At 70.2% G+C, this 57,219-nt stretch carries 49 protein-coding genes (2 of these 49 running past the window's edge); 37 read left to right on the forward strand and 12 right to left on the reverse strand.

Translation table 11 applies throughout. The annotated features are described in order from the left end of the window. The 7 genes from ACSFBE_RS22530 to ACSFBE_RS22560 form a co-directional block, all read left to right on the forward strand. Window positions 1–292, forward strand: partial view of a CDP-alcohol phosphatidyltransferase family protein gene (locus ACSFBE_RS22530; RefSeq protein WP_435492630.1) — the 3' end only. The gene continues 842 nt to the left of window position 1, outside the view; only the last 292 of its 1,134 coding nucleotides appear in the window; its start codon lies off the left edge, out of view; the stop codon is at window positions 290–292. Then, window positions 289–1,224, forward strand: coding sequence for a hypothetical protein (locus tag ACSFBE_RS22535; protein WP_435492631.1), 936 nt, complete (start codon window positions 289–291; stop codon window positions 1,222–1,224). The genes ACSFBE_RS22530 and ACSFBE_RS22535 overlap by 4 nt, the downstream gene beginning before the upstream one ends. Window positions 1,225–1,253: 29 nt before the next feature. Then, on the forward strand, window positions 1,254–2,033 hold the full coding sequence (locus ACSFBE_RS22540; protein ID WP_435492632.1) for a DUF3108 domain-containing protein: 780 nt from the start codon (window positions 1,254–1,256) through the stop codon (window positions 2,031–2,033). Window positions 2,034–2,129: 96 nt separating this feature from the next. After that, entirely contained in the window at window positions 2,130–3,248 is a 1,119-nt protein-coding gene (locus ACSFBE_RS22545) for a fatty acid desaturase family protein (RefSeq protein WP_435492633.1), read from the forward strand. Next, window positions 3,221–4,267: a diacylglycerol kinase family protein gene (locus tag ACSFBE_RS22550; RefSeq protein ID WP_435492634.1), complete on the forward strand. Its 1,047-nt coding sequence runs from the start codon at window positions 3,221–3,223 to the stop codon at window positions 4,265–4,267. Before ACSFBE_RS22545 ends, ACSFBE_RS22550 begins: the two co-directional genes overlap by 28 nt. Window positions 4,268–4,326: 59 nt before the next feature. Then, window positions 4,327–6,090 carry an ABC transporter ATP-binding protein gene (locus ACSFBE_RS22555; protein WP_435492635.1) on the forward strand — a complete coding sequence of 588 codons (1,764 nt, stop codon included), beginning with the start codon at window positions 4,327–4,329 and terminating at the stop codon, window positions 6,088–6,090. Continuing rightward, the gene (locus ACSFBE_RS22560; RefSeq protein WP_435492636.1) at window positions 6,087–7,034 is read left to right on the forward strand and encodes a lysophospholipid acyltransferase family protein; all 948 of its coding nucleotides are present in this window, start codon (window positions 6,087–6,089) and stop codon (window positions 7,032–7,034) included. The genes ACSFBE_RS22555 and ACSFBE_RS22560 overlap by 4 nt, the downstream gene beginning before the upstream one ends. 10 nt (window positions 7,035–7,044) lie before the next feature. On the opposite strand, the gene ACSFBE_RS22565 is transcribed toward ACSFBE_RS22560, so the two are convergent. From ACSFBE_RS22565 to ACSFBE_RS22585, 5 genes are all read right to left on the reverse strand, one after another. Continuing rightward, entirely contained in the window at window positions 7,045–8,412 is a 1,368-nt protein-coding gene (locus ACSFBE_RS22565) for a DUF3526 domain-containing protein (protein WP_435492637.1), read from the reverse strand. Further along, the gene (locus tag ACSFBE_RS22570; RefSeq protein WP_435492638.1) at window positions 8,409–9,836 is read right to left on the reverse strand and encodes an ABC transporter permease; all 1,428 of its coding nucleotides are present in this window, start codon (window positions 9,834–9,836) and stop codon (window positions 8,409–8,411) included. Before ACSFBE_RS22570 ends, ACSFBE_RS22565 begins: the two co-directional genes overlap by 4 nt. Then, on the reverse strand, window positions 9,833–10,591 hold the full coding sequence (locus ACSFBE_RS22575; protein ID WP_435492639.1) for an ABC transporter ATP-binding protein: 759 nt from the start codon (window positions 10,589–10,591) through the stop codon (window positions 9,833–9,835). Before ACSFBE_RS22575 ends, ACSFBE_RS22570 begins: the two co-directional genes overlap by 4 nt. 26 nt (window positions 10,592–10,617) lie before the next feature. Beyond that, window positions 10,618–12,780, reverse strand: coding sequence for a TonB-dependent siderophore receptor (locus ACSFBE_RS22580; protein WP_435492640.1), 2,163 nt, complete (start codon window positions 12,778–12,780; stop codon window positions 10,618–10,620). A gap of 139 nt (window positions 12,781–12,919) precedes the next feature. Continuing rightward, window positions 12,920–13,276 carry a DUF2946 family protein gene (locus ACSFBE_RS22585; protein WP_435492641.1) on the reverse strand — a complete coding sequence of 119 codons (357 nt, stop codon included), beginning with the start codon at window positions 13,274–13,276 and terminating at the stop codon, window positions 12,920–12,922. 292 nt (window positions 13,277–13,568) lie between these two features. Between ACSFBE_RS22585 and ACSFBE_RS22590 the strand changes: the two genes are divergently transcribed. From ACSFBE_RS22590 to recD, 5 genes are all read left to right on the forward strand, one after another. Continuing rightward, window positions 13,569–15,302: a M30 family zinc metallopeptidase gene (locus ACSFBE_RS22590; protein ID WP_435492642.1), complete on the forward strand. Its 1,734-nt coding sequence runs from the start codon at window positions 13,569–13,571 to the stop codon at window positions 15,300–15,302. 104 nt (window positions 15,303–15,406) lie between these two features. Further along, a complete protein-coding gene (locus ACSFBE_RS22595) occupies window positions 15,407–16,588 on the forward strand; it encodes a lipocalin family protein (protein ID WP_435492643.1) in 1,182 nt (393 codons plus the stop codon). Window positions 16,589–16,687: 99 nt separating this feature from the next. Continuing rightward, on the forward strand, window positions 16,688–20,164 hold the full coding sequence (gene recC / locus ACSFBE_RS22600; RefSeq protein WP_435492644.1) for an exodeoxyribonuclease V subunit gamma: 3,477 nt from the start codon (window positions 16,688–16,690) through the stop codon (window positions 20,162–20,164). Next, a complete protein-coding gene (gene recB, locus ACSFBE_RS22605; RefSeq protein ID WP_435492645.1) occupies window positions 20,161–23,871 on the forward strand; it encodes an exodeoxyribonuclease V subunit beta in 3,711 nt (1,236 codons plus the stop codon). The genes recC and recB overlap by 4 nt, the downstream gene beginning before the upstream one ends. Then, the gene (gene recD / locus ACSFBE_RS22610; protein ID WP_435492646.1) at window positions 23,868–25,829 is read left to right on the forward strand and encodes an exodeoxyribonuclease V subunit alpha; all 1,962 of its coding nucleotides are present in this window, start codon (window positions 23,868–23,870) and stop codon (window positions 25,827–25,829) included. Before recB ends, recD begins: the two co-directional genes overlap by 4 nt. 9 nt (window positions 25,830–25,838) lie before the next feature. Here recD and ACSFBE_RS22615 read toward each other — a convergent pair whose 3' ends face one another. Genes ACSFBE_RS22615 through ACSFBE_RS22635 form a run of 5 tightly spaced genes read right to left on the reverse strand, consistent with a single transcriptional unit; the run spans window position 25,839 to window position 29,946 of the window. Then, window positions 25,839–26,363: a murein hydrolase activator EnvC family protein gene (locus ACSFBE_RS22615; protein WP_435492647.1), complete on the reverse strand. Its 525-nt coding sequence runs from the start codon at window positions 26,361–26,363 to the stop codon at window positions 25,839–25,841. A 34-nt stretch (window positions 26,364–26,397) separates the two neighbouring features. After that, window positions 26,398–28,182, reverse strand: a complete 1,785-nt coding sequence (locus ACSFBE_RS22620) for an ABC transporter ATP-binding protein (protein WP_435492648.1) — start codon at window positions 28,180–28,182, stop codon at window positions 26,398–26,400. A gap of 19 nt (window positions 28,183–28,201) precedes the next feature. Further along, complete coding sequence (locus ACSFBE_RS22625; RefSeq protein WP_435492649.1) at window positions 28,202–28,678, reverse strand: CreA family protein; 477 nt, start codon at window positions 28,676–28,678, stop codon at window positions 28,202–28,204. Window positions 28,679–28,686: 8 nt separating this feature from the next. Further along, entirely contained in the window at window positions 28,687–29,241 is a 555-nt protein-coding gene (locus ACSFBE_RS22630) for an NUDIX hydrolase (protein WP_435492650.1), read from the reverse strand. A gap of 3 nt (window positions 29,242–29,244) precedes the next feature. Then, window positions 29,245–29,946: a fumarylacetoacetate hydrolase family protein gene (locus ACSFBE_RS22635; protein ID WP_435492651.1), complete on the reverse strand. Its 702-nt coding sequence runs from the start codon at window positions 29,944–29,946 to the stop codon at window positions 29,245–29,247. Between the two features lie 95 nt (window positions 29,947–30,041). Between ACSFBE_RS22635 and maiA the strand changes: the two genes are divergently transcribed. Then, entirely contained in the window at window positions 30,042–30,692 is a 651-nt protein-coding gene (gene maiA / locus ACSFBE_RS22640; RefSeq protein WP_435492683.1) for a maleylacetoacetate isomerase, read from the forward strand. Then, complete coding sequence (pgeF, locus tag ACSFBE_RS22645) at window positions 30,692–31,438, forward strand: peptidoglycan editing factor PgeF (protein WP_435492652.1); 747 nt, start codon at window positions 30,692–30,694, stop codon at window positions 31,436–31,438. Before maiA ends, pgeF begins: the two co-directional genes overlap by 1 nt. Here the strand turns inward: pgeF and ACSFBE_RS22650 are convergent. Then, window positions 31,361–31,672, reverse strand: a complete 312-nt coding sequence (locus ACSFBE_RS22650; RefSeq protein ID WP_435492653.1) for a hypothetical protein — start codon at window positions 31,670–31,672, stop codon at window positions 31,361–31,363. The genes pgeF and ACSFBE_RS22650 overlap by 78 nt on opposite strands. A gap of 106 nt (window positions 31,673–31,778) precedes the next feature. Between ACSFBE_RS22650 and ACSFBE_RS22655 the strand changes: the two genes are divergently transcribed. From ACSFBE_RS22655 to ACSFBE_RS22685, 7 genes are all read left to right on the forward strand, one after another. Then, a complete protein-coding gene (locus ACSFBE_RS22655) occupies window positions 31,779–33,476 on the forward strand; it encodes a PHA/PHB synthase family protein (protein WP_435492654.1) in 1,698 nt (565 codons plus the stop codon). 48 nt (window positions 33,477–33,524) lie between these two features. Next, window positions 33,525–34,703: an acetyl-CoA C-acetyltransferase gene (locus ACSFBE_RS22660; protein ID WP_435492655.1), complete on the forward strand. Its 1,179-nt coding sequence runs from the start codon at window positions 33,525–33,527 to the stop codon at window positions 34,701–34,703. Further along, window positions 34,700–35,140, forward strand: a complete 441-nt coding sequence (locus ACSFBE_RS22665; protein WP_435492656.1) for a PIN domain-containing protein — start codon at window positions 34,700–34,702, stop codon at window positions 35,138–35,140. Before ACSFBE_RS22660 ends, ACSFBE_RS22665 begins: the two co-directional genes overlap by 4 nt. An 84-nt stretch (window positions 35,141–35,224) precedes the next feature. Then, window positions 35,225–35,659 (forward strand): hypothetical protein, encoded by a 435-nt coding sequence (locus tag ACSFBE_RS22670; protein WP_435492657.1) that lies wholly within the window; start codon window positions 35,225–35,227, stop codon window positions 35,657–35,659. A gap of 150 nt (window positions 35,660–35,809) precedes the next feature. Continuing rightward, window positions 35,810–36,883: an NAD/NADP octopine/nopaline dehydrogenase family protein gene (locus tag ACSFBE_RS22675; RefSeq protein ID WP_435492658.1), complete on the forward strand. Its 1,074-nt coding sequence runs from the start codon at window positions 35,810–35,812 to the stop codon at window positions 36,881–36,883. After that, window positions 36,870–37,883, forward strand: a complete 1,014-nt coding sequence (locus ACSFBE_RS22680; RefSeq protein ID WP_435492659.1) for a 3-hydroxybutyryl-CoA dehydrogenase — start codon at window positions 36,870–36,872, stop codon at window positions 37,881–37,883. The genes ACSFBE_RS22675 and ACSFBE_RS22680 overlap by 14 nt, the downstream gene beginning before the upstream one ends. A 12-nt stretch (window positions 37,884–37,895) precedes the next feature. Continuing rightward, the gene (locus ACSFBE_RS22685) at window positions 37,896–38,699 is read left to right on the forward strand and encodes an alpha/beta fold hydrolase (RefSeq protein ID WP_435492660.1); all 804 of its coding nucleotides are present in this window, start codon (window positions 37,896–37,898) and stop codon (window positions 38,697–38,699) included. A gap of 15 nt (window positions 38,700–38,714) precedes the next feature. On the opposite strand, the gene ACSFBE_RS22690 is transcribed toward ACSFBE_RS22685, so the two are convergent. Continuing rightward, complete coding sequence (locus tag ACSFBE_RS22690) at window positions 38,715–39,218, reverse strand: MarR family winged helix-turn-helix transcriptional regulator (protein ID WP_435492661.1); 504 nt, start codon at window positions 39,216–39,218, stop codon at window positions 38,715–38,717. 74 nt (window positions 39,219–39,292) lie between these two features. Between ACSFBE_RS22690 and ACSFBE_RS22695 the strand changes: the two genes are divergently transcribed. The 16 genes in view from ACSFBE_RS22695 to ACSFBE_RS22770 are tightly spaced (at most 49 nt apart) and all read left to right on the forward strand, a layout consistent with a single transcriptional unit that may run on beyond the window. Further along, complete coding sequence (locus ACSFBE_RS22695) at window positions 39,293–41,479, forward strand: thiamine pyrophosphate-dependent enzyme (protein WP_435492662.1); 2,187 nt, start codon at window positions 39,293–39,295, stop codon at window positions 41,477–41,479. A gap of 32 nt (window positions 41,480–41,511) precedes the next feature. Continuing rightward, window positions 41,512–43,017: an indolepyruvate oxidoreductase subunit beta family protein gene (locus tag ACSFBE_RS22700; RefSeq protein WP_435492663.1), complete on the forward strand. Its 1,506-nt coding sequence runs from the start codon at window positions 41,512–41,514 to the stop codon at window positions 43,015–43,017. Between the two features lie 28 nt (window positions 43,018–43,045). Further along, window positions 43,046–44,041, forward strand: coding sequence for a PDR/VanB family oxidoreductase (locus tag ACSFBE_RS22705; protein ID WP_435492664.1), 996 nt, complete (start codon window positions 43,046–43,048; stop codon window positions 44,039–44,041). A 33-nt stretch (window positions 44,042–44,074) separates the two neighbouring features. Next, complete coding sequence (locus ACSFBE_RS22710) at window positions 44,075–45,388, forward strand: aromatic ring-hydroxylating dioxygenase subunit alpha (protein ID WP_435492665.1); 1,314 nt, start codon at window positions 44,075–44,077, stop codon at window positions 45,386–45,388. After that, the gene (locus tag ACSFBE_RS22715) at window positions 45,388–45,903 is read left to right on the forward strand and encodes an aromatic-ring-hydroxylating dioxygenase subunit beta (protein ID WP_435492666.1); all 516 of its coding nucleotides are present in this window, start codon (window positions 45,388–45,390) and stop codon (window positions 45,901–45,903) included. The genes ACSFBE_RS22710 and ACSFBE_RS22715 overlap by 1 nt, the downstream gene beginning before the upstream one ends. Window positions 45,904–45,919: 16 nt before the next feature. Next, a complete protein-coding gene (locus ACSFBE_RS22720) occupies window positions 45,920–47,542 on the forward strand; it encodes an AMP-binding protein (RefSeq protein WP_435492667.1) in 1,623 nt (540 codons plus the stop codon). Further along, window positions 47,542–48,717 (forward strand): thiolase family protein, encoded by a 1,176-nt coding sequence (locus tag ACSFBE_RS22725; RefSeq protein ID WP_435492668.1) that lies wholly within the window; start codon window positions 47,542–47,544, stop codon window positions 48,715–48,717. The genes ACSFBE_RS22720 and ACSFBE_RS22725 overlap by 1 nt, the downstream gene beginning before the upstream one ends. Next, window positions 48,714–49,967, forward strand: a complete 1,254-nt coding sequence (locus ACSFBE_RS22730; protein WP_435492669.1) for an SDR family NAD(P)-dependent oxidoreductase — start codon at window positions 48,714–48,716, stop codon at window positions 49,965–49,967. Before ACSFBE_RS22725 ends, ACSFBE_RS22730 begins: the two co-directional genes overlap by 4 nt. 15 nt (window positions 49,968–49,982) lie before the next feature. Beyond that, a complete protein-coding gene (locus tag ACSFBE_RS22735; RefSeq protein ID WP_435492670.1) occupies window positions 49,983–50,795 on the forward strand; it encodes a cyclase family protein in 813 nt (270 codons plus the stop codon). Further along, window positions 50,792–51,517 carry an SDR family NAD(P)-dependent oxidoreductase gene (locus ACSFBE_RS22740; RefSeq protein ID WP_435492671.1) on the forward strand — a complete coding sequence of 242 codons (726 nt, stop codon included), beginning with the start codon at window positions 50,792–50,794 and terminating at the stop codon, window positions 51,515–51,517. The genes ACSFBE_RS22735 and ACSFBE_RS22740 overlap by 4 nt, the downstream gene beginning before the upstream one ends. Window positions 51,518–51,561: 44 nt before the next feature. Then, entirely contained in the window at window positions 51,562–52,728 is a 1,167-nt protein-coding gene (locus tag ACSFBE_RS22745; RefSeq protein WP_435492672.1) for an ABC transporter substrate-binding protein, read from the forward strand. Window positions 52,729–52,764: 36 nt separating this feature from the next. Then, window positions 52,765–53,907: an ABC transporter substrate-binding protein gene (locus ACSFBE_RS22750; RefSeq protein ID WP_435492673.1), complete on the forward strand. Its 1,143-nt coding sequence runs from the start codon at window positions 52,765–52,767 to the stop codon at window positions 53,905–53,907. 32 nt (window positions 53,908–53,939) lie between these two features. After that, entirely contained in the window at window positions 53,940–55,268 is a 1,329-nt protein-coding gene (locus ACSFBE_RS22755) for an aromatic ring-hydroxylating dioxygenase subunit alpha (protein WP_435492674.1), read from the forward strand. Continuing rightward, entirely contained in the window at window positions 55,265–55,756 is a 492-nt protein-coding gene (locus tag ACSFBE_RS22760; protein WP_435492675.1) for an aromatic-ring-hydroxylating dioxygenase subunit beta, read from the forward strand. Before ACSFBE_RS22755 ends, ACSFBE_RS22760 begins: the two co-directional genes overlap by 4 nt. A 38-nt stretch (window positions 55,757–55,794) precedes the next feature. Continuing rightward, the gene (locus ACSFBE_RS22765) at window positions 55,795–56,967 is read left to right on the forward strand and encodes an ABC transporter substrate-binding protein (RefSeq protein WP_435492676.1); all 1,173 of its coding nucleotides are present in this window, start codon (window positions 55,795–55,797) and stop codon (window positions 56,965–56,967) included. Window positions 56,968–57,016: 49 nt separating this feature from the next. Next, window positions 57,017–57,219: the 5' end (the start) of a branched-chain amino acid ABC transporter permease gene (locus ACSFBE_RS22770; RefSeq protein WP_435492677.1), read on the forward strand. Its footprint extends 853 nt past the window's final position; 203 of the gene's 1,056 nt are visible here — the first part of the coding sequence; the start codon lies at window positions 57,017–57,019; its stop codon lies beyond the right edge, outside the window.

Consider the following 57,219-nt stretch of genomic DNA (forward strand, 5'->3'; position numbering starts at 1 on the left):
CGCGGGCTACGTGCTGCAGCGGCTGGAAGAAGGCCTGTTCATCGCCTGCTTCGGCATCGAGATGCACGTGTGGGAACGCTTCGACAGCCGCTTCCGCCTCATCACTGCGCGCCGCAATCCGAACCTGCTGCTGCTGACCGCATCGCTTCCTTTCGGCCGGCCGGACCTCGGCATCCTGGCCGTGGCGATCTGGACCGTGGCCTGCCTGGTGGTGCACGCGGTGCGGTTGCTGCAGGCCGCCGTGGCGCGCCGCCGTGGCCCGCTGCGCTCCTGGCTCTCCGCCGCGACGTGAACGACGCACTGCGCGCGCTGATCGGCGCCGAACTGCGGCGCGAGGTTTCGCCCGCGGTCGTCGCGCTGGCCCAGCGGCTCGCCGCGCGCGCGCAGGGCGGGGCGGCCGCCGTGCTGTTCTACGGCTCGGCACTGCGGGACAGCGCCCTCGACGGCGTGCTCGACTTCTATGTGCTCGTCGACCAGCCCACGGACTGGCCCGGCCCGTGGCTCGCCGCGTTTGCCAACCGCCTGCTGCCGCCCAACGTCGGCTACCTGGAGGAATCGGTCGACGGCCGCGACCTGCGTGCCAAATATGCGGTGATGACGGTGGCGCAGTTCCGGCGCGCGATGTCGGTGCAGCGCATCGACACCACGCTATGGGCGCGGTTCTCGCAGCCGTGCGCCTGCCTCCACGCGCGCAGCGACGCCGACCGGCTCACCGTGCGCGACGCGGTCTGCGACGCGGTGGTGGCAGCGGCGCACTGGGCGGCGATGCTCGGGCCGCTGCGTGCCGAGCCGGCAGCCTTCTGGCGCGCCCTCTATGCGCGCACCTATGGGGCCGAATTGCGGGTCGAGCGAACGTCTCGCGGTGCCGACCTGCTCGCGCATGACGCGCCGCGCTACGCACGGCTGCTGCCGCTCGCCTGGGCGGAGGGCGGCCTGGCCTTCACCTCGGCGGTCGACGACCAGCTGGCGCCGGTGCTGGCCCCCGACGAGCGCAGCACCGCCGAGCGCCGCTGGCGCCGGCGCCGGCGGCTCGGCCGCGTGCTCAATCTGCTGCGGCTGCTGAAGGCGGCACTGACCTTCGACAACGCCACCGATTACGTCGCCTGGAAGGTCGAGCGCCACAGCGGCTACCGGATCGAACCGACGCCGTTCCAGCGGCGCCATCCGCTGCTGGCGGCGCCGGGCATCTACTGGCGATTGCGCCGACTCGGCGTGCTGCGCTGAGAATGGGCGGATCCTTCCGTCTCCTTTCCATGTCCCTTCCTCCCTTGAATTTCTTCCGGCGCCGGATCGTGCTGTGCGCGGCCGTCCTGATGGCATCTGCGGCATCCGCGGCGTCGGCCGCCGAACCGGTGGCCGCCCCCACGGCCCGCGAGGCCGAAGCCAAGGTCTATCCGACCCGCATCGCGCGTTCCTTCACCGTGCTCTACCAGATGCAGCGCGGCGGCATCCGGGGCAGTGGCGAGTTCCTCTGGAAGCGCACCGGCGACACCTACGAGGCGCACCTCAAGGGCACGGTGGCCGGCCTGGCCTTGCTCAACTGGGCCAGCCAGGGCGGCTTCGACGCTGCGGGCGTGGCACCCCACAGCTACACGGAGCGGCGGCTGGGCAAGTCCCCGCGGGAGGCGATCTTCCTGCGAAGCGAGTCCAAGATCGATTTTTCCGGCTCCTCGCCCGACATTCCCCTGGTGCCCGGCACGCAGGACCGGGTGAGCTGGCTGGTGCAGTTGCAGGCCATCCTGGCGGCGGACCCGGCCAAGGCCAACGCCGGCGAACGCGTCGTCATCCCAGTGGTGGGCGCGCGCGGCCACGCCGAAACCTGGGTCTTTGAAGCCTCCGGCGCCGAGACCATCAAGACGCCAGCCGGCGCCCTGCGGACCCAGAAGCTGACGCGTTCGCTGCACAAGCCGGACGACACGCGCGCCGAGGTCTGGGTCGAGCCGGCACGTCAGTTCCTGCCGGTGCGCATCCGCCTTACGCTGCCGCCCTTCGATGCGGCGCTGGACATGACGCTTGCCGACGTCAGCGGGTAGACGGCCGCGGCCTTGGCGGCAGCGGAACCGGAGCCGGCGCCGGGGCCTTCCCGCAACCGGTATGCTTGGCCCCCTCCCGATTTCCTTCGCTCAGCCGTGACTGCCACCTCCACGCCCGTCGATTGGGCTCCTGCCGCCGCTGCGGCGGCCGCAAGAAATTTTGCATGGCGGGGGCAGGCGCGCGCACTGATCGACGATCTGTTCGAGCGCTCGCCGGCCATCTACTGGACGGACTTCCTGCTCAGCGCGGGCATCGGCTGGGCGTTGACGGCCGTCTATTTCCTGGCCACGCCCTGGAGCGTCGTGCAGATCGCGGCCTTCGTGGTCGCCAGCCTGTTGTTCTTTCGTGCCGGCACCTTCATCCACGAGATCGTCCACATGCCGAACCAGCAGATGGTTTGGTTCAAGCGGGCGTGGAATCTGTTGATGGGCATCCCGCTCCTGATGCCGTGGATCATGTACAGCAACCACATCGAGCATCACAACCACCGCCGCTTCGGCACGCCGTCGGACGGCGAATACCTGCCGCTCGCATCGTCGCCGCTCAAGGAAACGCTCAAGTACCTAACGCAAGCGCCGCTGCTGCCGCTGTTCATGGCGGTGCGCTTCGGCGTGCTGGGGCCGCTGTCGTGGCTGCACGGCGGGCTGCGCCACTGGGTGCTGACGCGTGCCTCGGCGGCGGTGTCGAACCCGTACTACTGCGAGCGCTTCCCCAAGCGCTTCGAAAAGCACCTGAAGATCGTCGAGGTGCTGTGCTTCGCGTACATCCTGGCGCTGGCCGTGCTGGTCTGGCGCGACATGATCAGCTTCAAGCACGTGGCCATGGGTTACCTGCTGCTGGCCTTCACGCTGGGGCTGAACTGGGTGCGCAACCTGGCCGCGCACCGCTATGCCAACGACGGCACGCCGATGGACCTCGCGGGCCAGGTGGAGGAATCCATCAACATCACCGGCCAGACCTGGCTGACCATGGCCCTGTTCCCGGTGGGCCTGCGCTACCACGCGCTGCACCATCTCTTCCCGGCGCTGCCCTACCACCACATGGACGAGGCGCATCGGCGCTTGATGCAGAACCTTCCCGCGGACGCGTCCTACCGAATCACCAACCGCGACAGCTTCTTCGCCGCGGCGCGCGAGTTGTGGCAGTCGGCCCGGCAGACGCCGCACGAGCAATCGGCGATGCGTGCGTGGCTGCCACGGTCCGACCGATCTTGAACGCCGGTGTGCCCGGGGGCGCGCCCCTTGCCGAAGCGGTGGCGTTGCTGGCGAATGCTGCGCTGCCGCCGTGTCTCATCGTCAACCCACTGAGCTTTCGGGCCTCCCGCGGCCTGGCCGAGCGCGCCGCAGCGCTGGCCAGGGCGCAGGGCGCCGAGGTGGTCGTGGTCGACGGGCCTGCAGCGCTCACTGCCGCCGTCGAGACCATCCTGGCGCGGCGCCAGCGCCACCTGATGGTGCTGGCCGGCGACGGGACCGTGCGCGCGGTCATCGATCAACTGGCCAGCCTGCCCACGGGTGCCTGGGTGCCCGACCTGCTCGTGCTGCCCGGCGGCCGCACCAACCTGACGGCCGCCGATCTGGTGCCGGGCGCGGACGCGCTCACCTCGTTGAAACGCGGCCTGGCGGCGGTGGCCGACCAGCGCTGGGACGCGGCCGTGGTCGAGCGCGCCACCCTGTGCATCGAGCAGTCGCCGGCGCCGGCGCACTACGGCCTGTGGGTCGGCGCGGCGCTGATCGACGGCGCGATCCGTCGCACCCATGACCACCGCATCGGCGGCAACGGCGCGCTGCGCACCGGCCACCTGAGCACCGCGATTTCTTTGCTGCGCCTGGGCTTTCTGGCACTGCGCGGGCGTTCTGGCCTGTCCTGCCCCGAGCTGCAGGTCGACGCCGGGGCCATCGGCCGCCTTCGGGGCCCGGTGAGCCTGCTGCTGGCCACGACGCTGCTGCACCGTCGCGGCTTGTTCGACCCCTATGCCACGCGCGCCGACGGTGGCATGCGCCTGACGGCGGTGTCGCGCCACGCCACCGGCTTCTACCGTCTGCTGCCGCGTCTTCTCACCGGGCGCTTCTCGCGTTCGATGGACGTGGGCCACGGCTTTCTCAGTGGCGGCTGCGCGCAGGCCGAGATCACCGGCCTTGTCGGCTATTCGCTCGACGGCGAGGCCTACGACACCGACCCGGCGCGGCCGGTCCTGATCCGTCGCGGCCCGTCCCTGCGGTTCTTCGCGTCATGAGCGCCGCCCGGCCGCCCGAAGGCGCTCAGCACCGCAGCCCGCAGGGCGGAGGTCATCCAATGAGCGCAGCACCGACCGACGTCGTGACCGCTGCAGGTGCCCGTGGCGCGCTGCCCATGATCGGTGCCTTCGTGCGCGCCTACCCGGGCCGCAGCGCCGCCGCGCTGGCTGCGGTCTTCGTGGCCGGGCTGCTCGACGGCCTGGGCATGTCGATGCTGCTGTCGATGCTCACGCTCACGACCGCCAACGACCCGAACCACAAGCCGTCGATGCCCGAGCAGGTCGCCACGCGCATCGCCGATGTCCTCGGCCTGCAGCCGACCGCACCGGTCATGCTCACGCTGGCGATCGTGCTGATCGCGTTGCGTGCCGGGCTGACGCTGGTGGCCAACAAGCAGGTCGGCTACACGGTGGCGCACATCGCCACCGACCTGCGGCTGGCGCTGATCCGCGCGGTGATGCGGGCCCGCTGGAGCCACTACCTGCAGCAGTCGGTCGGCCGCTTGTCCAATGCGGTGGCGACTGAGGCGCAGCGCGCGTCCGAAGCCTTCCAGTACAGCGCCGAGATGGCGGCAATGCTGCTGAATTCGCTGATCTACATGGGCATCGCGCTGGCGATCTCCTGGCAGGCTGGCGTGGCCACGGCGGTCGCCGGCGGCCTGCTGCTGACCGTGCTGCACACCTTGATCCGCAGCTCGCGCCGGGCCGGCCAGCACCAGACGCAGCTGCTGACCTCGCTGCTCTCGGCCATCGGCGCGCAGCTGGCCGCGGCCAAGCCGCTCAAGGCGATGGCGCGCGAGGACCATGTCGACGCGCTGCTGTCCGACCAGATGAAGCAACTGCGCCGTGCGCTGCGCCGCCAGGTGGTCGCCCGCGAAGCGCTCAGCGCGCTGCAGGACCCGCTGCTGGCCATCATGGTCGGCACCGGCTTCTTCCTCAGCCTGGTGCTGCTGAAGATGCCGCTGGCCTCGGTGCTGGTCATGCTGTTCCTGTTGGCGCGGGTGGTGAGCTATCTCTCCAAGACGCAGCGCGCCTACCAGCAGATCGTGGTGCGCGAAAGCGCCTACTGGGCGCTGATCGACGGCATCGATGCGGCGCATGTGCAGGCCGAGCCGCAGGGCGGTGACCGCACGGCGACGCTGTCCGACGGCATCGCCTTCGACCAGGTGCGTTTCCGCCATGGCGACGGCCGGGTGGTGCTCGACGATGCGTCCTTCACCATCCATTCGCGCGAGCTGACGGTGATCGTCGGGCCTTCGGGCGCGGGCAAGACGACGGTGCTCGACCTGGTGGTCGGGCTGCTCCAGCCGGAGGCCGGCAGCGTGCGCGTCGACGGCGTGCCGATGCCCGAACTGGCCCTGCGTCCGTGGCGGCGGCAGATCGGCTACGTGCCGCAGGACTCGGTGCTGGTCAACGAATCCATCGCCTACAACCTGGCGCTCGGCGAGCAGGACCTGAGCGAGGCCGACCTGCGCGACGCCCTGCGCGCGGCCGACGCGCTCGACTTCGTCGACGCCATGCCCGAAGGCCTGCAGACCCGTGTGGGCGAGGGCGGCTCGCGCCTGTCCGGCGGTCAGCGCCAGCGCCTGGCCATCGCGCGGGCGCTGGTGCACAAGCCGAGTCTGCTGGTGCTCGACGAGGCCACCAGCAGTCTCGACGCCGAGGCCCAGGCCGTGGTGATCGAGACCGTGCGGCGCCTGAAGGGCAGCCTGACGATCCTGGCCGTCGCGCACCAGGGCCTGCTGATCGATGCGGCCGACCGGATCTACCGGCTGGCCGATGCAGAGGTGAGCCTGGTGCGCGGTCCGCAGGGGGGGCAGTGAACGACGCCGAACGCCCGGTCGACCTCGGCCGCCGCCTGCGCCGGGCCCGCCGTCGCGCCCTCTTCCTCGGCTTGCGCACCGTGCTGCACATGATTGGTTTCCAGCGCGTGCGCACGCTCGGCAAGCTGACGGGCGCGCTGCAGTACCACCTGGCGTGGCGTCAGCGTCGGCGCATCGCGCGCGACATGGCGCTCGCGCTCGGCCGCCCGCCCGGCGATCCGTCGGTGGCGCCGCTGCTGCGCGAGGCCTACCGGGTGAACAACACCGCCGTGCTCGAGATCCTGGCGATGTTCGACCAGCGCCAGGACGAGGACGAACTCATCGCGCGCTGCGAGGTCGACGGCCTCGAGCACCTGCGTGCCGCGCTGGCCGGCGGGCGTGGCGCGATCCTGCTCGCCACGCACATGGGCAATGCCGCGCTGCTCACCGTCAAGCTGGCGCGCGCCGGCTGGGGCGTGAGCGTGGTCTACCGCGAGGCACGGATGATGTCCGCCGGCCTGCTGCAGCACGGCCTCGAGCAGTACGGCATCGAAGGCATCCTGGCGAACACCGGCCTGCGTGCCTATGCGCAGATGGTCGCCGCGCTCAAGCAGGGGCGCATCGTCTTCGTCATGATGGACCAGGGCGTCCAGCAGGCCGAGACCGGGATGATGCAGCGCTTCCTCGGCAAGGACGCCGCCATGCCGGCCGGTCCGGCGCAGCTCGCCCGCTCGGCACGGGCGCCGCTGCTGCCGGTGGCGACGACGGCAGCCGAACCGATCTGGCGCTTCGAGATCCAGCCACCGGTGCCGCTGGGCCAGGGTCCGCTCGAGGCGGATGTGGCCCACCTGGTGCGGCTGACCGAGCAGCAGGTGCTGCAGCATCCCCAGCTGTGGAGCTGGCACCAGCGGCGCTGGCGCAAGCTGCGGCCTGCGACCACGCCGGTGCCCGTCGCGTCGTCGTGACGCGGCCTCCCTACGGCGAAGAGACCGCGCGAACACCCGCCGCACCGCGCACGCCCAGCAGCAGCGCGACGGCGCCCAGCAGCACCAGGCCCCCGAGTTGGCCGATGGGCATGACCGGCTTCGGCATCGACGGATCGAAGCGCGGCTGCGCATCGAAATCCATCGCGCCGAAGCGCAGCTCGTTGAACAGATAGGGGTAGTAGAAGCCGCGCAGCCGCGCATGGAAGTCGGTGACGCGATCCTGGTAGGCCAGCTGGGCTAGCAGATCGGTGCCGGCCTGGCGGTGCAATGCGGCCTGCGCGCCGACACCGGGCAGTAACCAACCCAGGCGCGCGGTCCATTGCTGCCGCGCGAGCAGGCCGTCGCGGTAGGCCGCGACCTGTGGCGCCACGCTCTCGTCGCCGAGTTGCTGGAAGGCGTAGTACCACTTCCAGTGGAAGCCCGCGGGCAGCGGCGCCGTGTGCTGCCACTCGGGGTGCGTGCGGAAGAACTGCGCCATCGTCGCGTCGCGCGGAAGGTCCCACGCGCCATGCACCGCCTGGCGCTGTGCCAGCATGAGCTCGACCCCTTGCCGCACCGGGACGGCCCGCGTGAGCAGGGCGCTCGCGAGTGTTGGCAGCACCAGCGTCAGCACGACCCAGCCGCCCACGAGCGTCGTCGCGCTGGCGGTCGAGTGGCTTGAGCGCGTCGCCACGATCAGCGCCAATCCGCCCCAGAACGACAGGTAGGCGGCGCTGGCGAGCGACGCGGTGGCCACGGCCGCAGCCGTGGCGCCGTTCGTCCACGCGCCGATCAGCAGCGGCACCATCAGGCAGGCGAAGGCGAGCGCCATGCGCAGGCCCGCGCGCCGCAGCCAGAGGCGGCGCCCCGCATCGGGCATCGACAACAGCGTGACGAGTCGCCCGGCTTGTCGCTCGCCGGTCACCAGGTCGTACAGCAGGGCAATGAGAAACAGCGGTGCGAGATAGACCAGCACGAAGGCGAAGTCGAAACGCCCGGCGAGCGCCAGTTCGGGGTTGAAGCTCTCGCCTTCGTGCAACTGCGCCTGCAATGCCAGCGCACGCACACGCAGCACGTAGGGAGAGGCATCGCGCAGCCCGATCGCGAGGAAGGCCGCGCTCGACGGTGGGTCCCAGGTGGCGTGGAGGGTGTAGTACGCGGCAGAGCCCGCATCCGCGCCGTGCACGTACTTGCGGGCCTGAGCCGTGAGGTCTTGTTGCTGCAGCGCCGTCAGCCGCGCGATGGTCCGATGCTCGCGATCGATTTCGCGCGTGCCCAGCACCACGGCCAGCGCCGACAACACCAGCAGCAGGGCCAGGCTGGCGACCGTCAGACGCGAGCGCGCCAGCAGGCGCCATTCGTGGACAAGCCCGTTCATCGTGCGGCCTTCCCGAGGGTTCGCGTCGCGAAGCGCAGCGCGCCTGCCAGCACCGCCAGCCACGCCAGCAGAACGATCGCCGCGGGGGCGGCGTTGCGCAGCGACTGCGCGGTCGTCAGTGGTTCGTGCCGGAAGTCGGCCACGCCATGCCAGTTGTGGCGGTCGATGCGGTCGTCGCGGCTCGAGCGGTCGTCGGCCAGGCTCAGCTTCTCGGCCTGCAGCCGGTTGAGTGCCTGCACCAGCCGATAGCGGTGCGCTTCGGCGGTTTGAACGAACTGCCGGTCGCTGTGCAGGTCGGTGCCGGCCGTCGCCATCGACATCCGATGCAGCGCGATGGCCGGGCTCAGCAGGGAGAAGCCGTCAACGAGGCGCAGCTGCGCGTGCTGGCGCTCGAAGGCCTGGTCGGCATAGCGCGTGAAGAGCGCGCTGGTGAGTCGCTCGCCTTCCATGCCAAGCAGCCCCTTGTAGTTGACCGGCAGGTCCTCGATGCGCGAGACGCCGTACGACGCGAGCACCTTCTTCCGAAACTCGGCGAAGTACGGGTCGTCCGGGTCGTGGCTGTCACCCAGCGCGGCGAGGTCGCGCGCTACGGCGATGTCGGTCTCGAAGCGCGTGGGCAGTGGGTTCGCCGAGGCGGCGATCTCCGCTGCCAGGCGGGGCACCAGCACCACGCCGATGGCCCACACCGCCAGCAAGGCGAGCAGTGCGTCGCGTCCGCGAGGGAAGAACGCCGAGGCCGCGACGATGCCGACAGTCCAGATCAGCATCCACGCCGCATAGCCCGCCGCCAGCGCAAGCGCCGGCACCGCGGCGCTCGGCGTGGCGATGCCCATCGCGCCCAGTGCGATGAAGGCGGGCAGCAGCATGAGCGCGGCCACGCCCGTCAGCGCCAGCAGCTTGCCGGCGACGATCTGCCGGGGCGCCACGCCTTGCGCCAGCAGCACGCGCAGCGTGCCGGCCTCGCGCTCGCGCGCCAGCACTGCATGCCCGATAAAGATCAACAGCAGCGGCGCCAGCACCTGCAGCACGAAGGCGGGTGTCAGTTGGCCGAAGCGCAGCAGAACGGATGACTGGCGTACCTCGCCGAAGTTGGCGCTGTTCTGCCGATGGCCTTCGAGGAACAGCGTGTGGCCGGTGTAGGCCTCCACGCCGGGGTCGAAGGCCGCCAGCGGATTCGGCGAGCGGAACACGAAGTGGCCGTAGTGCACCATGCGGTGCGGATGCCGGTCGGGCTGCGCCTCGAATTCGTGATCGACCTGCGTCTGGTGGCGTGCACGCTCCTCGGCGGTCGCGTTGCGGCTGTCCCATGACGTGAAGGTCGCCACGGCGGCGAGCACCAGCAGCAATGCGAGTCCGATCACGGCCACGCGGTTTCGCCGCAGCAGCCGCCATTCCTCGCGCGCGATGCGCATCGTGGCGCTCACGATGCCGCTTCCGGTGCCGCGTAGCGGCGGTGCAGGGCGCGCACGTCGAAGCGCTCCGCACCCGAGGCGGCGACCTCGTCGACCAGCCTTCCGCCGTCGATGAAGCCGATGCGATCGGCGATTTCGGCGGCGCCCAGCAGGTCGTGCGTGACCATGAGGATCGCGACGCCCTGCGCGCGCAACACGCCGAGCAGCCGGCTGAACTCGGCCGTGGCCTGCGGGTCGAGGCCGGACGTGGGCTCGTCCAGCAGCAGCGCCGGCACCTGGCGCGCCAGCGCGAGGGCGATCGACACCTTCTGGCGCATGCCCTTGGAAAAGCCGGACACGCGGCGCCCGTGCGCGGCGCGGTCCAGTCCGGCAGCGGACAGGGCCTCGTCGATGGCGTGGGCTTCCTGCGCTTCGCCCGCGAGGTCGAGCAGGTAGGCCACGTTCTCGCGCGCGCTCAAATGTTCGTAAAGCGCGACGTTCTCGGGGATGTAGGCGAGCCGGCGCCGCGCAGTCGTCGGGTCGACGCCCGGGTCGATGCCGTTCACGCGCACCCGGCCGCTGATGGGGCGGACGAAGCCGAGGAACAGGCTCAGCGTGGTGGTCTTGCCGGCGCCGTTGGCGCCGAGCAGCGCGTAGATCTCGCCTGAGGCGACGGTGAGGTCGAGGCCTTGCAGGATCGTTCGTGCGCCGTAGCCGGCCACGACGGCGACGGCTTCGAGCGTCGGCTGCGCCGTTGCGTCGCCATGGGGGAGGGGGGAAGGATGCATGGGGGAATCGGTGGGGTGGACGTTGATCAGAACTTGGCCTGCAGGCCGAGCGTCACCGAGCGGGGCGTGCCCGGCGTGACCCACAGCCGGCTGTAGGAGCTGGTGTAGTAGGTCCGGTCGAAGACGTTGTCGATGTCCAGCGTGAGGCGCAGCCGTGGGTTGATGCGCCAATAGGCCACCAGCTTGGCCGTCGTGTAGCTCGGCAGCTCGAAGGCGGGTGCGTTGGCGTTCGCCTCGGCCTGCGTGCGCGCCTGGCCCAGCCGCTGGCCCACGTGGGTCACGCCGCCCCCGATGCCGTAGCGCTGGTCGCCGGCGAACACGTCCTCGTACATCGCCAGCACGCTGCCGTTGAGCTTCGGCACATTGAGCAGGCGGCCGCCCACCTCGAGGGTGTTGTCACTGGCGATCTCCACGTCGTTGAGCACCAGGCTCGCGTTGAGACGCCAGTGCTTCGTGACCTGTCCGGCGACGTCGAACTCCAGGCCGCGGCTGCGCACCTCGCCGGTGGCGATGGAATAGCCGGTGTTGACCGGGTCGGCGGTCAGCACGTTGCGCTTGCGGATGTCGAAGAGCGCCGCGGTCGCGCCGATGCGCTTGTCCAGGCTTTCCCATTTGGTGCCGAGCTCCAGCGCGCGGCCGGTCTCGGGCTCGAAGCTGGCGGCGGCGACGTCGGAGCCGACGTTCGGCCGGAAGGAGCGTCCTGCATTCGCATAGACGGTCCATTGCGGCGTTGGCAGCCAGCTCAGGCCGATGCGCGGCGACGTGGACGACGGGTCCTGCCGGGCCGTCGTGTCGGTGCGGCGGTTGAGCAGCGACTGCCGGTAGTTTTCCATCCGAACGCCCGCGACCAGGCGCCAGTCGGGTGCGAGCTTGATCGCGTCCTGCACGTAGAACGCCGTGTTGCGTTGCTGCTCGAAGGTGTCGGTGTTGGCCGTCGGCGTGGGCGGGGTCTGGCCGTAGACCGGGTTGTAGATGTCGATGGCATAGGGCCGCGTGGTGCTGGGGTTGGCCCGCAGCATCCGAGTGTCCATGTCGAAGCGGAAGCTCTCCATGCCGAACAGCAGCTCGTGCTCGATGGCGCCGGTGCGGACGTTGCCCTGCAGCTCGGCCTGCAACGCGACGTCGTCGGAGTCGTAGTCGCGGTAGCGCCGCTGGCGCGTCAGGGTGCCGTTGGCCAGCAGGGCGCTGGCCTCCGTGGAGAAGCCGTTGATGGACGTCTCGCGGTACGACAGGCCCAGGCGGCTGCGCCAGCGCGGGCTCCACTCGTGCGACAGGATGAGCTGGTGCGTCTGGTTCTTCACCGTCACGTCGCCGTCGCCGGGCTCGCCCAGGAAGCGGCTGCGCGGAATGGCGCCCAGGCGGTTGTCGACCGCGACCACGCCGCGGTCCAGCGGGGTCGCATGGCGCAGGTATTCGCCGGCGTACTCCAGCACCGTGTCACGGCCGAGCTTCCAGGTGAAGGCGGGCGCGATCACCTCGCGTCGCGACCCGACGTGGTCGCGGAAGCCGTCGCGGTCTTCCACCGCGAGGTTGAGCCGATAGGCGAAGTCGTTGCCGATGGGCCCCGTGCTGTCGAAGGCGCCGCGGCGCAACCCCTGGCTGCCCATGTAGCCCTCGACCGAATGGCCGGCGCTCCAGAGCGGGCGCTTGGACACGATGTTCAGCGTGCCGCCGGGCTCGCTGCTGCCGTACAGCGCGGCGGCCGTGCCCTTCAGGAATTCGATGCGTTCCACGCCCGCCAGGTCGCGGGGGGCATTGAAGCCGCGGTTCGACGAGAAGCCGTTGAACAGGGTCGCCATGCCGGTGCTCTCGTTGCCGGGCAGGCCGCGGACGGCGATGTTGTCCCAAAGCCCGCCGAAGTTGTTCTGGCGCGAGACGCCGCCGACGTAGTCGAGCACGTCGTCGAGCTTGGTGGCGCCGAGGTCGTCGATGGCCTGGCGCGTGACGATGCGCACCGACTGCGGCAATTCGCGCAGCGGCAGGTCGCTCTTGGCGCCGGCCGCCTCTTCGGCGTGGTAGGCGCCCGACTCGGTGCGGCCGACGATTTCGACGGTCGAGAGTTCGGCGTCGGCCGCCTCCGCGGACGACTGGGCGTGGGCCTGCGAGCACAGGAGGCCTGCGGCGGCGAGGGCGAGTGGAGCGAGTCGGAACTCGGAGACACGGTTCCGGGTGGGATGAATGGCAATCATGGGAAGCAAGGGGGTAAGCGACGAAACCACTCGGCGCGCACCGAAGCGGCGCGGCGAGCGCAAGCACTGCGCAGCCGCCAGGGGCCCGAAGGTCCGGCAGCAGGAAGCGAGGACGGTCAGGACGCCCGCTGGCGGGGCGTCAGGTCAGTGCGAGCGGCGGGTCGCGCGCGGCGAAGCGCCAGCGCCAACCGGGGGGAACGAAGTCCGCCACCCTTCGCACGGGGGGCGGCGCAACCGCCTCGGCGGGCACGGCAAAGGCCGTGACGAGCGCCAGCGCCATGCCTTGGGCCGCATAGGCCGCACACCAGGCGCAGAGGCCATTGATTTCGGCGTGCTCGGATGGCTCGCCGTCGGTGTTGCCGATGGCACGCGCGTCCGCGGCCTGCGCCACCGCGAGTTCCTGCAGATGGCCGACCTCGTGCAGCGGCATGCCGATCGCCGCGTTGAAGAACGCGGCGATCAGCAGGAGTCGAAGCAAGAGGGTGCGCAGGGCCATGATCGGAGCGCGGATCATACGGGTGCGGCGTGACACGCTGTTTGCGAAGCGCAGGGTCGGGGAATGCCAGTCGGCGCATGCCCGCGGTCATCGACCCTCTGTGCATTTGTTCCTGAAAACGCGGCTCACCCCAGGGCCGCCGCCTGCCCGGCCTCGCTACCCCTCAAGGTTCACCGATCGCTGCCGATAGCTGGGTAACGCCACGCGGCTGGGCGACCTGCGGAACTCCGTCGTTCCGTTGTCGGGTCCCGGCGCCTCACACGTGCCGGCGTCACCGGACCAGGAACAGCCCATGCCTCGCAGAATCCCCAGCGCTTTTCTCGCCACCATCACAACCCTGGCCATGGCCGCCGTGATCACCGCCTGCGGTGGGGGCGGGGGTGGCGAGGGCGGCAGTGGTGGTGGTGGCAGCGGCAGTGGTGATGCGGTGGCCGCCTCGGCGCCACCGGTGGTGGCCACCGGCGCCGACAAGGCAACCCCGATGGTGGCCGCCTGCACCCAGTGCGGTGCGATCGACGGCAACACCTATGCCGGCAGTGGCACCGGTGTGTGGCAGGCCTCGAACGTGTCGTCGACGCCCGTTGATTTCCCCATTTCCATCGATGGCCTCAACGGCCAACTGGTGACGCTGGTCTTCACCAACGAGTCGTCGCAGGCGGTGGTGATGCCCTCGCTGCAGATCCTGTCCTCGCCGGTCGCGCTGGCCGCACCACTGAGCAAATCGGTGCTCGGCGGCAGCGATGCCGCGGCGGCGCCGACCTTCCATGCCGACATCGCCCGCTTCAACCGCGAGGGCTTCGCGAAGCTGCTGGGCACGCCGCTGGGGGCCGCGAAGCTCAGTGCCTCCTCGTCGATGGTGCCGCCGCCCGCAGCGACCTACACCGTGGGACAGCAGCGCAGCATCTACCTGCTGGACCGGTCGCAGCGCACGGTCGAACTCGCCGGTCAGCGCGCAGCCGGCGACGGTACGGTGGTCAACGTCTGGGTGGAGGCCGGCGAACTCGCGCCGTCGCGCATCGGCGGCGCGCTGGTCGACCGGGTGCGCGACGCCTTCGCCGGGGCCGGCGGCATCCACGACATGCTGGTGAAGGTGGGCGGCCCGCTGTGGGGCCCGCACGCACACGCCGAACTCCTCGCGGGCAGCGGCCAGCCGATCGACATTTTCCTGGTCAACTTCGACCACAACGGCCGGCCGTACGGCATGGGCGGCTACTTCTGGGGCCTGAACAACTTCAAGAAAGACGTGGGCCAGCTTGCCTACAGCAACGAGTCGATCGGCATGTACATGGACACCGAGACGATGTACCTGGACGGCGAGCTCGGCCTGCGCCAGATCATGACCGCGCTGGCGCACGAGGGCATGCACCTGCAGAACTTCTACCGCCGCAGCGTCAGCATGGGCCCGAGCTTCGCCTTCGACGACTGGCTCGAGGAAATGTCGGCCCTGATGATGGAAGACTGGGCCAGCAACACGCTCGACCCCCGCCACAACGCGATCCGCGACGCCCGGCTGCCGCACTACATGGGCTACCGCGGCAACGGCAGCTACAACTGCAGCCTGACCGTCTGGGACCCGATGGGCGCGTCGTGCGAAAGCTATGCGGTGGTCGGCTCCTTCGGCGGCTACCTGAACCGCCAGTTCGGCCTCGGCTTCCTCCAGGCCCTGTTGCGCAGCACCAGTGCGAGCGACTCGACGCAACTGCTGGACGCCGCCATCAAGGCCCGGCAGCCGACGTCGGGCATCGGCCAGGAACTGCGCCGCTTCTCGTCCGCCACCGCCGGGCTGGTGTCGCTGGGCGCCGGGGTGGCCGACTACAGCATGCCCGAGCGCATCGACGACGGGCTGAAGCTGGTCGGCCTGGACCCGGCGGCGCTGGGCGAATCCGGGCGGGCCTTGCCGGCCGCGGTGCCGGCCATGCTGGCGGGCTACGCGAGCTTCCCGGTGTCGCGCTTCCGCCTGTCGGGCCGCTACAGCGAAACGGTGCGTGTGCCCCCGGGCAGCACGCTGACGGTGGTGATCCGCTGATCCGCTGATCCGCTGATCCGCTGATCGGACAGCGCGCCGCGCTTGGCGGGACGCGGGGTGGATGCTAGGCTCGACGCCCATCGCATGTTCCCGAGGTTTCGCCGATGCCTGATGACTCCTCCGACCGCTCCAGCACGGGCCGGCTGCACACCCGCTCCTACCGCGAAGAGCTGCGCCGCCGCCGCGCCGCCCGGCGCTATCTCCTGCTGGGCGCGGGTGTGATGGTGCTCGTGGCGGCCTCGCTGTTCTTTGCCCTGCTGCCCGATGCGAGCAGCGAGCGCCCGGCCGTCGTGGTGGCTGCCGTCGACGACGGTCTGCCGGCGGAGCGCACCGCCGCCCTCCCGCCGCTCAGGCTGCCGGCCGACGACGCACCGCACGGTTCGGGCATGGAATGGTGGTACTACAACGGCATCCTCGACGCACCGGGCGGCGACCGCTATGCCTTCCACGTCGCTGTCTTCGTCGCCACCGGGCTGGTCAAGCACACCGCCCTGCACGCAGCGCTGACCGACCTGCAGACCGGCAAGCGCTACGCCAGCCAGACGCGCACCGGCGGCGTGCCGGCCCAGACGGTGGTCAACGGCTTCGACTTTTCGCAGGGGCGCTGGCATATCGCGGGGGCCGGGCCCTCGCACACGCTGCGAGCCGGCTCCGAGGAGATGGCGATCCAGCTCGACCTGCAGGACGCCGGGCCGGTGGTGGCGCACCGCGCCGCCGGCTCCAAGACGCCGGGCCTGCTCGACTTCGGCAAGGCCGGCATCAGCTATTACTACTCGCGTCCGCGCATCGCGGCCAAGGGCCAGATCAAGGTCGCGGGCAAGACGGTGCCGGTGAGCGGCCCGGTGTGGTTCGACCACCAGTGGGGCGAGTTCGATGCATCCACGCTCGGCTGGAACTGGTTCGCGCTGCACCTGGCAAACGGCACCGACGTGATGGTCTACCAGCTCTTCGACGGTGCGGGCCGCCCCGTCATGACGGCCGGCACGCTGTCGGACAAGCAGGGCGCGGTGCCGCTGAAGTCGGAAGACATCGAGCTCACCCCCGGCGCCCGCTGGACCAGCCCTGCCACGAAGATCCCCTATGTCGTCGAATGGCGCCTGCGCCTGCCGTCCGGCGTGTACGACGTGAAGCCCTTCTTCCCCGATGGCGAGTTCGATTCGCGCGAGACCACCGCCAACGTGTACTGGGAAGGGCCGGTGCGGGTGAGCGGCAGCGCCGAAGGGCAGGGCTTCCTCGAAATGAGCGGCTACGACCGCCTGGCGGCGACCCCGGCGAACCGCCGTTGAACGGGCCGCGAGCGCCATGGCCGCGCGCCGGCCGGCGGGCCGCGCAGCAGCGAGAATGATGCGCAGCTCCTCGCTTTTCTCCTACCCGCCGCGCAGCGCATGACCCCCGTTCCCCTTCAGCCCGGCCTCCTGGTCTTGCACGGCAACCGCGCCGAACTGCTGGGCGATGCGCTGTTCGAATGGATCCGGCGCCACCCGCTGCAGCCGCTGGAGGAAGAGGTCTTCCTGGTGCAGAGCAACGGCGTGGCCGAATGGCTCAAGATGACGCTGGCGGCCACGAGCGGCGTGTGCGCGGCCACCCGCGTCGAACTGCCGGCGCGATTTTTGTGGCGCAGCTACCGCCAGGTGCTGGGCCGCGACGCGGTGCCGGCGCGCTCCGCGCTCGACCGGCAGGCGCTCACCTGGCGGCTGATGCACCTGCTGCCCGAGGTCGCGTCGCGCCCCGGCTTCGCGCCGCTGGCCGGCTTTTTGCGCGACGGCGATATGGGGCGGCGCCTGCAATTGGCGCAACGGTTGGCTGACCTGTACGACCAGTACCAGGTCTACCGCAGCGACTGGCTCGCCGCGTGGGAAGCGGGCCGCGACGTGCTGCCGGGCGGCTCCGGCCCCGGCGAGCTGGCACTGCCCGAGGACCAGCGCTGGCAGGCCGCGCTGTGGCGCGACGTGCTGGCCGGGCTCGATGCCGACGCGCGCAGCGCCGCCCGCACCCAGCTGCACCAGCGCTTCCTCGCGACACTCATGGCGGGTGCGCCGCTGGCCGCGCCGGTCGCGCGCCGCGTGATCCTCTTCGGCATGACCCACGTGCCCATGCAGACCCTGCAGGCGCTGGCCGCGCTGTCGGCGCACACCCAGGTGCTGATGGCCATCCCCAACCCGAGCCGCTACCACTGGGCCGACATCATCGAAGGGCGCGAGCTGCTGCGCATGGAGCGTCGCCGCCAGCCCCTGCGCGGCGAACGCGATCTGGCGGCGGTGCCGCTGGAAGAGATGCATGCGCACGGCCATCCGCTGCTCGCGGCCTGGGGCCGGCAGGGCCGCGACTTCGTGCGGCAGCTCGACGCTTTCGACGACGTGGCGGTCGCACAGCAACGCTTCGGCGACAGCCAGATCGACCTGTTCGACGACGCGCCGGCCGTCACGCTGCTGCAGCAGATCCAGGCGAACATCCGCGACCTGGTGCCGCTGCACGAGCACCCCCACACGCCGATCGACGCGGACGACCGCTCGGTCGTGTTCCACATCGCGCACAGTGCGCAGCGCGAGGTCGAGATCCTGCACGACCAGCTGCTCGCGCTGCTCGCTGCGCCGCCTGGTGACGCGCCATTGCAGCCGCGCGACATCGTGGTGATGGTGCCCGACATCGCGGCCTTCGCGCCGGCCATCCGTTCGGTCTTCGGCCAGTACCCGCGCAACGACAAGCGCTTCATCCCCTTCGACATCGCGGACCTGAACGAGCGCGGCCACAACCCGCTGCTGGTCGCGCTCGAATGGCTGCTGCGCCTGCCGCAGCAGCGCTGCGGCCTCACCGAAATTCGCGACCTGCTCGACGTGCCGGCCGTGGCCGCGCGCTTCGGCATCGCGGCCGACGAGCTGCCGCTGCTGGCGCGCTGGATGGAAGGCGCGGGAGCGCGCTGGGGCCTGAACCTGGCGCACCGCTCGGCCCTCGGGCTCGATGCCTGTGGCGAGCAGAACACCTGGCGCTTCGGCCTGCAGCGCATGCTGCTCGGCTACGCGAACGGCGAGGCCGACGACGGCGCCTTCGAGGGCATCGAACCCTACGCCGAAGTCGGCGGGCTGGAGGCGGCTGTTGCCGGTGCGCTGGCCGACCTGCTGGGTGCGCTCACGGCCTGGTGGGCGCAGACGGCCGACGATGCCACGCCGGCAGGCTGGGCCGAGCGCGCGCGCGCCTTGCTCGCCGCCTTCATGGCGCCGACCGACGAGCGCGAGCGCCTGGCGCTGGCCGCGGCGCAGGAGGCGCTCGGCGCCTGGCTCGAGGCCTGCGACAGCGCCGGCTTCGACGAACCGGTGCCGCTGGCCGTGCTGCGCGAAGCCTGGCTCGAAGGCATCGACGAGCCCGGCCTGAGCCGCCGCTTCCGCGCTGGCGGCGTCACCTTCTGCACGCTGCTGCCGATGCGCGCCGTGCCCTTCGAGGTCGTCTGCCTGCTGGGCATGAACGACGGCGACTACCCGCGCAGCAGCCCGCGCAGCGACTTCGACCTGATGGGCCTGCCCGGCCAGCGCCGACCCGGCGACCGATCGCGCCGCGACGACGATCGACAGTTGATGCTCGAGGCGCTGCTGTCGGCGCGCCGCGTGCTCTATGTCAGCTGGACCGGCCGCAGCGTGCGCGACAACAGCGAGCAGCCGCCCTCGGTGTTGGTGTCGCAGCTGCGCGATTACCTGGTGGCCGGCTGGCAGGAGGACGTGGTCGAGGCGCGCACCACCGAGCATCCGCTGCAGCCCTTCAGCCGGCGCTATTTCGAGATCACCGACACTGCTGATGACATGGCGGTGCCGCTCTTCACCCACGCCCGCGAATGGCGCGGTGCGCATGAAGTCGCTGCCGAACCCGATGCGCGCGACGCGGTGTGGCCCGACGGCGCGCCAACCGCCATCGACACCGCGGTGCCGATCACGCTGTCCGCACTCACCAGTTTTCTCAAGAACCCGGTCAAGGACTTCTTCCGCCGCCAGCTCGCCGTGGTCTTCGGCGACGGCGAGGAAGTGATGGAAGACCACGAGACCTTCGCGCTCGACGGCCTCGCGCACTACGGCCTGCTCGACGAGTCGCTGGACGCGCTCGACGATGCCGGGGCGCCCGATGCCGTCGCACCGCTCGAACGCCGGATCGATGCCCAGCTCGCGCGCATCCGCCGCAGCGGCCGCCTGCCCATGGCCGAACTCGGCAAGCGCACCGAGCGCGAGCTGGCCAGTGCCTTGCGGCCGATGCTGGCGCGCTGGCGCACCTTGCACCACGACTATCCCGTCGCGGGCGTGAAGGAGCCGCTGCGCTTCGAGCACGAAGGCCTGGTGCTCGACGACTGGCTCGACGGGCTGCGGCTGGCCTCGATGGAATCCGGCGCGCCGGTGTGGCTGTCGCTGCAGGCCAGCCGCCTGGCCACCGACAAGGGCGCGCCGCGCGTCGACAAGCTGATCGGTGCGTGGATCCACGCGCTGGTCGGCAGCGCCTGCGGCGTGCCGGTGCAGGGCGTGCTCGTCGGCCGCGACGCGACGCTCACCGTGCAGGCAATGCCGGCCGACCGCGCGATGGCGACCCTGCGCGACCTGGTCGATGCCTGGCGCGAAGGCATGGGCCAGCCGTTGCCGGTGGCACCCCTCACGGCCCTCGCGTTCCTCGAAGGCGGCAAGCCCGAGACCGCCTACGAAGGCGGCATGTTCCTCGACGGCGAGGGCCGTGAGGCTTGCCTGGCGCGCGTGTTCCCCGACTTCGAGACGCTGGTGGCCGACGGCCGCTTCGAGGAGTTCGCCGAGCTTCTTTACGGACCCTTGCGCGACTGGGCGGGCACGCACGTGGCGGTCGAGATGCATGTGGCGACGGAGGAGTCGGCCGCATGAGCCAGCACCTCGATCCGCTGACGCTCCCGCTGTGGGGCAGCCGCCTCATCGAGGCCAGCGCTGGCACCGGAAAGACCTGGACCATTGCCGCGCTCTACCTGCGGCTGGTGCTGGGCCATGGCGGTGAGGCCGCGGGATACCTGCGCCCGCTGGTGCCGTCCGAAATCCTCGTGATGACCTTCACCCGCGCAGCCACGCGCGAGCTGTCGGACCGCATCCGTGCGCGCCTGCTGCAGGCTGCACGCTGCTTTCGCGGCGAAGCGGTGCCGGACGACGGTGACGCCTTCCTGCGCGACCTGATCGCCGCTTACGACGACGGCGCGCCGCGCCGGTCGGCGGCGTGGCGGCTCGCGATGGCCGCCGAGAGCATGGACGACGCGGCCGTCCACACCATCGACGCCTGGTGCCAGCGCATGCTGCGCGAGCATGCCTTCGACAGTGGCTGCCTGTTCGACGAGGAACTCACTGCCAACGAGCGCGCGATGCTCGACGAGGCCGCCCAGGACTACTGGCGCCAGCAGCTCTATCCGCTGTCGGGCGAGGTGCTCGACGCGGCGCTGTCGGTCTGGCCCGGCGTCGACGCGCTCGCCAAGGATGCGCGCGCGCTCATCGGCCAGACGCTGCCGGCGGATGCCGGGCAGGGCGCGTTGGGCGCACTGATCGGCGAAACACTGGCCGAGCGCCATACGCAACTCGCATCGCTCAAGGTCGGCTGGGCGCAGCGTGCGCAGGCGATGCAGGGCTGGATCGACGCGCAGATGGCGCGCAAGCCGTGCCCCTTCGACGGCCGCCGCATGGCGCCGAAGAACTACACGGGTTGGTTGAACGCGCTGGCCGCGTGGGCCGACGACCCGCACGCGGACATGCCCGAGCTCAAGACCGGCCGCACCCGCTTCACGCCCGAGGGCATGCAGGGTGCGCTCAAGGCCGGTGCCGGCATCGACCTGCCCGAAGACTTCGCCGCCTTCGAGCGATTGATGGTCGCCCTCGACGCGCTGCAACCCATCGGCCCGGCGCTGCGCCTGCACGCCGCCGCGCAGATCGCGCAGCGGCTGGCCGAGCTCAAGCGCCAGTCGGGCAGCTTCGGCTTCGCCGACATGCTGCAACGCCTGGACGATGCGCTCGACCCCGCGCGCAACGGCGAGGCCGCGCTGCGGCTGCGCGCGCGCATGCTGGCGCAGTACCCGGTGGCGCTCATCGACGAGTTCCAGGACACCTCGCCGGTGCAGTCGCGCATCTTCGACCGGCTCTACCGCATCGCGGCGAACGAGCCGTCGAGCGGGCTGCTGCTGATCGGCGACCCGAAGCAGTCGATCTACGGCTTCCGCGGCGCGGACATCCACAGCTACCTGCAGGCACGCCGTGCCACCGAGGGCCGGCACTACATGCTGGGCACTAACCACCGCTCGACCGCGTCGGTGGTGGCCGCCGTGAACCATCTGCTGGCGCACCCGGAGCGGCGCGGTGGCGAAGGTGCCTTCATGTACCGCTGTGGCGCCGGCAACGACCCCTTGCCCTTCGCGCCGGTCGAAGCTCGGGGGCGGAAAGAGGCCTTCGTCAGCGCGGCCGGTGCCGAACCGGGGGTCACGCTCGCGCTCGACGCCACGCTGCTCAATGCCGAGACGAGTCGGCGCCATTTCGCGGCGCGCTGTGCCGAGGGCATCGTCGTGCTGCTGAACGATCCGGAAGCCGGCTTCGTGGAGGCGGGCAAGCCTTTCATGCGCCTGCGCCCGGCCGACATCGCCGTGCTGGTACGCACCGGCAAGGAAGCCGCTGCCGTGCAACGCGAACTGCGCCGCCGCCGGGTCGCCTCGGTTTACCTCTCCGACAAGGATTCGGTCTTCGCCAGCCCCGAGGCGCAAGACCTGCTGCACTGGCTGCGCGCCGTCGCCGAGCCGCTCGACGTGCGCCTGGCCCGTGCGGCCTTCGCGACGCGCACCGTCGGCCTGTCGATTGACGAACTGCGTGTGCTCGCGCGCGACGACGAAGCCTTCGATGCGCGCAGCGAGCAGTTGCGCCAGCTGCACGGCATCTGGCAGCAGCAGGGCGTGCTGACCATGCTGCGCCGCACGCTGCACGGGCTGCAACTGCCGGCCCGCTGGATCGGCAGCGCGGCCGATGGCGAACGCCGCCTCACCAACTTCCTGCACCTGGCCGAGCTGCTGCAGGCGGCCAGCGGCCAGCTCGACGGCGAGCAGGCGCTGGTGCGCTGGCTGGCCGACCAGCTGCGCGGCGATGCGGCCGGCGGCGAAGAGCAGATCGTGCGACTGGAAAGCGACGCCGACCTGGTGAAGGTGGTGACGGTGCACAAGTCCAAGGGCCTCGAATACCCGCTGGTCTTCCTGCCTTTCGCCAGCGGCTTCCGCGGCGTGAAGAAGGCCGGCACCTCGCACCTGAACCTGGCCGACGACGAAGGCGAACGCACGCTGCATCTGCACCTGAGCGACGCGCACATCGCCGAGGCCGACAAGGAGCGCCAGCGCGAGGACCTGCGCCTGCTGTATGTCGCGCTCACGCGGGCCCGGCATGCCGTGTGGGTCGGCCTGGCCGCCCTGAAGGAAGGCAACGCCAATGCACCGACCCTGCACCGCAGCGCCATCGGCTACGTGCTCGGCGGCACCGAGGAGGTGCTGCCCGAGCAGTTGATGACTCGCATCCAGGACGTGGTGCAGCCCTGTACCGACATCGCGCTGGTGCCGGCCGAGGATATGGCCGGCCTCGGCACCACGCCCCTGCTACCGCGCGGCGAGCCGGCGGCGCTGCGCGAGGTGCCGAAGTACGACGCGGATTTCGACCGGCGCTGGTCCATCGGCAGTTTCTCGGCGCTGGTGCGCACGCTGTCGGCCGTATCACCCATCTCGGGCGTGCTGGCGTCGAGCGTGGCCGCGGTGCGCAACGACGAGCCGGGCGATGTGGCCGAGGGCGACACGGCTGCGAGCCCGTCGCGCGCGGCGGCCGCAACGGTCGCGGCCATCGACGCACCCTGGCATCGCTTCCCGCGCGGCGCCTTTGCCGGCAACTTCCTGCACGACCAACTCGAATGGCTGGCGACCGAAGGCTTCGACCTCGCGGCCTCGCCCGAGCGCCAGCAACAGCTGCTGCGCCGCTGCGAGCGGCAGGGCTGGGCAGAGCGCGCGCCCGACGTCTTGGCCTGGCTGCTGCGCGTGCTGCAGTCGCCGCTGCCGCCGGTCGGTGCCGCGCTCGACGCGTTGACGGTCACCGTGCCCGAGATGGAGTTCTGGCTGCCCGCGCAGAGTCTGGCCGCCACGCAGATCGATGCCCTGTGCCGCCAGCACCTGCTGGGCGGCCGCGACCGCCCGGCGCTGCCGGAGCGCGAGCTGCACGGCATGCTGATGGGCTTCGCGGACATCGTGTTCGAGCACGGCGGGCGCTACTGGGTGCTCGACCACAAGTCGAATCACCTGGGCGACGGCGATGCGGACTACGGCCGCGACGCGCTCGAAGGCGCGATGGCCGCGCACCGCTACGACGTGCAGTCCGCCATCTACCTGCTCGCCCTGCATCGCCTGCTGCGCAGCCGCCTCGGCGCTGGCTACGACCCGGCGGTGCAGCTCGGCGGCGCGGTGTTCCTGTTCCTGCGCGGCATCGACGGGCCGGACCATGGGTGCTACCACGTGCCACCGGTGCTGCCGCTGCTCGATGCGCTCGACCGCCTGCTGGGCGCCACCGCGGAGGCCGGCACATGACTCCCGCATCGCTGCTGACCGTGCTGCGCCAGTGGGCCGAGTCCGGCTGGTTGCGCCGCCTCGATGCCGCATTCGCCGGTTTCCTGCATGAGCTCGATCCCGACACGTCTGCCGAACTCTTGATGGCCGGCGCGCTGGTCGCGCACATGGAAGGCCGCGGCCACGCCTGCCTGCTGCTCGACGAACTGCTGGACGACACCGACGCGCTGCTGGGCTGGCTGGCCGATGCGCAGGCGGCGCTGCATGCGGCGATGGCGTCGCTGCACACCGAGCCCGCTGCATGGTCCGAGGCTTTGCAAGCGAGCTCGCTGGTGGGCACGGGCGATGCATCCGGAAGCGCGCCGCTGGTGCTGCACGAGGGCCGCCTCTACCTGCGCCGCTACTGGGACTACGAACGGCGCGTCGCGGCTGAGGTGCTGCAGCGCGGCGCCACGCCGCTGCCGGTCGACACGGCGGCGGTGCGCCGGCAACTCGACCTGCTGTTTCCCGTTGCGGCCAAAGCCGAGGAGTCCGCATCGGCCCTCGATTGGCAGAAGGCCGCTTGCGGTCTCGCGCTGCGCGGCCGCTTCTCGATCATCACGGGCGGTCCCGGCACCGGCAAGACCTACACCGCCGCGCGCCTGCTCGCCTTGCTCTTCGCGATGGACGCCAGCCCCGAGCGCCTGCGCGTGATGCTGGCCGCGCCCACCGGCAAGGCGGCCGCGCGGCTCAAGCAGTCGATCGACGCGGCGCTCGATGCGTTGAACGTGCAGGTCGGCGACCGGTTGCCGCTCGACGAACTCGCCTCGCACATCCAGCCCGCCCGCACGCTGCATTCGCTGCTCGGCGCGCGGCCCGACACGCGGCGCTTCCGCTTCGATGCGGCCCATCCGCTGGAGGTCGACGTGCTGATCGTCGACGAGGCCTCGATGATCCACCTGGAGATGATGGCCGCGCTGCTCGAGGCGCTGCCGCCAACGGCCCGCGTGATCTTCCTGGGCGACAAGGACCAGCTCGCCTCGGTCGAGGCCGGCGCGGTGCTGGGCGACCTGTGCCGCGATGCCGAGTCCGGGCGTTACCAGCCGCAGACGCTCGCCTACCTCGAAGCCGTCACCGGCCAGCGCGTGCCCGAAGCCTTTGCCGGCGACGGCCCGCCGCTGGCGCAGCAGACCGTCATGCTGCGCCAGAGCCATCGCTTCGGCGGGCCGATCGGGCAGCTCGCGGCCGCCGTGAACCAGGGCGATGCGACATCGGCGGTGACGCTGCTGCATGCCGACCGGGGCGGCGCACTGGCCTGGCTCGATGCGCCATCGCCCGTCGACGTCGTCGCGCTCGCGCTGCGGGGCCGCCCTGGCGCGCCGGGCGGCTTCGACGGCTACCTGGCGGCGCTGCATGCGCGGCCGGCGCCCGGCGATGCGCAGGCCCATGCCGACTGGGTCCTGGCCGTGCTCACTGCCTTCGAGCGCTTCCGCCTGCTCTGCGCGGTGCGCCAGGGCGAGTGGGGCGCCGAAGGCTTGAACGCCGCCATCGAGCGCGCGATGGTGGCCGAGGGGTCGCTCGTCAAGCGTGGCGCCTGGTATGAAGGCCGGCCGGTGATGATCACCCGCAACGATGCGGCGGTCGGCGTCTTCAACGGCGACATCGGCATCACGCTGCCGCCGGCCATGCCCAACGCGCCGCTGCGCGCCTACTTCCTCGATGGCAACACTGCGCGCTCGGTCGGCGTGAGCCGGCTGGCCTCGGTCGAAACGGCCTTCGCGATGACGGTGCACAAGTCGCAAGGCAGCGAGTTCGAGCACACGGTGCTGGTGCTGCCGCGCGACGGCGGCCGGGTGCTGACGCGCGAGCTGGTCTACACCGGCATCACGCGGGCCCGCAGCGCCTTCACGCTCGTCACGCCGCGGGCACCCGCCTTCGCGCAAGCGCTGGCCCAGCGCACCCACCGGGCCAGCGGCCTGCTGTCCTTGCTGGGCCGCTGAACGCGGGGATCACCTCAGCTTGCCGCTGAGGTAGGGCTCGGGGTCGACCGCGTTGCCGTCCTTGCGCAGCTCGAAGTGCAGCTTCACGCGGTCGGCTTCGGTCTTGCCCATCTCGGCGATCTTCTGGCCCTGGCGGACGATGTCGTTCTCCTTCACCAGCAGCGCCTGGTTGTGGGCATAGGCGGTGATGAAGGTCTCGTTGTGCTTGACGATGACCATGCTGCCGTAGCCGCGCAGCTGGCTGCCGGCGTAGACCACCCGGCCGTCGGCCGCGGCCAGCACCGGATCGCCGGCGCTGCCGGCGATGTCGAGGCCCTTGTTGGACTTGCCGTTGAAGCGCGACAGCGTCGTGCCGGCGGCCGGCCGGATGAACAGGGGCTTGGCCTGCGGCGCGGCGCCGGACTTGCCCGTGCCGCTACCGGTGCTCGGGGCGGTGCTCGGGCCGGTGCTGCTGCAGGCCAGGAGGCCGGCGGTCGCGATCGCGGCGAGGCCGGCGCGCAGGGCCTGGGACAGGAGGGGTGTGAAACGGTGCATGCGGTCGTGGATGAAGGTGGCGAGGGGCCGTGCGTCACTGGGGCTGCACCATCCGCTGCAGCAGCGGCTGGCGCGCGAGCACGGCGTTGCGGGGGCCGGCATCGAGCACCCGGCCGGCTTCCATCAGCACGACCGTGTCGAAACGGTCGAGCAGGCTCAGGCGGTGGATCGAGGCCATCACGCAGGCGTCGGGAAAGGCGGCCGCGATGCGTTCGAGCACGCGGGCTTCGGTGCCGGCGTCGAGCGCGCTGGTCGGCTCGTCGAGCAGCAGCAGCGAGCTGCCCCGGGCGGCGAGCACGCCGCGCGCCAGGCACAGGCGCTGGCGCTGGCCGCCCGAAAGGTTGAAGCCGCGCTCCGACAGCGGCGAGTCGAGGCTGCTGTGGTTGGCCTCGAGCACTTCGTCGAAGGCGCTGGCGTGCAGCGCGGCATGGATGGCTTCGTCGCTGAAGGGCCGACCGAAGCCGAGGTTCTCGCGCACGCTGGCCTCGAAGACCTCGGTTTCCTGCGGGATCAGCGTCGCCAGCTGGCGCAGGCGGGCCCACTCCGCCGCTTGGCCATCGAAGCGCAGCGTGCCGCCCTGCGACGCGTGGAGGCCGGCCAGCAGCCGCAGCAGCGTGCTCTTGCCGCCGCCGCTCGGGCCGACCAGCGCAATGCGCTGGCCCCGCCGCAGCGTCAGCGCCACGTCGTGCAGGCCGCTGGGCCCCGCGCCACCCGCCGCGGCCTCGGTGCTCTGGGCGTAGTTCCAGCGCACGCCCTGGATGGCGAGTTCCGACCAGTCGGCGGCCGTGTCGATGCGTTCGTGCGCGGGCACTTCTTCGGGCGGCGTCGTCAGCGCCGGGCCGGTGGGGGCCGCCCAGATCGGCGCGGCACTGCTGTAGTCGGTGTGCATGCGGGCGAAGAACTGGAAATTGGCCGCCATCGACGACACCACGCCGGCGGTCTGCTGGGCGTACTGGTAGATCATGAAGACCGAGCCGAGCATGACCGCCTGGCCGGGTGTGCGCGACTGCCACACATACATCACGACCAGGCCCCAGGTCAGCAGCAGGCCGAGCATGTCGACCGCGAACCACTTGGCTTCGTTCAGCACCACGGTCTGCTTGAAGGGCACCGAGATCGCGGCCATCCGCTTGCGCAGCAGCAGGCGCGAGGCGCCCTGCAGCCGCAGGCCGATGACGGTCGAGGCATTGCCGACGAAGTCGAGCAGCGCGGCGACATAGCGGCGGTCGGCGTCGTTCTCGACCCGGGCCAGCCGCATCAGCGCGCGGTCGATGCGCAGGATGATGAGGCCGATGAGCACGTAGCCGGCCAGCGCCGTCATGCCGCTGGCCCGCGACAGCAGCGTCAGCGCCACCAGCGGGCCGACGATGTTCACCGCGTTGGTCAGCCAGATGAACTGGTTCTGGGTGAAGTCCGACAGGGCCCGGCTGGCCTGGTGCACCCGGTGCTGCAGCTCGCCGGAATGGTGGCCGTCGTGCCACACCAGCGGCGCGGCGGCGAGCCGGGCATAGAGCTGGTCGGCCAGCGACTCGCGTACCCGTGCGCCGACGTTGCGCTCGAGGATGCGGCCGGGCCCGTGCAGCAGCCACGAGAGCAGGTAGATGCCGGTCAGCGTTGCGATCCAGCGGCCGGCGCCGCGCAGGTCGCCACGCTGCAGCGCGTTGATCGCCTGGCCGGCCAGGTAGGGGAGCGTGAGCTTGATGAGCTGCGATGCAGTGAGCATCGCGGTCGCGCCCAGGAACTGTCCGCGCACGCCCTCGGCAAAGCGCCACAGCGCCGCATAGAGTTCGCGGATCGCGTTGCCTGGTGCGGCGGTCATCCGTGGAAAGCCACTTTCTTCACTTGGCAGGAATCGGCGTGGCCCGGTCGACCGGGACCGCGGTCACGCTGTTCTGCGGCGAGCCTTCGATCAGGCGGTCGGAATAGCTCAGGTAGATCAGCGTGTTGCGCTTGACATCGACCATGCGCACCACCCGCAGGCGCTTGAACATGATCGACTGGCGCTCGCTGAAGATCTCGTCGCGCTTCTTGAGCGGCTCGACGAAGCTCACCGGGCCGACCTGCCGGCAGGCGATCGACGCTTCGGCCTTGTCCTCGGCCAGGCCCAGCGCGCCTGAGACGCCGCCGGTCTTGGCGCGCGAGACATAGCAGGTCACGCCGTTGACCTTCGGGTCGTCGTAGGCTTCGACGACGATCTTGTGGTCGGGGCCGATCAGCTTGAAGACGGTGTCGACTTCGCCGACCTGTTCGGCCGCGGCGGCGCTGGCGGCCAGCGCGCCGAGAAGGAGGAGGGCGAGGGAAGGGCGTTGCTTCATGCGGGCTTTCAAACGATGTCCAGCGTGTGGACGCGGTCGAAGCTGCCGCGCCGGCGGTCTTCGAAGTAGCAGCGCAGCGTTTCGCGCACCGTGCGGAAGGCGATCTCGTCCCAGGGAATCTCTTCCTCGGTGAACAGCTTCGCCTCGATCGTCTCGTGGCCGGGGGCGAACACGTCGTCGAGCAGGCGGGCGCGGTAGAAGATGTGGACTTGGCCCACGCGCACCACGCTCATCACCGAGAACAGGCCTTCCATCTCGAAATGGGCGCCGGCTTCTTCGTCGGTCTCGCGCGCCGCCCCTTGCGACACGCTCTCGTTGAGCTCCATGAAGCCGGCCGGCAGCGTCCACTTGCCCCAGCGCGGCTCGATGTTGCGCTTGCACAGCAGCACCCGGTCGCCCAGCACCGGGATGGTCCCCACCACGTTGGTCGGGTTCTCGTAGTGGATCGTGTGGCAGGCCGGGCACACCGCGCGCTCGCGCGTGTCGCCGTCGTCCGGCAGGCGGTACACCACGGCGGCGCCGCAGTTCTTGCAGTGCTTGATGGGCAGGTGGACGACGGACATCGACTACGCGATCTTCACGGTCAGGGTCGGCAGGCCGGCCACGGTGCCGACCAGCGTATCGCCCGCCACCACCGCCGCCACGCCCTCGGGCGTGCCGGTGAAGATCAGGTCGCCGGGCTGCAGCTCCCAGGCGGCCGACAGATGTTCGATGGTTTCGCCGATGTTCCAGATCAGCTTGCCGACCGTGCTGCGTTGGCGGTCTTCGCCGTTGACCTTCAGCGCGATCTCGGCGTTGGGCGCGTCGCCGGCGGCGGCCACCGGCACGATCGGGCCGATGGGTGCGCTCTGCTCGAAACCCTTGCCGATGTCCCAGGGCCGGCCCTGCTTCTTCATCTCGTTCTGCAGGTCGCGGCGTGTCATGTCCAGGCCCACCGCATAGCCGTAGATGTGCTTGTGCGCATCGGCCGCGGCGATGTTCTTGCCGCCGGTGCCGATGGCCACCACCAGCTCGATCTCGTGGTGCAGGTTCTTGGTGAGCGTCGGGTAGGCCATGCTGCCGGTCTGGCCGGCGTCGACCACCACCAGCGCATCGACCGGCTTCATGAAGAAGAAGGGCGGCTCGCGGCCGGTGAAGCCCATTTCCTTGGCATGGTCCTCGTAGTTGCGGCCCACGCAGTAGATGCGGTGCACGGGGAAGCGGGCAGGCTGGCCGACCACGGGGATGCTGACCACGGCCGGCGCAGGGAAAACGTACTCGGAAGCCATTGCTTGTTCGTCCTGGTGAATGCGGGAAAACGGCAGTTTGCCAGAGCCGGCGGGAGGGGGTGGCGAGGCGGCGCTGCGGCTATGCTCGACGCATGATGAAGCTGCACAACTACTTCCGCTCGTCCGCCTCGTTCCGCGTGCGCATCGCGCTCAACATCAAGGGGCTGGCCTACGACTACGTGCCGGTGCACATTGCCCGCGGCGAGCACCACCAGCCGCCGTTTTCGGACATCGCGCCCGAGCAACTGGTGCCGCTGCTGGAAGAAGACGAATCGTCCGGCGGCGAGCGCATCTCGCAGTCGATGGCGATCATCGAGTACCTCGACGAGATCAACCCCGAGCCACCGCTGCTCCCGCACGACCCGGTGGGCCGGGCGCGCGTGCGGGCGCTGTCGCAGATCGTCGCGTGCGAGATCCACCCGATCAACAACCTGCGCGTGCTGAAGTACCTGGTCAAGGAACTCAAGCTCGACGAAGCCGCCAAGAACAGCTGGTACCGCCACTGGGTGCGCGAAGGGCTGGAGGCCTTCGAACGGCAACTGGCGGAGCAGCCCGCGGGCATCTACTGTTATGGCAACACGCTCACCATGGCCGACTGCTGCCTGGTGCCGCAAATCTTCAACGCCCAGCGCTTCGATTGCGACCTGAGCGGCCTGCCGCGCACCATGGCGGCCTACGACGCGGCCATGCAGACCGATGCGGTGCAGCGCGCGCAACCGGCCCGTTGCCCGGACGCCGAGTCCTGATGCACGACTGGCTTGTGCCGAACTGGCCGGCGCCTGCAGGGGTTCGCGCCGTGTGCACCACGCGGGCGGCTGGGGTGTCGCAAGGCGCGTTCGGTGGTCTGAACCTTGGCGGACATGTGGGCGACGACCCGGCGTTCGTCGCCGCCAACCGCGCGCAGTTGCAGGCAGCCATTGGCGTGCGGCCGGTGTTCCTGCAACAGGTGCATGGCACCGACGTGCTGCCGATCGATGCGACCACGCCCGATGGCGCCACGGCCGATGCCTGCACCGCGGTCGAAGCGGGTATCGCCTGCACGATCATGGTCGCCGACTGCCTGCCGGTGCTTTTCACCGACCGCGAAGGCCGGCGCGTCGCTGCGGCGCATGCCGGGTGGCGCGGGCTGGCGGCCGGCGTGCTGGAGCGCACTGCGGCCGTTTTCGGCGACACGCAGCCAATGGCCTGGCTCGGCCCCTGCATCGGGCCCCATGCCTTCGAGGTGGGCGACGAGGTCCGGGCGACGTTCGTGGCGCAGTCCGCGGACGCCGCAGCCTGCTTCCGGCCCGGCCCGGCGCCGGGCAAGTGGTGGTCCGACCTGCCGGCGCTGGCGCGTCAGCGGCTGCGTGCGGCGGGCGTCGAGGCGGTGTACGGCAACGACGGCAGCGATGCCTGGTGCACCGTGCGCAACCCGTTACGTTTTTTCTCGCACCGGCGCGATGGGGTCAGCGGGCCCACCGGCCGGTTCGCCGTTGCCATCTGGCGGCGTTGAATGGGGAGCTGCCGCAGCGGCCCGGCGCGCTTCTTCCTGCGCGGCCGCCTCGCGTTCCTTCAGCACACGCCGACGCGCCGGCGTGTTCAACAGGTAAACCACCAATGCGAGCGGCAGCACGCCATAGAGTAGAAAGGTGAAGATCGCGCCCAGCACCGTGCCGTTCGAATTCGTGGCTTCGGCCACGGCCATCATCAGGGTCACATAGAGCCAGGCGATGATGACGATGTACATGGGATGCGCGCGAAGAGGTTGGAAGTCGATGGCCGCCGCAGGGGCGGTCGTATGAATGCAGGATACTCAAGTCGAACGCAGCCCAGGCGAGGAGCCAGGAGACACCATGAAGCAGCAAGCCCCATCCGCAGACGCCTTCGGCGCGTTCCAACAGACGCTCACGCAGGGCTGGCAGAAGGCGCTGGCGTCGTTTCAGTCCATGGCCCCCCAGGGCGCCGCGCCTCAGATGCCGCAACTTTCGTTCGCGGCCGACAAGCTCAAGGCCATCCAGGAACAGTACGTCGCCGAGGCCGGCGAGCTCTGGCGCCAGGGCTTTGCCGCTACACCGGCCGGCGACCGGCGCTTTTCCAATGAGGCGTGGACCGACAACCCGCTGTCGGCCTTCGCCGCGGCGGTGTATCTGCTCAACGCGCGCACGCTGCTCGGCATGGCCGACGCGGTCGACACCGACGCCAAGAGCCGTGCCCGGCTGCGTTTCGCCATCGAGCAGTGGCTGGCGGCGTCGTCGCCCAGCAACTCGCTCGCCTTCAATGCCGAGGCGCAGCGCAAGGCGCTGGTCAGTCAGGGCGAGAGCATTGCCAAGGGCATCCAGAACCTGGTGCACGACGTCCGCCAGGGCCACCTGAGCATGACCGACGAGAGCGCCTTCGAGGTCGGCCGCAACGTCGCGACCACGGAAGGCGCGGTGGTGTTCGAGAACGAACTGTTCCAACTGCTCGAGTACAAGCCACTGACCGCCAAGGTGTACGAGCGGCCCTTCCTGCTGGTGCCGCCCTGCATCAACAAGTTCTACATCCTCGACCTGCAGCCCGAAAATTCGCTGATCCGCTATGCGGTGGAGCAGGGCCACCGCGTGTTCGTGGTGAGCTGGCGCAACCCCGACGAGTCGATGCGCGAATTCACCTGGGACCGCTACATCGAGGACGCCGCCATCAAGGCCATCCACGTAGTGCAGGAAATCGGCGGCACCGACCGGATCAACGCACTGGGCTTCTGCGTCGGCGGCACCATCCTCGGCACCGCGCTGGCCGTGCTGGCCGCGCGCGGCGAGACGCCGGCCGCCTCGGTCACGCTGCTGACCACGCTGCTGGACTTCACCGACACCGGCATCCTCGACATCTTCATCGACGAGGCGATGGTGCAGTTCCGCGAGATGCAGATGGGCAAGGGCGGCCTGCTGCCGGGCATGGACCTGTCGTCGACCTTCAGCTTCCTGCGGCCGAACGATCTGGTGTGGAACTACGTGGTGGGCAACTACCTCAAGGGCGAGACGCCGCCACCTTTCGACCTGCTCTACTGGAACTGCGACGCCACCAACCTGCCGGGCCCGTTCTACGCCTGGTACCTGCGCAACACCTACCTCGAGAACAAGCTGGCGGTCCCGAACGCGCTGACGGTGTGCGGCGAGAAGATCGACCTCGGCCGCATCGACATCCCGGCCTACGTCTACGGCTCGCGCGAAGACCACATCGTGCCGATCGGCGGTGCCTATGCGTCGACCCAGTTGCTGAGCGGCAAGAAGCGCTTCGTGATGGGCGCGTCGGGCCACATCGCCGGCGTGATCAACCCGCCCGCGAAGAAGAAGCGCAGCCACTGGATCCGTGCCGACGGCAAGCTGCCGGCCACGCAGGCCGAATGGCTGGCCGGTGCCGTCGAGCATCCGGGCAGCTGGTGGACCGACTGGTCGCAGTGGCTCAAGCCACTCGGCGGCAAGCAGATCGCCGCACCCAAGGCGTATGGCAAGGGTCGCGCCTACCAGGCGAGCGAGCCCGCGCCGGGCAGCTACGTCAAGGCGAAGGCCTGACCGGGCACATCCGAAGAATCCTCACTCAATCACGCAACGGAGAACTCCATGGAAGACATCGTCATCGTTTCCGCCACGCGCACGGCCGTCGGCAAGTTCGGCGGCTCGCTCGCCGGCATTCCCGCCACCGAGCTCGGCGCCCTCGTGATCAAGGAAGCGCTGGCGCGCGCCAAGCTGTCGCCTGAGCAGATCGGCGAAGCCATCATGGGCCAGGTGCTGGCCGCGGGCGTCGGCCAGAATCCGGCCCGCCAGGCTTGGCTCAAGAGCGGCGGCGCGAAGGAAACGCCGGCGCTCACCATCAACGCGGTGTGCGGCTCGGGCCTGAAGGCCGTGATGCTGGCCGCGCAGTCCATCGCCACCGGCGACAGCGAGATCGTGGTCGCCGGCGGCCAGGAGAGCATGAGCCTGGCGCCGCACGTGCTGCCCAATTCGCGCAACGGCCAGCGCATGGGCGACTGGAAGCTGGTCGACACCATGATCGTCGACGGCCTGTGGGACGTGTACAACCAGTACCACATGGGCATCACGGCCGAGAACGTCGCCAAGAAGTACGAGATCAGCCGCGACGCGCAGGACGAGCTCGCGCTGGGCAGCCAGACCAAGGCGGCCGCCGCGCAGGACGCTGGCAGGTTCAAGGACGAAATCACCGCCGTCACCATCCCGCAGAAGAAGGGCGACCCGGTCGTCTTCGACCAGGACGAGTTCATCAACCGCAAGTCGACCGCCGAAGTGCTGGCGGCTCTGCGCCCCGCCTTCGACAAGGCCGGCGGCGTGACGGCCGGCAATGCCTCGGGCCTGAACGACGGCGCCGCCGCCGTGGTCGTGATGTCGGCCAAGAAGGCCGCGGCCCTGGGCCTCACGCCGCTCGGCCGCATCGCCAGCTTCGCCACCGTCGGCCTCGATCCGGCCATCATGGGCATGGGCCCGGTGGGCGCGTCGACCAAGGCGCTGCAGCGCGCCGGCTGGAAGGCCGCCGACCTCGATCTGCTCGAGATCAACGAGGCCTTCGCGGCCCAGGCCTGCGCGGTGAACCGCGAGATGGGCTGGGACGTGAGCAAGGTCAACGTGAACGGCGGCGCCATCGCCATCGGCCACCCGATCGGTGCGTCGGGCTGCCGCATCCTGGTGACGCTGCTGCACGAGATGCAGCGCCGCGACGCCAAGAAGGGCATCGCCTCGCTGTGCATCGGCGGCGGCATGGGCGTGGCATTGACGATCGAGCGTTGAGCGCGGCGCCGGCGGGGGGCGCGAGCCCCATCGTCATCGACACCAACATCGTCCTCGACCTGCTGGTGTTCGACGACCCGCGCTGGGCGCTGCTGCGCACGGCGCTCGCTGCCGGCGAGTTGCGCTGGCTGGCGACCGCGGCCATGCGCGACGAACTGCTGCGCGTACTGGGCTACCCGCTGATCGCCCAGCGCCTGCTGAAGGACGCGCGCGAGCCGGCCCATGTCGCTGCGGCCTTCGATGCGCAAGTGCAGACGGTGGGCGGCGTGCCGCTGCGGGCCCGATTCGTCTGCAAGGACCCGGACGACCAGATCTTCATCGACCTGGCCGTGGCCCACCGGGCCCGGCTGCTGAGCAAGGACCGCGCGGTGCTGTCGATGCGCAAGCGCCTGGCGACCCTCGGCGTCGAGGTTGCCCCGATGTTCCCGGGCGACTGAAGCCGCGGGGCGGAGGCTGGCGGCCTGCGCCAAGAACAGCGCCGTCCTACTTGGCCGCGGCGCCCGGCGGCCCAAGATGCCCGCATGAAAAAAATTGCCGCTTGCCTTTCCGTCGCCGCCCTGTTCGCATTGGGTGCCTGCTCGACCCCCACGCCTGCACCGGCGGGCGACAACCAGCCCGACCCGACCGTGCTGCTGGTCCCGGTGCAGATCACCGACCCGGCCCTGCAGTCGGGCTGCTGGGCGCAGTTCTATTCGCAGCGCAACTTCCAGGGCGACATGGTCACGCTGGTCGGCCCGGCCGCGGTGGTGAGCATGGACAAGGGCACGGCACGCGCACTGAAGCGCGAGATCGACAGCGTCACCGTTGGCCCGAAGGCCACGCTGGAGGTCTACGAACGCGCGATGTTCCGCGACCGCACCGCGACCTTCCCGGCCAACAGCCGCGAAGGCGGCCTGATGCGCAAGCTGGGCTTCGGCGGCCGCATCGAGGCGATGCGGTTGAGCTGCAACGGCTGATGACGCGCAACTGAGCCTGGTGCGCAAGGTTTGCGCGCCTTTCGGTTCCGACGCGAACCGTTGACATCTAAACATTTGAAAAGTAATGTACTGGCGCCGGGTCGTCGGCGTTGCCGATGGCCTCCTTTCCTCGTCAAGGAGTGCCTGTACATGAAGATTGCCGTCCTGGGCGGTGGCCATGGCTGTTATGCCGCGGCTGCCGATCTCTCCGAAGCCGGTCACGAGGTCCGGCTGTGGCGCCGCGATGCGGCAGCCCTTTCCGCGGTGCAAGCGGCGGGCTCGATCCGCCTGAAGGATGCCGAGGGCGCGCGCGACGTGCCGATCGCGCTGGCCACCGCCGACATCGGGGCCGCGCTGCGCGAGGCCGAACTCATCGTGGTGCCGTCCCCCGCCGTCGCGCAGGCCGACATCGCGCGTGCCATGGCGCCGCATCTGGTCGATGGCCAGGTGGTGTTCCTGCCGCCGGGCACCTTCGGCAGCGTGGTGATGGCCGGGCTGGTGCGCGAGGCGGGCAGCCGCGCTGATGTCGCCTGGGCCGAGACCGGCACGCTGCCCTACCTGGCGCGCAAGCACGGCGAGCGCGAGGTGAACCTCACCATCCGCGCGCTGCGGCTGCCCACCGGGGTCTACCCGGCGCGCAAGGCCGACACCGCGATCGCGGTGATCCGCCAGGCCTACCCCAGCGTGCATGGCTGCGGCGACGCGCTCTCGGGCGCCCTGATGAATGCCGGCCCGATCATCCACCCCCCGCTGATGGTGATGAATGCCGCGCCGCTGCAGCATTTCGAGCGCTGGGACATCCACAACGAAGGCACGCAGCCGTCGGTGCGCGCCGTCACCGACCAGCTCGACCAGGAGCGCATCGCGGTGCGCGAGGCCTTCGGCTACGGCGGCCCGCACTATCCGCTGCGCGATCACTACGACAACGACCGCTGGATGTACGGCGATGCCCACAAGAAGCTGGTGAAGTCGGGCGATTGGCGCGAGCACATCGACCTGCACACGCATCGCTACATCACCGAGGACACGGTGCTGGGCCTGGCCTTTCTGGCCTCGGCGGCGCGTCACGCGGGTGTCGATGCGCCGATCGCGCACGGCCTGCTGGCCATCGTCGGCGGCTTCCTCGGGCGCGACCTGCGCCAGGGGCCGCGCAGCTTCGAAGTGCTCGGCCTGGCCGGGCTCGCACCGGAGGCGCTGCAGGCGCGGCTGCATGACGGCGCCTGAGCCCGCGGCGCGGCCGCCACGCTTCGCCGCCGTGGGCGCCGGCCGCATGGGGCGCGGCATCGCGATCGCCTTCGCCTATGCCGGGCACCGGGTGGCGCTGATCGATCTGCGCGAGCGCACCCCCGAAGCCTGGCGCACGCTGCACGACGAGGCACGCGCCGAGATCTCGGGCAGCCTGGCCGGGCTGGCCCGGCTCGGCGTGATCGATGAAGCGCAGGTGAGCGCCATCGCGGCGCGGGTGGAGTTGGTGGATTCGGACGGCGCGGCGGCGGCACTGGCCGGTGCGGAGCTGGTGTTCGAAGGCGTGCCGGAGACCCTGGCCGCCAAGCGCGAGGCCTTCGCCCGCATCAACGCGCACTGCGGCCCCGACGCCATCCTCACCTCGACCACCAGCAGCATCCTGGTCACGCAGATCGCCGAATTCGTCGAGCGGCCGGAGCGCTTCCTGAACATCCACTGGCTCAACCCGGCCTACCTGATCCCGGTCGTCGAACTCAGCCACCATGCCGGCACCGACCCGGTGGTGCTGGCGCGCGCCAAGGCGTTGATGGAATCGATCGGCAAGCTGCCGGTGGTCTGCGGGCCGACGCCGGGCTACATCGTTCCCAGGTTGCAGGCGCTGGTGATGAACGAGGCGGCGCGGATGATCGAGGAGGGCGCGGCCACGGCCGAGGAGATCGACAAGGCCACCCGCTTCGGCCTCGGCCTGCGCTTCGCAGCGCTCGGCGTGGTGGAGTTCATCGACTTCGGCGGCGCCGACATCCTGCACCACGCCAGCCGCGAGATGTCGGCGTCGATCGATGCCGAGCGTTACCGCGCACCGGCCATCCTCGGCCGGATGATGGACGAGGGCCGGCTGGGGCTGAAGACCGGCAGCGGCTTCTACGACTACGCCGGGCGCGACGTCGGCGCCTACCGGGCCGACGTGCTGCTGCGCACCCTCGGCATGCTCCGCCACGCGGGGCTGTTGCAGCCGCCGGCCGAGCACACCCGGGACTGAGGGGCTGAACCCATGCCGCCCATCCGCCGCGCCTTCGCGGACCTCTCCGTCGGCCAGGTGCACTACGCGTACTGCGGCGATGCCGAACTTCCTGCCGTCCTGCTGCTGCACCAGACGCCGCGCAGCTGGGCCGAGTACCGCGCGGTGCTGCCGCTGCTGGGCCTGCGCTACCGCGCGATCGCGATGGACACCGTCGGCTTCGGCGATTCGTGCGCGCCGCCCTGGCCGCCGAGCATCGAGGCCTGGGCCGCGGTGGCGGTGGAACTGCTCGATGCGCTGGGCATCGCGCGCGCGCATGTGGTGGGGCACCACACCGGCGGGGTGATTGCTGTGGAGCTTGCCGCCGCGCATGCGGCGCGCGTGGGGCGGCTGGTGCTTTCCTCGACGCCTTACACCGATGCGGCGTTCCGGCTCGCACGGGCCGACCGTCCGCCGATCGACGAGGTGGCGCCCAGCGAGGACGGCACCCACCTCGCCGCGCTGTGGCAGAAGCGCCAGGGCTTCTACCCGGCGCAACGGCCCGATCTGCTGGAGGCCTTCGTGGCCGATGCGCTCAAGATCTCCGGGCCGCTCGAGGGTGGCCATCGTGCGGTGGCGCAATACCGCATGGAGGATCGCATCGGCCAGGTGCGGCAGCCCACGCTCGTGCTGCGCGCGCCGTCCGACCCTTTCGCATCGCCGCACGCGGCTGAGCTCGCCATACACCTGGCCGATGCGCGCATCGTCGACATCGAAGGCGGCAGGGTGCCGCTGCCGGACCAGTTGCCCGAGGCCTTCGCCCAGGCGGTGCTCGACTTTCTCGACGCCGCGCACTGAGGCGCGCCCGGCCGCTCAGTCGTCTTCGTCCGTCACCTCGGACGCGGCGTTCTCGTGCAGTTCGATCATGCGACGCAGCGTGTTCTTCAGGGCCTCGGCGCTCTGGAGGCCGAAGGGCTCGAGCACGCGCCGCTCGTGCTCGGTGGCCAGTTCCGTCAGTTGCGCCACCGTGCGCTCGCCGTCGTCGGTGATGCGCACCAGCGTGATGCGGCGGTCACTGTCATGGGGCAAGCGTTCGACATGCCCCTTGGCCGCCATGCGGTCGAGCATGCGCGTCACGGTCGGCTGCTTCATCACCGCGACCTGCGCCAGCCGGCCGATGCTGAGCGCCTGGCCGCCGGCCAGCGACGCCATGACCCGCCACTCCGAGACCGAAAAACCGTGCGCCCGCGCGACCTTGTGGAACTCCGAAGAGATCAGGTGGCTGGCTTGTGCCAGCAGCGCCGGAAGGTAGTCGTCGACGAAGCGCCGCGGCGCGGCCGGGGCCGGCACAGTGCTTGCTAGTCTAGGGTTATTCATGATTGTGGATAGATTCACATCTAAAGAATATACGCCCATCGTGCCTCGTGGCATGGGGGCTTGCAAGGAGCATCATGGCTGAACGTTCGTTTGTCGAAGAGGTCAAGAAGCTGCGGCTCGGTGAGGGCGAGGTCTTCAGCGGCGAAGGCATCCTGGCGGTGACCAAGGCGCTGCTCGAGTCGGGTGTGGCCTACGTCGCCGGCTACCAGGGCGCACCGATCTCCCACCTCATGGACGTGCTGGCCGACGCACAGGACATCCTGGCCGAGCAGGGCATCCGTTTCGAGAACAGCGCCAGCGAAGCGACCGCGGCCGCCACGCTGGCCGCCTCGGTCAACTACCCGCTGCGCGGCGCCGTCACCTTCAAGGCCACGGTCGGCACCAATGTCGCCTCCGACGCACTGGCCAACCTGGCTTCCGGCGGCGTCACCGGCGGTGCACTGGTGATCGTGGGCGAGGACTACGGCGAGGGCTCCTCGATCATGCAGGAGCGCAGCCATGCCTTCGCGATGAAGTCGCAGATCTGGATGCTCGACCCGCGGCCCAACCTGCCCTCGATCGTCGAGGCGGTGAAGCAGGGCTTCGAGCTCTCCGAGGCGAGCCACACGCCGGTCATGCTGCAACTGCGCATCCGTGCCTGCCATGTGCACGGCCAGTTCGTCGCTTCCGACAACCGCGCGCCCTCGTTCACCCTGAAGCAGGCGCTCGAGCAGCCGCAGCGCGACGTCTCGCGCATCGTGCTGCCGCCGGCGAGCTTCGTGCATGAACAGGAGAAGGTGAACGACCGCTGGCCCGCCGCGGTGCGCTTCATCGAGGAGCGCGGGCTCAACGAGTTCTTCGCCGAGGACGCAGGTGACCTCGGCATCATCGTGCAGGGCGGCAGCTACAACACGCTGATGCGTGCGCTCGAGCGCGTCGGCCTGGCCGACGTCTACGGCAACTCGCAGGTGCCGCTCTATGTGATGAACGTCGCCTACCCGGTGATCGACAGCGAGGTCGTGCGCTTCTGCCAAGGCAAGCGCGCGGTGCTGCTGGTGGAGGAGGGGCAGCCCAACTTCATCGAGCAGAACGTCGCCACGCTGCTGCGCCAGGCCGGCTGCGACACCGCGCTGCACGGCAAGGACCTGCTGCCGGTGGCCGGGGAATACACCGCGGCGGTGCTGCTGAAAGCCGCGCGCGCTTTCTTCGAGCGCTACGAGCGCATCGCGCCCCTGCCCATCGTGCCGGTGGCGCGCAAGGTGATCCCGTTGACGGCGGTGGCGTCGATCGGCGTCGACCAGGCGCCGGAGCCGGCGCTCGCGGCGATCGACGACACGGTGCATGCCCGGCCGCCCGGCTTCTGCACCGGCTGCCCGGAGCGGCCGATCTTCAGCGCCATCAAGCTGGTCGAGCGCGAGCTTGGAACGCACCACATCAGCGCGGACATCGGCTGCCACCTGTTCTCGATCCTGCCGCCCTTCAACCTCGGCAATACCACCATGGGCTACGGGCTCGGCGCGGCCGGTGCGGCGGCGCTCAACGTGCCGGCGGGCAAGCGCGCCATCTCGGTGATGGGCGACGGCGGTTTCTGGCACAACGGCCTGACGAGCGGCATCGCCAACGCGGTCTTCAACCGCAGCGACAACCTCACCATCGTGGTCGACAACAACTACACCTCGGCCACCGGCGGCCAGGACATCCTGTCGTCGACCGCCCAGAACCCGACGCGCAGCACCGGCCACGAGATCGAACGCGCGGTGCGCGGCGTGGGCGTCAAGTGGGTCAAGACGATTCGCCGCACCTACGACGTGGCTGGCATGCGGCGGCTGCTGCGCGAGGCGCTCACCACCGGCGAGAAGGGCCCGAAGGTGCTGATCGCGCAGTCCGAATGCATGCTCAACAAGCAGCGCCGCGAGAAGCCCCTGGTGCGCAAGGCGGTCGCTGCCGGCCAGCGCGTGGTGCGCGAGAAGTTCGGTGTCGACCCCGACACCTGCACCGGCGACCACTCCTGCATCCGCCTGTCGGGCTGCCCCTCGCTTTCCATCAAGGCCAACCCCGATCCGCTGCGCACCGACCCGGTGGCGCATGTGCTCGACAGCTGCGTGGGCTGCGGCAACTGCGGCGACGTCTCGCATGCGGCGGTGCTCTGCCCGTCGTTCTACAAGGCGCAGATCGTGAGCAACCCGAGCTGGTGGGACCGCACGCGCGACAAGGTCGGCGGCGCCGTGGTGGGCTGGATGCAGCGCACCGAAGCGCGACAGCGCGACCGCTACGCCTTCTAGTCCCGCAGACGATCTCTCCCAAAAAAACCACGATGAATCCGGCTCAACCCATCAAGATCGCGATCCTCGCCATGGGCGGCGAGGGCGGCGGCGTGCTCGCCGACTGGATCGTCGACCTCGGCGAGCACTGCGGCTACATCGCGCAGACCACCTCGGTGCCCGGCGTCGCGCAGCGCACTGGCGCGACCATCTACTACGTCGAGCTGTTCCCGGAGGCTCGCGCCCTGGCCGACGGCGGCCGTCCGGTGCTGGCGCTGATGCCGCTGCCGGGCGACGTCGACGTGGTGCTCGCCTCGGAACTGATGGAAGCAGGCCGCGCGGTGCAGCGCGGCCTCGTCACCGCCGACCGCACCACGCTGATCGGCTCGACGCACCGCGTGTACTCGATCGCCGAGAAGTCGGCGATGGGCGATGGCCGGGTCGACAGCGCCCAGCTCGAACGCCAGGCCGACCGCGCCGCCAAACGCTACATCCGCTTCGACATGGCCGAGGCGGCCGAACGCGCCGGCAGCGTGATCAGCGCGGTGCTCTTCGGTGCGCTCGCCGGTGCCGGCGTGCTGCCCTTCAGCCGGGCCCAGTTCGAAGCCACCGTCGAACGCGGCGGCGTCGGCGTGAAGCCGAGCCTGAAGGCCTTCGGCGCCGCCTTCGATCGCGCGCAGCAGGGCGACGCGCCAGCGGCCCCCGGCGCCACCACGGCCGTCGCAGCGCCGCCGCAGCCGCGCCATGCGGCGGTGCGGGCGCTGGTCGAGCGGGTGCAGCAGCGCTTTCCTGCCGGCTCGCAAGCGCTGCTGCTCGAAGGCGTGCGCCGGCTGATCGACTACCAGGACATCGGCTACGCCGAGACCTACCTCGACCGGCTCACGCCGTTCTACGAGCGCACGGCCGACGACGGCGCCCGCCTGGCCGACGCCGTCGCACGGCACCTCGCGCTCTGGATGTCGTACGAAGACACCGCCCGCGTCGCCGCGCTGAAGACCCGCGCCACCCGGTTCGACCGGGTGCGCGAGGAGTCGCGCGTGCAGCCCGGCCAGGTGATGGCGATCCACGAGTACATGCATCCGCGGCTGCAGGAGATCTGCGAGACGCTGCCGGGCGGCATCGGGCGCTGGCTGGCGGGCTCCGGCCTGCCACGTCGCCTGGTCGAGCGGCTGACGCAGCAGGGCCGGGTGGTGCGCACCAGCTCGCTGGGCGGCTACCTGCTGCTGCGGGCGGTGGCCACGGCGCGCCGCTGGCGCCGCTCGACCGTCCGCTTCGCGCAGGAGAACGCCTTGATCGAAGGCTGGCTGGCGCGCATCGCGCAGGCGGCCGCGCTCAATCCGCAGCTGGCCGTCGAGATCGCGGAATGCCAGCGGCTGGTCAAGGGCTACAGCGACACCCACGAGCGCGGCCTGCGCAACTACACGCTGCTGATGGACGCCGCCGAACGCGCCGGCCCCCAACTGGCACCCGCCACCCTGCGCGAGCTGCGCGATGCCGCCCTGGCCGACGAGCACGGCGACCGCCTGCGCGCCGCACTCGCGCGCCATGCGCTGGCCTGAGCCGAGTGAGACCCCGAGGAACGCCACCATGCCGCATCCCGACACCGCCCAGCTCACCGTCCGCGTCGCCGAGGCGGCCCTGCTCAATCCGCTGATCCGCCAGTTCCGCCTGGTGGCGGCCGACGGCGCACCGCTGCCCGGCTTCGAGCCCGGCGCGCATGTGCGTGTGCAGGTGACGCTGCCCGACGGCCGCAGCGACTGGCGCCACTATTCGCTGATCGACACCGATGGCCAGCCGGCCGCAACCGCGGCGCCTGCGGCCTATCGCATCGCGGTGCGCCGCGAGGCCGATGGCCGCGGCGGCTCGCGCTTCATGCACGATCTGCTGCAACCCGGTGCGCTGCTGCAGATCGAGGCGCCGAAGAACGACTTCCCGCTGGACGCGCCCGGCGGCGCCACCGTGCTGGTGGCCGGCGGCATCGGCGTGACGCCGCTCATCGCGATGGCCGCGCGCCGCATGGCCGAAGGCGCGCCGGTGCGCATGCACTACGCCGGCCGCAGCCGCGCGCTGATGGCCTTCCTGCCCGAACTGACCGAGCTGCTGGGCGAGCGGCTGTCGGTGCATGCCGATGCCGAGGCGGGGCAGCCGCTCGACGTCGCGGCACTGCTCGACGCCTGCAGCGCCGAAGACCACCTCTACCTCTGCGGCCCGAAGGTGATGCTCGACGCGCTGCTGGCTGCGACGCAGGCACGCGGCTGGCCGACCGGGCGGGTGCATTTCGAGCTCTTCACCGAGCCGGTGGTGGAGGAGGGCGACCGGCCCTTCGAGGTCGAGCTGGCGCAGTCGGGCCAGCGCTTCACCGTGGCGGCCGACCAGAGCCTGCTCGACTGTCTGATCGACAACGGCTGCGACCCGATGTTCGACTGCAAGCGCGGCGAATGCGGCGTGTGCGCCGTGCCGGTGATCGACGGCGAGATCGACCACCGCGACTATGTGCTGAGCGCGCGCGAGAAGGCCGAAGGCAACGTGATGCAGATCTGCATCTCGCGCGCCAAGGGCGCCCGCCTGGTGCTCGACCTCTGACGCGATGCAACGCAACGAACGAGGACCCACCCGATGACGACCTACCGAGGCAACCCCGATGCCGTGCGCGCCCTGGTGCAGCCCGACCGCGTGCACCGCGACCTCTACATCAGCGAGGAACTGTTCGCGCTGGAGCAGGAGCACTTCTTCGCCAACACCTGGAACTACGCCGGCCACGACAGCCAAGTGCCCGAGCCCGGCGACTACATCCGGGTGGAGATCGCCGGCCGGCCGCTGATCGTGGTGCGCCACACCGACCGCTCGGTGCGGGTGCTGATGAACCGCTGCGCGCACAAGGGCTCGCAACTGGTGAACGCGCCCTGCGGCAACACCGGCAAGTTCTTCCGCTGCCCGTACCATGCCTGGACCTTCCGGACCGACGGCTCGCTGCTGGCGATCCCGCTGAAGAACGGCTACGAAGGCACGCAGCTGCACGACTGCGAATCCGGCAAGGGACTGGTTGCAGTGAAGAACGTGCGGCTGTACCGCGGCTTCATCTTCGTGAAGATCAACGACGTGGGGCCGGACTTCGAGAGCTACTTCGGCGACTCGCTCAGCTCGATCGACAACATGGCCGATCGCTCGCCCGAAGGCGAGCTCGAAATCGCCGGCGGCTGCCTGCGCTTCATGCACCAGTGCAACTGGAAGATGTTCGTCGAGAACCTGAACGACACGATGCATCCGATGGTGGCGCATGAATCGTCGGCCGGCACCGCCAAGGCGATGTGGGCCGACCAGCCGGCCGACGCCCCCAAGCCGATGGCCATCGAGCAGTTTGTGCCCTTCATGTCCGACTACAAGTTCTTCGAGGACATGGGCGTGCGCACGTACGACAACGGCCACAGCTTCACCGGCGTCAACTTCAGCATCCACAGCAAGTACAAGCCGATCCCCGCGTACGACGACGCCATGAAGGCGCGCTACGGCGAAGAGAAGACGGCGCAGATCCTCGGCATGGCGCGGCACAACACCGTGTACTACCCGAACCTGACGATCAAGGGCGCGATCCAGTCGATCCGCGTGGCGCGGCCGATCGCGGCCGACCGCACGCTGGTCGAGAGCTGGACCTTCCGCCTGAAGGGCGCGCCCGACGAGCTGCTGCAGCGCACCACCATGTACAACCGCCTGATCAATTCGCCTTTCTCGGTGGTGGGCCACGACGACCTGCAGGCCTACCGCGGCATGCAGGCCGGCCTGCATGCCAGCGGCAACGACTGGGTCAGCCTGCACCGCAACCACGACGCGGCCGAAACCCGCGGCGGCGAGATCACCACCGTGGGTACCAGCGAGCTGCCGATGCGCAACCAGTACCGCGCGTGGAGCCGCTACATGACGGAGACGATGTGATGGCGGCGGACATCGACATCCCCACCGGCACGGCCACGGCACCAGCGCGTCAGGTGCTGATCGACTTCGTGGTGCGCGAGGCGCGCCTGCTCGACGAGCGCGCGTACGACGCGTGGAACGCGCTCTTCACCGACGACGCGTTCTACTGGATCCCACTGGTGCCCGACCAGCCGGACGGCATCCACCACACCTCGCACCTGTACGAGGACAAGCTGCTGCGCGACCTGCGCATCGAGCGGCTCAAGAGCCCGCGGGCCTTCTCGCAGCAACCGCCCAGCCGCTGCCACCACCTGCTGCAGTTGCCGACGGTCGAGGTCTACGAACCGGCCGCCAACCGCTATGTGCTGCGCACCGAATTCCACTACACCGAGTCGCAGGGCGACGAGCTGCAGTTCTACGTCGGCACCTGCTTTCACCACCTGACAGTGGTTGACGGCGCCCTGCGCATGACGCTCAAACGCGTCAACCTGCTCAACTGCGACGCGGCGCTGCCCGCGGTGCAGCTTTTCCTCTGAGCCTTTGAGCGCCCCGATGCAGACCGTTCACGACGCCTTCGCCACCACCGCGGCCCGCACGCCCGGTGCCGACTTCCTGTTCACCGAAGCGGTGACCGCTGCGGCCTACGGCATCGCGCCGGGTGCCATCGCCTGGGGCGCCGCGACCGCCGAGGTCGAGCGCCTGCGTGCCGCCTATGCAGCAGCCGGCTACGGCCACGGCCACCGGGTCGCGCTGCTGCTGGAGAACCGACCGGCCTTCCTGTTCCACTGGTTCGCACTGAATGCGCTGGGCGCGAGCGTGGTGCCGATCAATGCCGACATGCGCTCGGCCGAGTTGAGCTACCTGATCGGCCACAGCGAGGTCACGCTCGCGGTGACGCTGCCCGAGCGGGCAGACGACCTGCGCAGCGCCGCAGTGCAGGCCGGCGTGACCGGCTTCGCCACCATGGCGCCCGACGGCGCGGTGCCGCCCGCCACCACCGCGCCGCCGCGCGCCGGCGAGCCGGTGGGCGCGAACACCGAATGCGCGCTGCTCTACACCTCGGGCACCACCGGCCGGCCCAAGGGCTGCATCCTGTCGAACACCTACTTCCTGAACGCTGGCGCCTGGTACGCCGCGCTCGATGGCGTTTGCAGCATCCGGCCCGACGCCGAGCGCGTCATGACGCCGCTGCCGCTCACCCACATGAATGCGATGGCCTGCTCGACCATGGTGGTGCTGGTCGCCGGTGGCTGCCTGGTGCAGCTCGACCGCTTCCATCCGCGCAGCTGGCTGCAGAGCGCGCGCGAGAGCGGCGCGACGGTGGTGCACTACCTGGGCGTGATGCCGGCGATGCTGCTGTCGGCACCGCCGTCGCCGGCCGACCGCGACCATGCGATCCGCTGGGCCTTCGGTGCCGGCGTCGACCCCAAGCACCACGCCGCCTTCGAGGAACGCTTCGGCTTCCCGCTGGTGGAGGCCTGGGCCATGACCGAAACGGGCGTGGCCGCCTGCATCATGGCCAACCGCGAACCGCGCCTGGTGGGACGCGCCTGCTTCGGCCGCCAGCCCAACTTCGTCGAGGTGCGGCTGGTCGACGACGCCGGGCAGGCGAGCGGGGTCGACGCACCGGGCGAACTGTGGGTGCGCTCGGCCGGCGACGATCCGCAACGTGCCTTCTTCTCCGGCTACCTGAAGGACGAGGCCGCCACCGCCGAGGCCTGGGCCGACGGCTGGTTCCACACCGGCGACCTGGTGCGCCGCGATGCCGAGGGCCACTTCTTCTTCGTCGACCGCAAGAAGAACGTCATCCGCCGCAGCGGCGAGAACATCTCGGCCGTCGAGGTCGAGAGCGTGCTGAACCAGCACCCCGCGGTGAAGGCGTCGGCCGTCGCCGCCACACCCGATGCGGTGCGCGGCGACGAGGTGCTCGCCTGCATCGTGCTCAAGGAGCCGGCCGACGCGCGGTGCCAGCCGGCGCTCGCGGCCGACATCGTGGTGCATGCGCTCGCACAACTGGCTTACTACAAGGCGCCGGGCTATGTCGCCTTTGTCGATGCGCTGCCGCTCACCCCGTCGCAGAAGATCCAGCGCGGCGAGCTGCGCACGCTGGCGCAGGCCCTGCCGACACAACCGCACTGCGTCGATACGCGTGCCATGAAGAAGAGGCAGGCGTGATGGCGAGTTCTAAACGCACTTCCTACGACGGCGTGGCCGTGGCGGTGCCCGTCACGGTGCCCTATGTGCGCTACGCCACCCAGAGCGCGCACTGGTTCATCGGCCGCGCGATCGAGGCGCTGGTGCAGGCCGCCGGCGTCGCCAAAGAAGACATCGACGGTCTGTCGCTCAGCAGCTTCTCTCTGGCGCCCGACACCGCCGTCGGCGTGACGCAGCACCTGGGCCTGTCGCCGCGCTGGCTCGACCATGTGCCCACCGGCGGGGCCTCGGGCGTGATGTGCCTGCGGCGTGCCGCGCGCGCGGTGCAGGCGGGCGACGCCGACATCGTCGCCTGCGTCGGCGCCGACACCAACCATGTCGACTCCTTCCGCCAGACGCTGGGCAGCTTCAGCAACTTCGCGCGCGACGCCAGCTACCCCTACGGCTCGGGCGGCCCGAATTCGATCTTCGCCATGATCACCGCGAACTACATGCGCCAGTACGGCGCGCGGCGCGAGGACTTCGGCCGCATCGCGGTCGACCAGCGCACCAACGCGCTGGGCAACCCGAACGCGATGTTCAAGAAGGCGCTCACCCTCGACGAGTACATGGCGGCGCGGCCGATCGCCGACCCGATCCACCTGTTCGACTGCGTGATGCCCTGCGCCGGCGCCGATGCCTTCCTGGTGATGAGCGAGGCGCGCGCGCGCGACCTCGGCCTGGCGCATGTGGTGGTGCGCGGCGCCATCGAGCGCCACAACGCCTTCTCCGAAGACCCGGTGATGGTCCGCGGCGGCTGGCTGCAGGACCGCGACGACCTCTATGCGCAGGCCGGTGTCGGCCCCGAGGCGCTCGACTTCGTGCAGACCTATGACGACTATCCGGTGATCGTGATGATGCAGTTCGAGGACCTCGGCTTCTGCGAGAAGGGCGAGGGCCCGGCCTTCGTGCAGTCGCACACCATGGCCTTCGACGGCAGCTTCCCGAACAACACCAGCGGCGGGCAGCTGTCGGCGGGGCAGGCGGGCGCGGCGGGCGGCTTCCTCGGCATGGTCGAGGCGATCCGGCAACTGACCGACCAGGCCGGCTCGCGCGCCGTGCCCGATGCGCAACTGGGCCTCGTCGCCGGCTTCGGCATGGTGACCTACGACCGCTGCCTGTGCACCGGCGCCGTCATTCTCGGGAGGTCTGCATGACGATGCCCCTGATGCGCCCCCCGCGCAAGAACCCGGTGCTGCGCACCCGGCAGATGAACCTGCCGCCCGGCGCGCGCGGGCGTGTGGCGCTCGGCCTCACCGCCGCCGCCGCCGAAGGCCGCTTCGAACTGCAGACCTGCGACCAGTGCGGCACGGTGCAGTACCCGCCGCGCGAGGTCTGCCACAAGTGCCTGTCGGCCGCCCTGCGCTGGCGCGCGCAGAGCGGCGAGGGCGAACTGCTCGGCAGCACCACGCTGCACCACAGCAACGACCTGTTCTTCCGCGAACGGTTGCCCTGGCGGCTGGGCCTGGTGCGCCTGGATGCCGGCCCCACGCTCATGGTCCATCTGCACGGCGAGGTCGGCGAGGCGCCGCAGCGCGTGCGCGTGGGCGCCCATCTCGACCGCGCGGGCCAGGCCGTGCTCATTGGTTTTCCGAAAGAAGGGAGTGCCCATATGGCCGACGACAAGATGCTGCGCGAGATGACCAGCGACCCGAAGTTCCGCAAGGTGCTGGTGACCGACGGCAAGACCGAACTCGGGCAGGCGCTGGTGCGCTCGCTGGTCAAGGCCGGTGCCGACCTCGTCTGGGTCGGCCATGCCGAGCCGTGGAAGAAGCTCGGCGGCCTGGACGACATCGCGGCGCTGCCGCAGGTCGCGCTGGTGCCCTTGGACCTGACCAACGGCCGCTCGGTGACCGAGCTGGCCGGCGAGATCGGCGGCAAGGTCGACATCGTGATCAACAACGCCGAGGTGCACCGCACCTTCGGCATCGGCGCGCGCCGCGGCACCGATGTCGCCAAGGCCGAGATGGACATCAACTACTTCGGCCTGCTGCGCCTGGCGCAGGAGTTCGGCCCGGCGCTCAAGGGCCGCTCGGCCGACGGCCCGACCGGCGCCACGGCCTGGGTCAACCTGCTGTCGATCTACGCGCTGGCGAACTTCCCGCCGCACGGCACCTTCAGCGCGTCGAAGGCGGCGGCCCACTCGCTGGCGCAGTGCCTGCGCGCCGAGATGCGGCCGGCGGGCATCCGCGTGGTGAACGTGTTCCCCGGCCCGATCGACGACGAATGGAACCAGCACACGCCGCCGCCCAAGCTCGCCCCCGCCACGCTGGCCAGCGCCATCGTCAAGGCGCTGCGCGACGGGGTGGAAGACGTCTATCCGGGCGACGTGGCCCAGGAATGGCTCGAGCGCTGGCGTGACAACCCCAAGGTGCTGGAGCGTGAACTCGCCAACGGCGGCAGCTGAGACCAGGAGCAGACCATGACCCCCACGACCGAACTGATGTCCGCCACCGAGATCCTCGGCGGCCTGGTGAGCGCGATGGCCAGCGGCCGAATCCGCGTGATCGACCTCACCCAGACCCTCACGCCCGACTTCCCGCAGATCGCGCTGCCGCCCGAGATGGGCCAGTGCTGGCCGTTTCGCATCGAGGAAGTTTCGAAGTACGACGAGCGCGGGCCGGCCTGGTACTGGAACAACTTCTCCTGCGGCGAGCACACCGGCACCCACTTCGATGCGCCGATCCACTGGATCTCCGGGCGCGACCTGCCGAACAATTCAGTCGACACCATCCCGCCGCAGAACTTCGTGGCCGCGGCCTGCGTGATCGACTGTTCGCCGCAGGTGAAGGACGACCCCGACTACCTGCTCACGCTGGACGACATCGAGGCCTGGGAGGCCCGGCACGGCCGCATCCCGAAAGGCGCCTGGGTGCTGATGCGCACCGACTGGTCCAAGCGCGAGGACCCCGAGGCCTACCAGAACTACGACGAGACCGGGCAGCACACGCCCGGCCCGAGCGCCGAGGCGGTGCGTTTCCTGGTGGAGCAGCGCGACGTGCTGGGCTTCGGCTCCGAGGCCATCGGCACCGATGCCGGGCAGGGCTACCACCTGCGCCCGCCCTATCCCTGCCACTACTACATGCACGGTGCGGGCCGCTACGGCCTGCAATGCCTGTGCAACCTCGACCTGCTGCCCGAGGCCGGCGCGGTGCTGATCTGCCCGCCGCTGAAGATCGAGAACGGCAGCGGCAGCCCGCTGCGCGTGCTCGCCCTGGTGGAGCAACAGCCATGAGCGCGCGCAAGGTGGCTGCCGTCACCGGCGGCAGCGCCGGCATCGGCAAGGCGATCTGCCAGGACCTGCTCGACAAGGGCTACCAGGTGATCTCGCTGGCAAGGCGCGCGAGCGACATCGCGCACCCGCGCATGCACAGCATCGAGGTCGACTTGATGGACCGCGCCGCCACCGCGGCCGCCGCACGGCAGCTCGCGCACCAGTTCGAGGTCACGACGCTGGTGCACAACGCCGGCGTCATCCGCCCGGCGCTGATCGCCGACGTGAAGCTCGAAGATCTCGATGCGCTGGTCGACCTGCACCTGGGCTGTGCGGTGCAGCTCGTGCAGGCGGTGCTGCCCGCCATGCGCAGCCAGCGCTTCGGCCGCATCGTGCTGATGTCCTCGCGTGCGGCCGTGGGTGCGCAGTCGCGCACCAGCTATTCCGCCACCAAGGCCGGCATGCTGGGCATGGCACGCACCTGGGCGCTCGAACTCGCCCCGGAGGGCATCACCGTCAACGTCGTGGCGCCGGGGCCGGTGCGCACGGACATGTTCTACGACATCGTGCAGGCCGGCGAGCGGGAGCGCGCCCTGGCCGCCTCGATACCGGTGCGGCGCCTGGGCGAAGCGGACGATGTCGCGCGCGCCGTCGGTTTCTTCGCCGATGCGGCCAACAGCTTCGTCACCGGCCAGGTGCTCTATGTCTGCGGCGGCACCAGTGTCGGGAGCCTCACGCTGTGAATGCGCTCGCCCCCATCTCTCTCACTACCCACGGAAGGATCGCCATGAACGTCTCGTCCCGCCACCCCCTGCGCACCGGCATCGCGCTGGCCTTCGGCGCGCTCGCTTCCCTCGCGGCGGTCAGTGCGCTCGCCGCCGACCTCAAGGTCGGCTTCATCACTTCGCTGTCCGGCCCGGTGTCCTCGTTGGGCATCCCCTACGAGAAGGGCATGAAGGCGGCGCTGGCCTACCGCTCGGAGGTCGACGGGCGCAAGGTGCAACTGGTGCAGCTCGACGATGCCTCCGATCCGTCGACGGCGGCGCGCAATGCCCGCAAGCTCATCGACGAGGAGAAGGTCGACGTGATCATCGGGACCGCAGGATCGCCCGGAGCCCTGGCCATCGCCGCCGTGGCCCGCGAGACCAGGACCCCGCTGATCTCCATCGCCAATGCCAACCTGCCGGGCGAGGAGGGCGCCTGGATGGTGACGCTGCCGCAGCCGGCGCCGCTGATGGTCAGCGCGGTGGTCGAGCGCATGAAGAAGTCGGGCGTGAAGACGGTCGGCTACATCGGCTTCTCCGACGCCTGGGGCGACCTGGTCTACGACGCGTTGCAGAAGAGCGTCGAGCCCGCCGGCATCAAGGTGGTGAGCAACGAGCGCTATGCCCGTGCGGACGCCTCGGTCACCGGCCAGGTGCTGAAGATCGTGGCGCTCAAGCCCGATGCGGTCATCACCGGCACCTCGGGCACCCCCGGCGCGCTGCCCTACATCGCGCTGGCCGAGCGCGGCTACAAGGGCCAGATCTACGGCATGCATGCGCTGATCAACCCCGACTTCGTGCGGGTCGGCGGCACCGCGGTCGAAGGCCTGCTCGCACCGACCGGTCCGGTGATCGTGGCCGAGCAGCTGCCCGAGTCGAACCCGATCCGCAAGGTGTCGATGGACTTCCGCGCGGCCTACCAGAAGGCCAACGGCGCGGCACCCACGGATGCCTTCTCGGCCTACTCCTTCGACGCCTGGCTGCTGTTCCTGGACGCCGCATCGCGCGCCAAGGGCGAGCCGGGCACACCGGCCTACCGCACGGCGTTGCGCGACGCCATCGTCGGCACCAAGGAGCTGGTCGGCACCCACAGCGTCTACAACTTCAAGCCCACCGACCGCTATGGCTCGGACGAACGCTCGCGCGTGATCGTGAAGCTCGAGAAGGGGCAGTGGAAGCTGGTGCCCTGAGCCCGCCCCTCACTTTCATCACTTACTGATCGCACCATGAACAAGCCCACATCCCTCCTGGCCGCCGCGGCGCTGGCGCTGTCCGTCTCGCAGGCCTTCGCCGCCGATCTCAAGATCGGCTTCATCAGCTCGCTGTCCGGGCCGGTCGCGGCACTCGGCATCCCCTACGAGAAGGGCATCCGCGCGGCCATCGCCGAGCATCCGTCCATCGGCGGGCGCAAGGTCGAGCTGATCGTGCTGGACGACGCATCGGACCCGACCACCGCCGGGCGCAATGCGCGCAAGCTGGTGGTCGACGACAAGGTCGACGTGCTCATCGGCACCTCCGGCGTGCCCGGCGCGATGGCCATCGCCGCGGTGGCGCGCGAGCTCAACGTGCCGCTCATCTCGCCGACGCCGGTCACCATCCCGGGGCCGGAAGGCGTGTGGACCGTGACCGTGTCGCAGCCCTTCCCGCTGATGGTGTCGGCGGTGGTCGAGCGCATGAAGAAATCCAACGTGAAGTCGGTCGCCTTCATCGGCTTCTCCGACGCGCTGGGCGACTTGGCCTACGACTCGCTGCTGAAAAGTGCCGAGGCCGCGGGCATCAAGGTGGTGACCAACGAGCGCTATGCGCGCAGCGATTCGTCGGTCGCCGGCCAGGTGCTGAAGATCGTCGCGCAGCGGCCCGATGCGGTGTTCGCCGGCAACTCCGGCACGCCCGGTGCCTTGCCCTACCTCGGGCTGGCCGAGCGCGGCTACAAGGGCCCGATCTACGGCACGCACGGCCTGATCAATGCCGACTTCGTGCGCGTGGGCGGCAGCGCCATCGAAGGCCTGCAGGTGCCCAGCGGCCCGGTGCTGGTGGCCGACCAGCTGCCCGACACCAACCCGATCAAGAAGGTCTCGCTCGCCTTCCGCGCGGCCTACCAGAAGACCCACGGCAGCGTCCCGACCGATGCCTTCTCCTCCTACACGTACGACGCCTACCTGCTGCTCGCCGATGCGGCCGCGCGCACCAAGGGCGAGCCCGGCACGCCGGCCTTCCGCACCGCGCTGCGCGATGCGATCGTCACGACGAAGGAGCTGGTGGGCACGCACGGCGTCTACAACTTCACGCCCGACAACCGCTACGGTTCCGACCAGCGCGCGGTGGTGATCGTGAAGATGGAGAAGGGTCAGTGGAAGCTGGTGCCCTGAGACGCAGCAGCCACGCCGCCGTGTCCATCCCCATGTCAGACCGCTACCGAGGCCGACCCGACGCCGTCCGTGCGTTGGTGCAGGACGACCGCGTCCACCGCGACCTGTACCTGAGCGAAGAACTGTTCGCCCTGGAGCGCGAGCAGTTCTTCGCCGCGACCTGGAACTACCTGGGCCACGCGAGCCAGGTGCCGAACGCGGGCGACTACCTGACGCAGGACATTGCCGGCCGTCCGCTGGTGATGGTGCGCCAGCCCGACGGCGGGCTGAAGGTGCTCTACAACCGCTGCGCCCACAAGGGCACGCAGCTGGTGAGCGACCCCTGTGGCAACACCGGCAAGTTCTTCCGCTGCCCCTACCACGCCTGGACCTACCGGCTCGACGGTGCGCCGTTGGCCCTGCCGCTGAAAGCCGGCTACGAGGGCACGCAGCTCAAGCAGTGCGAGTCGGGCCGCGGCATGGTGGCGCTGGCGAACGTGGCGGTGTACCGCGACTTCGTCTTCGTGCGCCTGAGCGAGGCCGGGCCTTCGTTCGAGGACTACTTCGGCGACGTGCTGCAGGCGATCGACAACCTGGTCGACCGCTCGCCCGAAGGTCGCCTCGTGGTCGCCGGCGGCGCGATGCGCAACATCATCCATTGCAACTGGAAGATGTACCTGGAGAACATCAACGACACGGTGCATCCGATGTCGACCCACGAGTCGGCCACTCAGGCGGCCAACCAGTTGTGGCAGGGCCACGGGCCGGACGAGCCCAAGCCGATGGCGATGGAGCAGATCCTGCCCTTCGGCGCGGGCTACGACTTCTTCGACCGCATGGGCGGTCGGGTGTTCGCCAACGGGCACAGCCTGCTGGGCGTCAATTTCAGCATCCATTCCAGCTACGCGCAGGTGCCGGCCTACGAGGCGGCGATGGCCGCGGCGCATGGCGCCGAGCGCGCGGCCGACATCCTGCAGCGCTCGCCGCAGAACGCGGTGCTGTTCCCGAGCCTGGCGGCCAAGGGCTCGCCGCAGGCCATCCGAGTGATCCGTCCGCTCGCGGCCGACCGCACGCTGGTCGAGGCCTGGGCCTTCCGGCCGGCCGGTGCGCCCGAGCTGCTGTTCGAGCGTTCACTCACCTACAACCGGCTGGTGTTCTCGCCGATGTCGATCGTCGCGCACGACGACGTCGCGCTGTTCGAGAGCATGCAACAGGGCCTGCGCGCCGACGGCAACGAGTGGATCAGCCTGCACCGCGACCACCGCCCCGGCGAGGCCGACACGCCGGTGCAGACCGTCAACGGCACCAACGAGCTGCTGATGCGCAACCAGTTCCGCGCCTGGGCCCGCTTCATGACCCAGGGCATGGAGGCGGCGGCATGACGGACGGCCTGTTCTCGGAGGATGCCCTGTCGCGCTTCGTCGAGGACGAGACCGCGTTGCTCGACGACGGCCGTTACGACGAATGGCTGGCGCTCTTCGCGGCCGACGGCCACTACTGGGTGCCGCTGCTGGGCGCGCGCCAGGCCGACCCCCACACCCACAACTCGATCGCGTACGAAGACCGGCTGCTCCTGCAGCTGCGCATCGAGCGTCTGAAGAACCCGCGTGCCCATTCGCAGCATCCGCCCAGCCAGGGGCAGCACGTGCTGCAGCGACCGCGAGTGGAGTCCATCGATCTCGATGCCGGATTCGCTGTGCTGCGCACTCCCTTCGTCTATATCGAGGCGCGCGGCGAGCGCGAGCTGCTGCTGACCGGCCGCTATCGCCACACGCTGGTGCGCGAGGCCGGCGTGCTGCGCCTGCGGCAAAAGCGCGTCGACCTGCTGCAGCCGGAGCGGCCGCTGCCGGCGATCCAGTTGTTCATCTAGTTCCCTTTTTCCATCCACCCACCCACGAGGCCCCCGCCATGAAGCGCTTGATCCGGACCCTGACACGCTGCGCCACCGCAGCCGCCGCCCTGGCCACCTTCGCCGCCTTGCTGCCGGCCGCGCAGGCGGCCGACCTGAAGGTGGGCCTGAGCGTTTCGCTCTCCGGCCCCAACTCGTCGCTGGGTGTGCCCTACGCCAAGGGCATGCAGGCGGCGCTGGCGTACAAGGGCGAGGTCAACGGCCGCAAGATCCAGCTGGTGGTGCTGGACGACGGCTCCGATCCGACCGCTGCCGGGCGCAATGCGCGCAAGCTGGTGGACGAGGAGAAGGTCGACGTGCTCATGGGCACCTCGGGCGTGCCCTCGGCGATCGCGATGGCACAGGTCGGGCGCGAGTCGAAGACCGCGCTGATCGGGCTCACCCCGATCATGCTCGACCCGGCCGAGAACCCCTGGGTCATGACGGTGGCGCAGCCCACCCAGCTCATGATCGACGCGGTGGTCGAACGCATGAAGCGCAACGGCGTCAAGAGCGTGGGCTACATCGGCTTCTCCGACGCCTGGGGCGACCTGGTGTACGCCGCGCTGATGAAAGCGGCGCCGGCCGCCGGCATCACGGTGCTGGGCAACGAGCGCTATGCCCGCGCGGATGCATCGGTCACCGGCCAGGTGCTCAAGCTGCTGGCGCTCAAGCCCGAGGCGGTGATGACCGGCGGCGCCGGCACGCCCGGCGCGCTGCCCTTTCTCGCGTTGCAGGAGCGCGGCTTCAAGGGCGGCGTGTACGGCCAGCACGGCCTGATCAACCCCGACTTCGTGCGCGTTGTGGGCGCGGCGGGGCAGGGGGCGCTGATGCCCACCGGCCCCATCATCGTGGCCGAGCAGCTGCCGGCTGAGCACCCGAGCAAGAAGATCGGGCTCGACTTCCGGGCTGTGTTCCAGAAAGTGAACAACGCACCGACCACCGATGCGTTCTCGGCCTACTCCTTCGACGGATGGCTGGTCTTCGCCGATGCTGCGGCCCGTGCGATGGCCAAGGCCGAGCCTGGCACCCCGGAATTCCGGGTCGCCCTGCGCGACGCCATCTTCAGCACCAAGGAGCTGGTGGGCGTGCACGGCGTCTACAGCTTCAAGCCCGGCAACCTCTACGGCGTCGACGAACGCGCCCGGGTGATCGTCAAGCTCGACAACGGCCAGTGGAAGCTCGCACCTTGATCTCCGTCACTTCTCTTCTTTTGCAGCCCTACGCCGGGAGCAGCGCACGATGACCTGGGACGTCGCACTCATCCTCGGCATCGACGGCCTGGCCAACGGCGCGGTGTACCTGCTCGCCGGGCTCGGCCTGGTGCTGATCTTCTCGGTCACGCGGGTCGTCTTCGTGCCCTTCGGCGACGTCGCCGCCTTCGCGGCGCTGACGCTCGCCGCCTTCGAGACCGGTCGCACGCCGCCGACCATCGGCCTGGTGCT

It is taken from the genome of Variovorax sucrosi (genome assembly GCF_051216635.1).
Lineage (GTDB): Bacteria > Pseudomonadota > Gammaproteobacteria > Burkholderiales > Burkholderiaceae_C > Variovorax.

Bases quoted from the DNA above. Each gene is read 5' to 3' on its own strand.
- ACSFBE_RS22675 (WP_435492658.1), top strand. From the start codon at position 35,810: ATGAAGATTGCCGTCCTGGGCGGTGGCCATGGCTGTTATGCCGCGGCT.
- ACSFBE_RS22680 (WP_435492659.1), top strand. From the start codon at position 36,870: ATGACGGCGCCTGAGCCCGCGGCGCGGCCGCCACGCTTCGCCGCCGTG.
- ACSFBE_RS22695 (WP_435492662.1), top strand. From the start codon at position 39,293: ATGGCTGAACGTTCGTTTGTCGAAGAGGTCAAGAAGCTGCGGCTCGGT.
- pgeF (WP_435492652.1), top strand. From the start codon at position 30,692: ATGCACGACTGGCTTGTGCCGAACTGGCCGGCGCCTGCAGGGGTTCGC.
- ACSFBE_RS22685 (WP_435492660.1), top strand. From the start codon at position 37,896: ATGCCGCCCATCCGCCGCGCCTTCGCGGACCTCTCCGTCGGCCAGGTG.
- ACSFBE_RS22735 (WP_435492670.1), top strand. From the start codon at position 49,983: ATGACCCCCACGACCGAACTGATGTCCGCCACCGAGATCCTCGGCGGC.
- ACSFBE_RS22590 (WP_435492642.1), top strand. From the start codon at position 13,569: ATGCCTCGCAGAATCCCCAGCGCTTTTCTCGCCACCATCACAACCCTG.
- ACSFBE_RS22710 (WP_435492665.1), top strand. From the start codon at position 44,075: ATGACGACCTACCGAGGCAACCCCGATGCCGTGCGCGCCCTGGTGCAG.
- ACSFBE_RS22555 (WP_435492635.1), top strand. From the start codon at position 4,327: ATGAGCGCAGCACCGACCGACGTCGTGACCGCTGCAGGTGCCCGTGGC.
- ACSFBE_RS22755 (WP_435492674.1), top strand. From the start codon at position 53,940: ATGTCAGACCGCTACCGAGGCCGACCCGACGCCGTCCGTGCGTTGGTG.
- ACSFBE_RS22715 (WP_435492666.1), top strand. From the start codon at position 45,388: ATGGCGGCGGACATCGACATCCCCACCGGCACGGCCACGGCACCAGCG.
- ACSFBE_RS22740 (WP_435492671.1), top strand. From the start codon at position 50,792: ATGAGCGCGCGCAAGGTGGCTGCCGTCACCGGCGGCAGCGCCGGCATC.
- ACSFBE_RS22720 (WP_435492667.1), top strand. From the start codon at position 45,920: ATGCAGACCGTTCACGACGCCTTCGCCACCACCGCGGCCCGCACGCCC.
- ACSFBE_RS22725 (WP_435492668.1), top strand. From the start codon at position 47,542: ATGGCGAGTTCTAAACGCACTTCCTACGACGGCGTGGCCGTGGCGGTG.
- ACSFBE_RS22655 (WP_435492654.1), top strand. From the start codon at position 31,779: ATGAAGCAGCAAGCCCCATCCGCAGACGCCTTCGGCGCGTTCCAACAG.
- ACSFBE_RS22745 (WP_435492672.1), top strand. From the start codon at position 51,562: ATGAACGTCTCGTCCCGCCACCCCCTGCGCACCGGCATCGCGCTGGCC.
- ACSFBE_RS22565 (WP_435492637.1), bottom strand. From the start codon at position 8,412: ATGAACGGGCTTGTCCACGAATGGCGCCTGCTGGCGCGCTCGCGTCTG.
- ACSFBE_RS22690 (WP_435492661.1), bottom strand. From the start codon at position 39,218: ATGAATAACCCTAGACTAGCAAGCACTGTGCCGGCCCCGGCCGCGCCG.
- maiA (WP_435492683.1), top strand. From the start codon at position 30,042: ATGAAGCTGCACAACTACTTCCGCTCGTCCGCCTCGTTCCGCGTGCGC.
- ACSFBE_RS22750 (WP_435492673.1), top strand. From the start codon at position 52,765: ATGAACAAGCCCACATCCCTCCTGGCCGCCGCGGCGCTGGCGCTGTCC.
- ACSFBE_RS22580 (WP_435492640.1), bottom strand. From the start codon at position 12,780: ATGATTGCCATTCATCCCACCCGGAACCGTGTCTCCGAGTTCCGACTC.
- ACSFBE_RS22660 (WP_435492655.1), top strand. From the start codon at position 33,525: ATGGAAGACATCGTCATCGTTTCCGCCACGCGCACGGCCGTCGGCAAG.
- ACSFBE_RS22585 (WP_435492641.1), bottom strand. From the start codon at position 13,276: ATGGCCCTGCGCACCCTCTTGCTTCGACTCCTGCTGATCGCCGCGTTC.
- ACSFBE_RS22575 (WP_435492639.1), bottom strand. From the start codon at position 10,591: ATGCATCCTTCCCCCCTCCCCCATGGCGACGCAACGGCGCAGCCGACG.
- ACSFBE_RS22760 (WP_435492675.1), top strand. From the start codon at position 55,265: ATGACGGACGGCCTGTTCTCGGAGGATGCCCTGTCGCGCTTCGTCGAG.
- ACSFBE_RS22730 (WP_435492669.1), top strand. From the start codon at position 48,714: ATGACGATGCCCCTGATGCGCCCCCCGCGCAAGAACCCGGTGCTGCGC.
- recD (WP_435492646.1), top strand. From the start codon at position 23,868: ATGACTCCCGCATCGCTGCTGACCGTGCTGCGCCAGTGGGCCGAGTCC.
- ACSFBE_RS22595 (WP_435492643.1), top strand. From the start codon at position 15,407: ATGCCTGATGACTCCTCCGACCGCTCCAGCACGGGCCGGCTGCACACC.
- ACSFBE_RS22615 (WP_435492647.1), bottom strand. From the start codon at position 26,363: ATGCACCGTTTCACACCCCTCCTGTCCCAGGCCCTGCGCGCCGGCCTC.
- ACSFBE_RS22625 (WP_435492649.1), bottom strand. From the start codon at position 28,678: ATGAAGCAACGCCCTTCCCTCGCCCTCCTCCTTCTCGGCGCGCTGGCC.
- ACSFBE_RS22705 (WP_435492664.1), top strand. From the start codon at position 43,046: ATGCCGCATCCCGACACCGCCCAGCTCACCGTCCGCGTCGCCGAGGCG.
- ACSFBE_RS22540 (WP_435492632.1), top strand. From the start codon at position 1,254: ATGTCCCTTCCTCCCTTGAATTTCTTCCGGCGCCGGATCGTGCTGTGC.
- ACSFBE_RS22620 (WP_435492648.1), bottom strand. From the start codon at position 28,182: ATGACCGCCGCACCAGGCAACGCGATCCGCGAACTCTATGCGGCGCTG.
- ACSFBE_RS22670 (WP_435492657.1), top strand. From the start codon at position 35,225: ATGAAAAAAATTGCCGCTTGCCTTTCCGTCGCCGCCCTGTTCGCATTG.
- recB (WP_435492645.1), top strand. From the start codon at position 20,161: ATGAGCCAGCACCTCGATCCGCTGACGCTCCCGCTGTGGGGCAGCCGC.
- ACSFBE_RS22630 (WP_435492650.1), bottom strand. From the start codon at position 29,241: ATGTCCGTCGTCCACCTGCCCATCAAGCACTGCAAGAACTGCGGCGCC.
- ACSFBE_RS22650 (WP_435492653.1), bottom strand. From the start codon at position 31,672: ATGTACATCGTCATCATCGCCTGGCTCTATGTGACCCTGATGATGGCC.
- ACSFBE_RS22700 (WP_435492663.1), top strand. From the start codon at position 41,512: ATGAATCCGGCTCAACCCATCAAGATCGCGATCCTCGCCATGGGCGGC.
- ACSFBE_RS22635 (WP_435492651.1), bottom strand. From the start codon at position 29,946: ATGGCTTCCGAGTACGTTTTCCCTGCGCCGGCCGTGGTCAGCATCCCC.
- ACSFBE_RS22765 (WP_435492676.1), top strand. From the start codon at position 55,795: ATGAAGCGCTTGATCCGGACCCTGACACGCTGCGCCACCGCAGCCGCC.
- recC (WP_435492644.1), top strand. From the start codon at position 16,688: ATGACCCCCGTTCCCCTTCAGCCCGGCCTCCTGGTCTTGCACGGCAAC.